General features: G+C 63.5%; 31 protein-coding genes. 23 read left to right on the top strand and 8 right to left on the bottom strand.

Annotated features, from left to right (window positions below; translation table 11 throughout):
• Together DYL61_RS31350 and DYL61_RS23920 are read left to right on the top strand one after the other, a co-directional pair.
• Positions 1-578 (top strand): hypothetical protein (locus tag DYL61_RS31350; protein WP_202978043.1); only part of this gene is annotated, 578 nt, incomplete at its 5' end.
• Positions 579-878: 300 nt separating this feature from the next.
• Entirely contained in the window at positions 879-1,076 is a 198-nt protein-coding gene (locus DYL61_RS23920; RefSeq protein WP_135310379.1) for a DUF4926 domain-containing protein, read from the top strand.
• 237 nt (positions 1,077-1,313) lie between these two features.
• Here the strand turns inward: DYL61_RS23920 and DYL61_RS23910 are convergent, their stop codons facing one another.
• Positions 1,314-1,922: a prepilin-type N-terminal cleavage/methylation domain-containing protein gene (locus tag DYL61_RS23910; RefSeq protein ID WP_135310377.1), complete on the bottom strand. Its 609-nt coding sequence runs from the start codon at positions 1,920-1,922 to the stop codon at positions 1,314-1,316.
• A gap of 155 nt (positions 1,923-2,077) precedes the next feature.
• Positions 2,078-2,530, bottom strand: coding sequence for a type II secretion system minor pseudopilin GspH (gene gspH, locus DYL61_RS23905; RefSeq protein WP_135310376.1), 453 nt, complete (start codon positions 2,528-2,530; stop codon positions 2,078-2,080).
• A 93-nt stretch (positions 2,531-2,623) separates the two neighbouring features.
• Here gspH and DYL61_RS23900 point away from each other — a divergent pair, with 93 nt between their 5' ends.
• On the top strand, positions 2,624-3,055 hold the full coding sequence (locus DYL61_RS23900) for a type II secretion system protein N (RefSeq protein ID WP_135310375.1): 432 nt from the start codon (positions 2,624-2,626) through the stop codon (positions 3,053-3,055).
• Here DYL61_RS23900 and gspI read toward each other — a convergent pair.
• Positions 3,042-3,407 (bottom strand): type II secretion system minor pseudopilin GspI, encoded by a 366-nt coding sequence (gene gspI / locus DYL61_RS23895; protein ID WP_135310374.1) that lies wholly within the window; start codon positions 3,405-3,407, stop codon positions 3,042-3,044. The genes DYL61_RS23900 and gspI overlap by 14 nt on opposite strands.
• Before the next feature lie 148 nt (positions 3,408-3,555).
• Here gspI and gspG point away from each other — a divergent pair, with 148 nt between their 5' ends.
• The 9 genes from gspG (at position 3,556) to DYL61_RS23835 (ending at position 27,143) form a co-directional block, all read left to right on the top strand.
• Entirely contained in the window at positions 3,556-4,005 is a 450-nt protein-coding gene (gene gspG / locus DYL61_RS23890; RefSeq protein WP_135310373.1) for a type II secretion system major pseudopilin GspG, read from the top strand.
• Between the two features lie 8 nt (positions 4,006-4,013).
• Positions 4,014-4,883: a type II secretion system minor pseudopilin GspK gene (gene gspK / locus DYL61_RS23885; protein ID WP_167497993.1), complete on the top strand. Its 870-nt coding sequence runs from the start codon at positions 4,014-4,016 to the stop codon at positions 4,881-4,883.
• Complete coding sequence (gspL, locus tag DYL61_RS23880) at positions 4,880-5,914, top strand: type II secretion system protein GspL (RefSeq protein ID WP_135310372.1); 1,035 nt, start codon at positions 4,880-4,882, stop codon at positions 5,912-5,914. Before gspK ends, gspL begins: the two co-directional genes overlap by 4 nt.
• Positions 5,907-6,419, top strand: coding sequence for a type II secretion system protein GspM (gene gspM, locus DYL61_RS23875; RefSeq protein WP_135310371.1), 513 nt, complete (start codon positions 5,907-5,909; stop codon positions 6,417-6,419). The genes gspL and gspM overlap by 8 nt, the downstream gene beginning before the upstream one ends.
• A complete protein-coding gene (gene gspD, locus DYL61_RS23870; protein WP_135310370.1) occupies positions 6,416-8,698 on the top strand; it encodes a type II secretion system secretin GspD in 2,283 nt (760 codons plus the stop codon). The genes gspM and gspD overlap by 4 nt, the downstream gene beginning before the upstream one ends.
• 1,421 nt (positions 8,699-10,119) lie before the next feature.
• Positions 10,120-11,538 carry a type II secretion system ATPase GspE gene (gene gspE, locus DYL61_RS23850; protein WP_135310369.1) on the top strand — a complete coding sequence of 473 codons (1,419 nt, stop codon included), beginning with the start codon at positions 10,120-10,122 and terminating at the stop codon, positions 11,536-11,538.
• Positions 11,538-12,749, top strand: a complete 1,212-nt coding sequence (gene gspF / locus DYL61_RS23845) for a type II secretion system inner membrane protein GspF (RefSeq protein ID WP_135310368.1) — start codon at positions 11,538-11,540, stop codon at positions 12,747-12,749. Before gspE ends, gspF begins: the two co-directional genes overlap by 1 nt.
• 451 nt (positions 12,750-13,200) lie before the next feature.
• The gene (locus DYL61_RS23840) at positions 13,201-14,394 is read left to right on the top strand and encodes a substrate-binding domain-containing protein (protein ID WP_135310367.1); all 1,194 of its coding nucleotides are present in this window, start codon (positions 13,201-13,203) and stop codon (positions 14,392-14,394) included.
• Between the two features lie 185 nt (positions 14,395-14,579).
• Positions 14,580-27,143, top strand: coding sequence for a filamentous hemagglutinin family protein (locus tag DYL61_RS23835; protein WP_135310366.1), 12,564 nt, complete (start codon positions 14,580-14,582; stop codon positions 27,141-27,143).
• 266 nt (positions 27,144-27,409) lie between these two features.
• Here the strand turns inward: DYL61_RS23835 and DYL61_RS23830 are convergent, their stop codons facing one another.
• The 3 genes from DYL61_RS23830 to DYL61_RS23820 all read right to left on the bottom strand — a co-directional run bounded on the left by DYL61_RS23830 (position 27,410) and on the right by DYL61_RS23820 (position 32,570).
• On the bottom strand, positions 27,410-28,981 hold the full coding sequence (locus DYL61_RS23830; protein ID WP_135310365.1) for a hypothetical protein: 1,572 nt from the start codon (positions 28,979-28,981) through the stop codon (positions 27,410-27,412).
• A gap of 65 nt (positions 28,982-29,046) precedes the next feature.
• Positions 29,047-30,780 (bottom strand): hypothetical protein, encoded by a 1,734-nt coding sequence (locus DYL61_RS23825; protein ID WP_135310364.1) that lies wholly within the window; start codon positions 30,778-30,780, stop codon positions 29,047-29,049.
• Positions 30,777-32,570 carry a tyrosinase family protein gene (locus tag DYL61_RS23820; RefSeq protein WP_135310363.1) on the bottom strand — a complete coding sequence of 598 codons (1,794 nt, stop codon included), beginning with the start codon at positions 32,568-32,570 and terminating at the stop codon, positions 30,777-30,779. The genes DYL61_RS23825 and DYL61_RS23820 overlap by 4 nt, the downstream gene beginning before the upstream one ends.
• A gap of 156 nt (positions 32,571-32,726) precedes the next feature.
• Between DYL61_RS23820 and DYL61_RS23815 the strand changes: the two genes are divergently transcribed.
• Positions 32,727-33,188, top strand: coding sequence for an Lrp/AsnC family transcriptional regulator (locus tag DYL61_RS23815; protein WP_135310362.1), 462 nt, complete (start codon positions 32,727-32,729; stop codon positions 33,186-33,188).
• Positions 33,189-33,427: 239 nt separating this feature from the next.
• Here the strand turns inward: DYL61_RS23815 and DYL61_RS23810 are convergent, their stop codons facing one another.
• Positions 33,428-34,615: an acyl-CoA dehydrogenase family protein gene (locus tag DYL61_RS23810; RefSeq protein ID WP_135310361.1), complete on the bottom strand. Its 1,188-nt coding sequence runs from the start codon at positions 34,613-34,615 to the stop codon at positions 33,428-33,430.
• Positions 34,612-35,784 (bottom strand): acyl-CoA dehydrogenase family protein, encoded by a 1,173-nt coding sequence (locus DYL61_RS23805; protein WP_135310360.1) that lies wholly within the window; start codon positions 35,782-35,784, stop codon positions 34,612-34,614. Before DYL61_RS23805 ends, DYL61_RS23810 begins: the two co-directional genes overlap by 4 nt.
• Before the next feature lie 181 nt (positions 35,785-35,965).
• On the opposite strand from DYL61_RS23805, the gene DYL61_RS23800 reads away from it, so the two are divergent.
• Genes DYL61_RS23800 through DYL61_RS23755 form a run of 10 tightly spaced genes read left to right on the top strand, consistent with a single transcriptional unit; the run spans position 35,966 to position 45,624 of the window.
• Positions 35,966-36,856: a VOC family protein gene (locus DYL61_RS23800; protein ID WP_135310359.1), complete on the top strand. Its 891-nt coding sequence runs from the start codon at positions 35,966-35,968 to the stop codon at positions 36,854-36,856.
• A 12-nt stretch (positions 36,857-36,868) separates the two neighbouring features.
• Entirely contained in the window at positions 36,869-37,744 is an 876-nt protein-coding gene (locus DYL61_RS23795) for a CoA transferase subunit A (protein ID WP_135310358.1), read from the top strand.
• 12 nt (positions 37,745-37,756) lie between these two features.
• Entirely contained in the window at positions 37,757-38,584 is an 828-nt protein-coding gene (locus tag DYL61_RS23790; RefSeq protein ID WP_135310357.1) for a CoA-transferase subunit beta, read from the top strand.
• Positions 38,571-39,479, top strand: coding sequence for an enoyl-CoA hydratase (locus DYL61_RS23785; RefSeq protein ID WP_135310356.1), 909 nt, complete (start codon positions 38,571-38,573; stop codon positions 39,477-39,479). The genes DYL61_RS23790 and DYL61_RS23785 overlap by 14 nt, the downstream gene beginning before the upstream one ends.
• Positions 39,476-40,588 (top strand): NAD(P)H-dependent flavin oxidoreductase, encoded by a 1,113-nt coding sequence (locus tag DYL61_RS23780; RefSeq protein WP_135310355.1) that lies wholly within the window; start codon positions 39,476-39,478, stop codon positions 40,586-40,588. The genes DYL61_RS23785 and DYL61_RS23780 overlap by 4 nt, the downstream gene beginning before the upstream one ends.
• Positions 40,585-41,337 carry an enoyl-CoA hydratase family protein gene (locus DYL61_RS23775; RefSeq protein WP_135310354.1) on the top strand — a complete coding sequence of 251 codons (753 nt, stop codon included), beginning with the start codon at positions 40,585-40,587 and terminating at the stop codon, positions 41,335-41,337. Before DYL61_RS23780 ends, DYL61_RS23775 begins: the two co-directional genes overlap by 4 nt.
• Positions 41,338-41,346: 9 nt before the next feature.
• Positions 41,347-42,492, top strand: a complete 1,146-nt coding sequence (locus DYL61_RS23770) for an acyl-CoA dehydrogenase family protein (protein ID WP_135310353.1) — start codon at positions 41,347-41,349, stop codon at positions 42,490-42,492.
• 9 nt (positions 42,493-42,501) lie between these two features.
• A complete protein-coding gene (locus tag DYL61_RS23765; RefSeq protein ID WP_135310352.1) occupies positions 42,502-43,560 on the top strand; it encodes an acyl-CoA dehydrogenase family protein in 1,059 nt (352 codons plus the stop codon).
• A 3-nt stretch (positions 43,561-43,563) separates the two neighbouring features.
• Positions 43,564-44,715: an acetyl-CoA C-acetyltransferase gene (locus DYL61_RS23760; RefSeq protein WP_135310351.1), complete on the top strand. Its 1,152-nt coding sequence runs from the start codon at positions 43,564-43,566 to the stop codon at positions 44,713-44,715.
• A gap of 27 nt (positions 44,716-44,742) precedes the next feature.
• On the top strand, positions 44,743-45,624 hold the full coding sequence (locus tag DYL61_RS23755) for an SDR family oxidoreductase (protein WP_135310350.1): 882 nt from the start codon (positions 44,743-44,745) through the stop codon (positions 45,622-45,624).
• Positions 45,625-46,146 lie beyond the last annotated feature (522 nt).

The following is a 46,146-nucleotide window of genomic DNA, read 5'->3' as shown; positions in this document are numbered from 1 at the left end:
AACGCACCACCGTGGAAATGGGCAACGCCGCGCTCGACAAGTACGAAAGCAGCGGTGGACTGAGTTGGGAAGAACGGCTGATTGTTCGAGGGTTCCTGGATAGCAATCAGGACGACACGCGTTTGGCGGTGCAGAAGACGGTGCAGGGGAACCATGCCGAGATGTTGAGCGTGCTGCCGGGGGTGGGGTTGGTTGGGGGGAAGGGAGGGGGTGGTAGCCCGTTCGGTGCAAAAGGTCGTGCGTTCGCTGGGAAAAACATTGATGATTTGTCGAATGCAGGAAAACTGCTTGATCCGGCTGATAAATCAGGACAACTTTCATTAGCGGGTCGAGCACTCCAAAAACACGGTAGTCGTGAAGGCAGTGCGTTTCCTAGCGTTAAAGGAAGCCCTTCTGAAATCAACGCTCAAGCTCAAAAAATAGCTGATGAAATCTTGAATAATCCGGCAGCCACAGCAACCTACAAAGACACCGGTAGATTTGGGAAGGTCATGGATGTGATTGCCCCCGACGGCCGTGGACTTCGCTACGATTCAAAAGGGAAATTTATTGGTTTGTTGGAGCCCCCGAAGCCATGAATCGTTTATCTACTGTAATAACAAGCCCCCCAGATCGAGAGAATTGTGTATTCGAGATTTGGGGGGGGGCGAGTCAGTTGGCTGAGGTATCACATGAGCCAGGAAGACCAATTGAAATAGAAATTTATCCCCCCGTTGAAGGAGGTAAATGGAATTTCAATCTTGAGGACCTTATGACTGCTTTGCATCAGGCGACTAAGACATTAGCTTCTCACGAATAAGTTGGGGCACAAGCCGCAGAAGCGGCCTTGAAAGTGCCAGGTAGAGTGACGACTCTTTATGTCAAGTAAGGAATGCCAGATGACTTACTCGCTTTTTGATGTTGTCGTATTGACTGAAGACATCCCGGCAGAAGGGCTGCGAGCTGGTGTGCCGGGTGCGATCATTGAAGTTTATAGTCTGCCAGTGGAAGGCTATGAGGTAGAGTTTTGTGATGCTGAGGGGTGTGCTGTTGCTCAACTGGCATTATCTCCCGATCAATTTCAGCTCAAGAAATAACAAATAGATCTGACAGATTTGTTTTTTCCTCCCAACACCGGCCTCATGCCGGTGTTGTTTTTTCGTAACCGTCCGCCCAGCACCCTCTCCTTAAACGTCTGCCGAAGTCACCTTGCATGACTCAGGCAGATACCCACTGATGCGGCAGCAGTTGGTCAATCTCACTTGCCCGCTGTGTCGGCAGGGGTGCAACGCGGATTGTTGTAGTGGTTGCGCCTGAACGGCGTGGGACCAGCGCTATTTCAACGGCCCCACCACCTGCCGATACCGCTCCACCCCCTGGGGCGTCTGCCGCACCCAACTCATCTCCAACCCCAGCGGATCCTCCCGCCGGTTGCCGCTCAACTGCCGCCAGCCCTTATCCAGCTCCCACACCCGCACCTGCACGTCGCTCACGCCGGTCAACACCACCACTCCATCCTTCGCGGCTGGCAATGGAAAGCGGTCGCGCGCCGGCGCCACCGCGCGGTACAGCGAATCCCCCTTGAGCCACCAGCGCACCCGTTGCAGGCCGTCGCCCGCGACCGGTGCGCTGCGGATGATGTCCAGGCGAAAGCCCTGGGTATCGGAGCTGCGCACGGTCACCGCTGCCAGCCCTTCGACTTCCGGTTCGCCGGGTGTTACCAATTCCACGTTGGCGCGCAGGCTGATGTCCCGTTGCAGTTGGTTCAGCGCCCGCAGCAACACTTCGGTTTGCTCGGTGCTGGCCTGTAGATGGTGATCCGCACGGGTCACGCTATCGAGGCCGCGCCAGGCGATGACGCTGACCAGGGCCATCAACATGATCGCCACCATCACTTCGATTAGCGTGAAGCCTGATTGCGAGTGGGGTTTGTGTTTATGCATGTTCAATTTCTCCTGATGGAGATTATGTGGTGAGCGGGCTTGTTCCGCGCTGGGTGGCGAAGCCGCCCTAAACCCGGTTACCGCAGTGTTTCAGTTGGACCGGGGTGTATGGGTTTGGGGCGGCTGCGCCACCCAGCGCGGGGCGAGCCCGCTCACTACAGGGGGGCCACTACACGCAGCAGGCCGGCGGCGTCGCGTTGCAGGCTGAGGCGGTGTTGCCCATCGGACAGCACCACGCGCAGCGGTGGGTTGATCCATTCGGCGTTGAGTACCAGGGTTTGTCGGGGTTCGATGTTGATTTGCATCGGGGTGCTTTCCCATAGGCGCGGGCGCAGTTGGTCGTCGTTCTGGAAGGCTTCCACGCCGGTTCCATCTTCGCTGCGGCGGTTGAAGCGAAAGCCCTTGGCATCTGCCCGCCAGGTGATGGGCCGACCATCCGCGTGGGCCTCGGCCTGGGCGATTTGCAGCAGTTGGCTGAGGCGTTCGGCGTCTTTGCGCAGCAGGTGCAACGGGTCGGGTTTGATGGTGAGGCTGATGGCGGCGCTGGCGATGCCGATGATCACCAGCACCACCATCAACTCGATCAGGGTGAAGCCTTGCTGTTTCATCGGTCGGCTCCGTGGGAACTGGTGAGCTTGTGAAATAAAAACGTGCGAATTGGCCTGTAGGCTGGTGCCACGGGCATACAGGAGGTCGACCCCATGGCATTCACTTTTCGCTTTACCCCGGCTCATGGCGTGCAAGCACTGGGGCTGGCGGCGGCGCTGGCCGGCGCGGTGGTGTGGACGCCGTTGTTGCTGTCATCGGCTGAGTCCAACACGCCCCAAGCCACGGCCCAGGCGTTGGCGGCGCGCAGTGAGAATCCAGCGTTGCAGTGGTTTTCCAACGTGGCGACGGCACCCCAGATCAAGGTCACCGGCGTGCTGACGGGGGCGCGGGGTGCGGTGGCGATCCTCAGTCTCAACGATGGGCCGCCGCAGAGTTTTCGGGTGGGTGAGCGCGTCAGCCCGGGTGTGCATTTGACGGCCATTGACGGCGACAGCGTAGAGATCGAGCGCGCAGGCGAGAAGCTGCGCGTCAACCTCGACAAGCTGCCGGACGGCCCGGCGTTGCCCCTGCTCACTCGGCCATGACCTGAGTGTCGAGGCGCGCCAGGGGCGGCGCCTCGCGGCTGGCGTCCAGCACCAACAGTGTCACCTGGAACAAGCGGCCGTCGACGTTGAGGGTCTGCTCGCAACGCAGTTTCAGGCGGCCCTGGTCGCAGTCGAAGGTCTTCTTGCCGCTGCGCAGGTGTCCTTCCAGACGCAGTTCCGCCAGGCGGCTTTGTGCCGCCAGCATCGCGATGGACTTGTCCCGCAGCAGGCCATTGCTCTGGGTCATCAGCCCGGCCACGCGCACGGCGGCGGCCATGGCCACGGCGATGATCGCCAGCGCCACCAGCACCTCGATCAGGGTAAAGCCTTGCTCCTTGCGACGGCCGTACATGGCGCTCTCAAAGCCCGGAAACAGGCCCGCAGACTAGCGCCGGGAGTTGACCGATTGGCGACCGAAGCTCCCGAGGATTTTCAATATGACTGACATGTGTTCTTGCAACACTGCGCCACGAATTGCACCCAACCCAAGGAATGTCGAGATGGATATCGCGCCCCTGAAGTCCCCATTGCCAGGCCCTCGCCGCCAGCGTGGCTTCACCTTGATCGAGATCATGGTGGTGGTGGTCATCCTCGGGATCCTGGCCGCCATGGTGGTGCCCAAAGTCCTCGACCGCCCCGACCAGGCGCGGGCCACGGCGGCCAGGCAGGACATCGGCGGGTTGATGCAGGCGTTGAAGCTCTATCGCCTCGACCACGGCACTTATCCGAGCATGAACCAGGGCTTGAAAGTGCTGGTGGAACGCCCGGCAGACGCGAAGAACAGCAACTGGCGCGCCTACCTCGAGCGCTTGCCCAATGACCCTTGGGGCAACCCGTATCACTACCTCAATCCGGGCGCCAATGGTGAGGTGGATGTGTTCTCTCTGGGCGCCGACGGCCAACCGGATGGCGATGGCGTCAATGCCGATATCGGCTCCTGGCAGTTGTAAGGCCCGCCATGAAACGGCATTCGCCCGCAGCGGCGAAGCAACGCGGCATGGCGATTATCAGTGCCTTGCTGATCGCGGCGGTGGTGGCGGTGTTGGCCGGCAGCATGCTCACGCGCCAGACCGTGTTTACCCGCAGCCTGGAAGCCGAGCAACTGCGCGTTCAAGGGCAATGGTTGTTGCAAGGCAGCCTTGAGCGCAGTCGACAGCTGCTGTGGGACGCTCGCCAGAAAGACGTACTGACCCGGCTCGATCAACCGTGGGCCCGTGGCCAAGGCGGGGGCTTCGAGGGGCGCGTCGAGGACGAGCAGGGCAAGTTCAACCTGCGCAACCTGGTGAATCGCGGGCAGCCGGACGCCGAACAGTTGCAGAGCTTTGAACGGCTGTGCCGCACGATTGGCGTGGATCCGGCCGTGAGTCAGCGCATCAGCCGCCGGGTGATTGCCTCTTATGTGGCGCCTGTGCAATACCCGATGCTGCGCAGCCTGGACGACCTCAGTGGGATTGAAGGTGTGGGCCCGGTGTTGTTGCGGCGCATGCAGGCGTTTATCAGCGTGTTGCCCGTCAATACCTGGGTCAACGGCAACACGGCCAGCGCCGAATTGCTGAGTGCGGTGGTGCCCCAGCTCAGCCTGTCCCAGGCCCATGGGCTGGTGAGCGAGCGTGACAGTGGGCAGTGGTTTATCAACCGTGGGGACTTCGTCAACCGCTTGCACATGCCACACGTGGCAGTCGACTCGGTGCAAGTGGGCATCACCAGCGAGTGGTTCCGCGTACTGGGCCAGGTACGGCGCGATCAGCGCCGGGTGACACTGGAGGCATTGCTGCACCGCCCCGAAGATCGCCAGCCACACGTGATCTGGTCGCGGGTGGGCGTATGAAACGCTTGCGGATCGGCTTGCCACCGTTGGACCAGTTGAGCGCCGAGAGGCGAGTGAGCTTCGCCTGGGTTGACCGGGGTGTCGTGGTGGAAGAGGGCACCGAGAGCCTGGCACAGTTGTGTAAGGCACGGGTGGCGGTCGAGTGTTTTCTGCACCCGCGTGACAGCCTGCTCACCAGCCTGGAACTGCCACCGCTACCCGCCGCGAAAACTGCCGCCGCCGTGGCCTGCGCTGCCCAGGCGTTGATCCTCGGGCCGGTGGAGCAGATGCACGTGGCCCACGGCCCCCGTGAGCGTGATGGCCGCGTGCAGGTCGCGTGGGTGTCCAGGGCGGGTCTGGAGCGCCTGGCCCGGTTGCCCCTCAAGCTGCGCGGCCTGTACCCGGCGCCGTATGCGTTGCCGGTGGGCGCGGCGACGCTGGACGAAGGCTATCTGTTGACCCGCGACAGCCTGCAACAGGGCACCGTGCATCCGTTGGGGCAACCGGCGCTGGACATGCCGCGGGTGGATGCAGCGCAGCGTTGGAGTGGCCCGGCACCTGCCTGGAGCTTGCATGGCCGCGTCAGCCAAGCCGCCAGCGGTGGATGGGGCCGGGCGCTGGCCTGTGTCGCGTTGGCTACCGCTGTCTGGACCCTCGGCCTCAACCTGTACGCCGCGCGCCAGGCAGACGAAGGCCAGCGGCTCAAGGCGTTATTGAATCAGCAAGTCCGCCACGCGTTCCCCGAACTGCCGGTGGTGCTCAACCCCTTGCAACAAGCCCGTCAGCAACTGGCGGCGCGCCAGAACGGTACGGGGCAGGGGTTCAGCAGCCTGTTGCAAAGCGCGGGCAGCCATTTGCCGTTTATGGTCGCCAGCGTCGAAAGCCTGACGTTCGAACAAGGCCAACTGCACCTTGAATTACTCGCCGACAGCCGCCACCCGAGCGCCGAGGGCGATTGGCAAGCCGCGTTGACCCAGGCCGGTTTGACCGCATTCCGCGACGATCACGGCTGGCGCATCGGTCCGCTACAGCCGGGAGCCAGCGATGAATAAAGTGCAGCAGTTGCGCCGCCAATCCCAGCTGTTCTGGGGTGGCCTGGCCTTACGTGAAAAACGCATGCTGATCGGCACCGGCCTTATCCTCGCCTGCCTGCTGACCTGGCTGATCCTGGTCCAGCCGGCGTTGAAAAAGATCGACTACTGGCAGGCCGAAACGCCGAAGCTGCGCACCCAGGGCGAGACCTTGCAGGTGCTGTTGCAAGGTGTCGTAGCGCCCAGGCCCGCCGATGAATCCGCACTGCGCCAAGCCCTGGACCGCGCCGGCCTGCAAGGCCATTACCACTTGCAGGCACAGCCTCCCGGCGGCTGGCGCCTGACCTTCGACAACGCCCCGGCCGACATCGTGGTGGACTGGTTGCTGGGCAATCCCCGTTCGTTTTCCCTGGAGGTGTCCGAGGCGCGTTTGCAGCGCGTGCCGGACGCCGTCGACAACTCGGCCGGCACTGTGTCCGGGACCGTTCGCATGGATCAGGCGCTTGGCGCTAAGGAAGCTTCATGAAGTGGTCAGTCCCGCCTTTTCGTTTGGCCGCGCCCTTGCTGGTGCTGGCCCTGAGTGCGTGCAGCAATAACCCGCCCAGCCAACCGCTGCTGGTGGACAGCGAACTCGGCCAGCCGCTGGCCGAAACCCGGCGTAGCGATACGCCGCTGGACCGTCAGCGCGAACCCGCGCCCCAGCCACCGGTACAGCACCGCGTCACCCACAGCGCCCGTGGCCACGCCCCGGCTGTTTTAAAGGCCCGTAACCCGCTGGGTGACCAGCCGGTGCAGCTCAACTTTGTCGATGCGGATATCCAGGCGGTGGTGCGCGCACTGTCCCGCGCCACCGGCCAGCAGTTTTTGGTCGACCCACGGGTGAAAGGCAACCTGACCCTGGTCAGTGAAGGCCAGGTTCCGGCTCATCAGGCCTACGACATGCTGCTGGCGGCGCTGCGCATGCAGGGTTTCAGCGTGGTGGATGTGGGCGGCGTGGCCCAGGTGGTGCCGGAAGCGGACGCCAAGCTGCTCGGTGGGCCGATCTACAGCGCCGGCAGTAGCGGCATGCAGACGCGCACCTTTCGCCTGCAATACGAGAACGCGGTGAACCTGATCCCGGTGCTGCGCCCCATCGTCTCGCCGAACAACCCGATCAACGCCTACCCCGGCAACAACAGCATCGTCATCACCGACTATGCGGAAAACCTCACGCGAGTGGCGCAGATCATCAACGACATCGACACCCCCAGCGCCATCGACACCGACGTGGTGAAGGTGCAGAACGGCATCGCCGTGGACATCGCCGCCATGGTCGCCGAACTGCTGGAAACCCAGGGCGCCGACCAGACCCAGAAGATCAACGTGGTCGGCGACCCGCGTTCCAATTCGATCATCATCCGTTCCGGCAGCCCTGAGCGCACGGAGCTGGCGCGCAACCTGATCTACAAGCTCGACAACGCCCAGAGCAACCCCAGCAATATGCACGTGGTGTACCTGCGCAACGCTCAGGCCGGCAAGCTGGCGCAGTCGTTGCGCGGGTTGCTCACCGGCGAGAGCGATTCGGGCACCAGCGATGAGGCGCGGGGCAAGCTCAGTGCCATGGGCGGCACCGGCCAAGGCACGCAAACCGGCAACACGCAAAACAGCAGCGGCACGCCCACTGGCAGCGGCGTGCAATCGAGCTACGGCCAGGACAAGCCCTCGACGGGCAGCCCGTCCAACGATCAAGACACCGCCTTCAGCGCCGGTGGCGTGACTATCCAGGCCGACGCCACCACCAACACTTTGCTGATCTCCGCGCCGGACCCGCTGTACCGCAACCTGCGGGAAGTGATCGACATGCTCGACCAGCGTCGCGCCCAAGTGGTGATCGAGAGCTTGATCGTCGAAGTCAACGAGGACGATGCCACCGAGTTCGGCGTGCAGTGGCAGGCCGGCAACCTGGGGGGCAAGGGGGGATTCGGCGGGGTTAATCTGGGGGGCAGTGGGGTCAACAGTGCGCCCACCAGCAAGACCAGTATTGATGTGCTGCCCAAGGGCCTGAATATCGGGCTGGTCAACGGCACCGTGGATATTCCGGGGATTGGCAAGGTGCTTGACCTCAAGGTGCTGGCCCGTGCCTTGAAGAGCAAGGGCGGCACCAACGTGCTGTCGACGCCGAACCTGCTGACCCTGGATAACGAAGCGGCGAGCATTTTTGTGGGGCAGACCATTCCGTTTGTCACCGGCAGTTATGTCACCGGCGGCGGGGGCACCAGCAACAACCCGTTCCAGACCGTGCAGCGCGAAGAGGTGGGGCTCAAGCTCAACGTACGCCCGCAGATTTCCGAGGGCGGCACGGTGAAGCTGGATATCTACCAGGAAGTCAGCAGCGTGGATGCGCGGGCGTCGGTGGAGGCGGGCACGGTGACCAACAAGCGTGCGATCGATACCAGTATTTTGCTGGATGACGGGCAGATCATGGTGCTGGGCGGTTTGCTGCAAGACGGCTATAGCCAGAGCAATGATGCGGTGCCGTGGTTGTCGGATATTCCGGGTTTGGGGGCGTTGTTTCGCAATGAAAAGCGCAGTGTGAACAAGACCAACCTGATGGTGTTTTTGCGGCCTTACATTATTCGTGACAGTGGGGCGGGGCGCAGTATTACGTTGAATCGCTATGAGTTTATGCGCCGGGCGCAGGGTGGGTTGCAGCCGGAGCATAGTTGGGCGATGCCGGATGTGCAGGCGCCGCAGTTGCCTTCGGTGGAGAAGGCGATACCGGGGCAGTTGGGGCCTCGGGCGGTGATCAGGGCGGTGCCTCAGTGACCGAGTACATATCGACTTACAGAGGTTCAAATGTGGGAGGGGGCTTGCCCCCGATGGCGGTGTGTCAGTTAAAAAATGGTCAGCTGACACTCCCTCATCGGGAGCAAGTCGAATCGTCGCACCGCCCCTCCCACATTTTGATCGAGTACATATCCGTTGCTGCGGTAACGGCCGCTTATGGTTCCGCTCTTACAGCGGCTCACTTTTGGAAGGACCCAAAAGTAAGCAAAAGGTCCTCGCCCCACCACTCGGCACCTCGCCTAGGCTCGGTGTGCCCTCACTCCGGCTTGAATCCGTGGGCCGCCGTCATGGGCCATCCTTGGCCCAGGACGGCTAACCCGGCGTCCTGCCGGGTTGCCCACGGATTCAAGCCTGCGTTCGGCCAGCGTGGTTTAACGGGGCGACCCAGATCAAGAGCAGATCAAAAGCCGTGTGATATTCGCCTGATTCACAGAGGTTTAAATGTGGGAGCGGGCTTGCTCGCGAAGAGCTTGAGGGCGCCGCGTTGAATCAGGTCTCCCGCGTTATCGTTAACCACCATCGCGGGCAAGCCCGGCTCCCACAGGGAAATGCGTTCGCCCCAGAGACCCGGTCGGCTACCAGGCCGCCGCGCTTTGCTTTTGATTTTGATCTTAGGCGCCCCGTTAAACACGCTGGCCGGAATTCGGCATGGATTTGGGGGGTAAACCGGCAGGGATGCCGGTTTAGCCGCCCCGCGCCATGGATGGCGCGTGGCGGCGGCCCCCCAAATCCATGTCGAATTACGGGCATACCGAGCCTAGGCGAGGTACCGAGTGTTGGGGCAAGAGCCCTTTGGTTACTTTGGGGCTTTTCCAAAGTGACTCGCCGTAAGGGCGAAACCATAAGCGGCCGTTACCCAAATAATGGATATGCACACATACAAATAGGGCCAACATCATGAGCCTGCTGCCCTACGCCTGGGCCAAATCCCGGCGCATTGTGATCGAGTACATATCCGTTGCTGCGGTAACGACCACCTATGGTTCCGCTCTTACAGCGGCTCACTTTTGGAAGGACCCAAAAGTAAGCAAAAGGTCCTCGCCCCACCACTCGGCACCTCGCTTTGGCTCGGTGTGCCCTCACTCCGGCTTGAATCCGTGGGCCGCCGTCATGGGCCATCCTTGGCCCAGGACGGCTAACCCGGCGTCCTGCCGGGTTGCCCACGGATTCAAGCCTGCGTTCGGCCAGCGTGGTTTAACGGGGCGACTAAAATCAAAAGCAGATCAAAAGCCGTGTGATATTCGCCTGATTCACAGAGGTTTAAATGTGGGAGGGGCGGTGCGACGATTCGACTTGCCCCCGATGGCGGTGGGTCAGATACAGATTTATTGGCTGACCCACCCCCATCGGGGGCAAGCCCCCTCCCACATTTGTCCTGCATTCTGCCAGGAGGGCGGTGTATGAGTTTGCTGCCCTACGCCTGGGCCAAGTCCCAGCGCATCCTGCTGCGCCCCGGCACCGATGGCCTGCTGCTCACCGTTTGCCCTTCAACTCCCGGTTGGTCTATCAGTGAGGTCCAGCGCCAGTTTGGCCAGTCCCCCATCGAGCAAGTTCGCGACGACGAACTCGACGGCCTGCTCACCGCTGCTTACGCCGACACCGGCAGCGCCGCCGCCGTAGTCGGCGCCGCGGAAAACGAGGTCGACCTCGACCGGCTGATGCAAGACATGCCCGAAGTCACCGACCTGCTGGACACCCAGGACGGCGCGCCGGTGATCCGTATGATCAACGCCTTGCTCACCCAGGCGGCTCGCGACGAGGCCAGTGACATCCACATCGAGCCCTACGAAACCCACTCCGTGGTGCGCTACCGCGTCGACGGCACCCTGCGCGATGTGGTGTCGCCCCGCAAGGCGTTGCACGGCGCGTTGGTGTCGCGGATCAAGATCATGGCCCAGCTCGACATCGCTGAAAAACGCTTGCCCCAGGACGGTCGCATTGCCCTGCGGGTGGCCGGGCGGCCGATTGATATCCGGGTGTCGACGGTGCCCACCGGGCATGGCGAGCGCGTGGTGATGCGGCTGTTGGACAAACAAGCGGGGCGCCTGCAACTGGAAACCCTGGGCATGGAGCCCCAGTTGCTGGCGCGCCTCGACACGTTGATCCGCCAGCCCCACGGCATCGTGCTGGTCACCGGGCCCACCGGCAGTGGCAAGACCACCAGCCTCTACGCCGCCCTGGCGCGCCTGGACGCGAGCACCAGCAATATCCTCACCGTGGAAGACCCGGTGGAATACGACTTGCCGGGCATCAGCCAGATCCAGGTCAACGCCAAGATCGACATGACCTTCGGCCTGGCACTAAGGGCCATCCTGCGCCAAGACCCGGACATCATCATGATCGGTGAAATCCGCGACCTGGAAACCGCACAAATCGCCGTGCAGGCTTCACTCACCGGTCACCTGGTGTTGGCGACTTTGCACACCAACGATGCGGTGTCGGCGGTTAACCGGCTGATCGATATGGGGGTCGAACCGTTTTTGTTGGCATCGTCACTGCTTGGGGTTTTGGCGCAGCGCCTGGTGCGCCGCCTGTGTCCCCATTGCAAGCAGGAAGACCCGGCCGCCCCCGGCACTTGGCGGCCGGTGGGCTGCGCGCAGTGCAACCAGGTCGGCTACAGCGGGCGTACCGGTATCCATGAGTTGTTCTGTGTCGATGACGATGTGCGCAGCCTGATCCACCAGGGCGCCAATGAGCAGGACCTGCGCCTGGCCGCCCGTCGCGCCGGGATGTTGAGCATGCGTGAAGACGGCGAGCGCTGGGTGCGCAGTGGCGCTACCGCCCCCGAAGAAATCCTGCGTGTGACACGGGACGCCTGATGAATCGTTATCGCTATGAAGCCGCCGATGCCAGCGGCAAGGTCGAGGCCGGGCATGTGGAGGCTGACAGTCAAAGCGCGGCGTTTGCCTCGTTGCGCAGCCGGGGCTTGACCGCGTTGCTGGTGCAACTTGAAGGCAATCAGCACACCGCCAGCGGCAGTAGCCTGTTCAGCGCCAAGCTGTCGGACAACGACCTGGCCTGGGCCACACGCCAGTTGGCAAGCCTGCTGGGGGCGAGCCTGCCATTGGAGGCCGCGCTGAGTGCCACGGTGGAGCAGGCCGAGAAAAAACACATCGCCCAGACCTTGAGCGCGGTGCGCGCCGATGTGCGTGGCGGCATGCGCCTGGCGGATGCGTTGGCCGCACGGCCTCGGGATTTTCCGTCGATCTACCGCGCATTGATCGCGGCGGGGGAGGAGTCCGGCGACCTGGCCCAGGTAATGGAGCGCCTCGCCGATTACATCGAGGAACGCAACAACCTGCGCGGCAAGATCCTCACGGCGTTTATCTACCCCGGCGTAGTGGGGCTGGTGTCCATCGGCATTGTGATTTTCTTGCTCAGTTACGTAGTGCCCCAAGTGGTCAGCGCGTTTTCCCAGGCGCGCCAGGATTTGCCGGGGCTGACCCTGGCGATGCTCAATGCCAGCGACTTTATTCGCGCTTGGGGCTGGTTGTGTTTTGCCGGGATCGTCGGTGGTTTCTGGAGCTGGCGGTTGTATTTGCGCAATCCCGTGGCCCGCCTGAATTGGCATAGCCGGGTGTTGCGCCTGCCGCTGATTGGGCGCTTTGTGCTGGGCCTGAACACGGCGCGGTTTGCCTCGACATTGGCAATTCTCGGCGGTGCGGGTGTGCCGCTGCTGCGTGCCCTGGAAGCGGCGCGGCAAACCCTGTCTAACGACCGCCTCGATCAGTGCGTCAGCGACGCCACGGCCAAAGTGCGTGAAGGCGTCAACCTGGCGCCGGCGCTGGCGGTGGAGAAAGTGTTCCCACCGGTGTTGATCCACCTGATCGCCAGCGGCGAAAAGACCGGCTCGCTGCCGCCGATGCTCGAGCGGGCAGCGCAGACGCTGTCCCGTGATATCGAGCGGCGGGCCATGGGCATGACGGCGTTGCTGGAGCCGCTGATGATTGTGGTGATGGGCGCGGTGGTATTGGTGATTGTCATGGCGGTGTTGTTGCCGATCATTGAGATCAATCAGCTCGTTACCTGAGCCTATCTGCGGTCAAATTGTGGGAGGGGGCTTGCTCCCGATAGCGGTGGGTCAGTCACAGATGTTTTGACTGACACACTGTCATCGGGGGCAAGCCCCCTCCCACATTGGACTTACATTTTCCAGTGATATCCCTGTGCTCCCGGCCATCCTCGGGTTCCTCATTTCGTCATATTTGATCCCCTGCGTGGCCTCCAGCCACGTCCGTTGAAACCTCGCTGTCACCTGCGCCGAAACCGCTCAAAACCGTGACCAAAACACCCGAGAATCTTTTTAAAAATCAAGCGTTTCCTCCCGAGGTTTTTTCCTACAACCGTCATCGGAAGCTGCGAATTTCTCTCCATGGTTTTCACCCCTGGCCACCCCCGCATCAGGGCTTGGGACCGAAGCCATGGCGTCATGCAAGAGCCATCTACCCCAAACGTACAAACACGACGAAAGGAGATTCTTCATGTTTAAGCGCAACGTTCTCGCGGTATCCATGACCCTCGCTGCACTGTGCTCGGCACAGGCTGCATTCGCAGACGTAAACGGCGGCGGCGCAACTCTGCCACAACCGCTGTACCAGACCGCTGGCGTACTCACTGCCGGCTTCGCCCCCTACATCGGCGTCGGCAGCGGTAACGGCAAGGCTGCGTTCCTGAACAACGACTACACCAAGTTCGTGGCTGGCGTGACCAACAAGAACGTGCACTGGGCCGGCAGCGACTCCAAGCTGACTCAAGCCGAACTGGACGCGTACGCGGCGAATAAACAAGCCGGTTGGGGCAAGTTGATCCAGGTGCCTTCGGTGGCTACCTCTGTTGCCATTCCGTTCAACAAGGCTGGCGCCAACGCAGTTGACCTGAGCGTTAATCAACTGTGCGGTGTGTTCTCTGGCCGCTTGACTGACTGGAGCGAAATCACCGGTTCCGGCCGCACCGGCACAATCACTGTGGTTTACCGTGACGAGTCCAGCGGCACCACCGAGTTGTTTACCCGTTTCCTGAACGCCAAGTGCACTGAAGCCAAGAAGTTCGCAGTGACCACCACCTTCAAGGACAGCTACGGTTTCGTGCAAGGCGTCAGCGCCGGCACCCTGCCGGTGGGCGCTGTACCTGCTGTTACCAGCCAAGGCGTGATGACCGCGTTGAACGCTGCCGAAGGCCGTGTGACCTACATGAGCCCGGACTACGCGGCAACCACGTTGGCTGGTCTGGATGACGCCACCAAAGTTGCCAAAGTCGCGGGTGTCTCTCCGGCGCCGGCCAACGTTTCGGTGGCCATCGCCGCTGTACAGGTGCCCTCGGCTCTCAACGTCACCAACCAGAACGCCTGGGTACCAACGTTCGCCGCGACGGCCAGCGACACCGACCCAAGCGTTGTGGCTTACCCAACCAGCGGCTACCCGATCCTGGGCTTCACCAACCTGATCTTCAGCCAGTGCTACGCCAACGCTGACCAGACCGCTCAAGTGCGTACGTTCTTCACCCGTCACTACAACCTCAGCGCCTTCAGCAGCAACGACACCGCTATCCGTAACAACCGTTTCGTGACCCTGCCTAACACCTGGAAAACCGCGATCAACGATAACTTCCTGACCGCCTCCAGCCCGTTGAGCATCGGTAACCCAGACGTCTGCAACACCATCGGTCGTCCGCTGTAACCCACGCTTCAACGACCCGCAACACCGATCAGCAACGGCCTGTGCCGTTGCTGATTTTTTTGCATTACCAGCGGTATGTGAACTTTGCATGACAAAAGTTCAGTCGTCCCCCTCGCCAACGGCCTAACCCTCATACGTGAGCGTGTCTTGCCCTCCTGCGCAATAACAAAGAAGGAAGCTTCCAGATGGTCCGCTGCAAACCCACGGTTAACCGCAAAGCCCAGACAGTGTTGCGCCTCAAGCCCCTGGCCCACGCCATTGCCTTGTTGATGGTGGCGGGCAATGCCCAGGCCGCGACGGCGTTCAGTGCCGGCTGGTTTGCCGATAAGGGCGCATCCCAGGCCGCGACGGCGGCACGGGTGAATGCGGGGCAGGTGCCGGGGATCCCTTCGTTGAACCAGCAGGCCCAGGTCAAGCAGCAACTGGCGCGCTCCATCAGCACCTTGAACACCACCGTGGCAGCGATTGCTGCCCAGCAGGCAGCGCAGGCAGCCGGTCGGCAAACCGCGTTCGGCCAGGTGTCGACGATTCCCGACGGGCTCGGCAAGGGCGGCTTGCAGGTCGACAACAGCCTGACCCAGGGCTGGACCAACGCCAAGAACCCCACCCAGACCCAGTCCGGCGGAAAGACCACGGTGACCATCGAGCAGACCGCCGACAAGGCGATCCTCAACTGGGAGACCTTCAACGTCGGGCGCAACACCACCGTGGATTTCCAGCAGCAATCCAACTGGGCCGTGCTCAACCGCGTCAACGACCCGAATGCGCGCCCCAGCGAGATCCAGGGTCAGATCAACGGCGCCGGCACGGTGATGATCATGAACCGCAACGGCGTGGTGTTCAGCGGCTCCAGCCAGGTCAACGTGCGCAACCTGGTGGCCGCAGCAGCGACCATTACCGATGACCAGTTCACCCAGCGCGGCCTTTACGTGGACACCAACGGCGCCCAGCCGACTTTCACCGACGCGGCCGGCAAGGTCGAGGTGCAGCGCGGCGCGGTAATCCAGACCCATGCTCCGGCCACCTCCACCGACTCGGGCGGCTATGCCTTGTTGCTCGGTTCCGAAGTGGAAAACGCCGGCACCATCATGACCGCCAAAGGCCAGACCACCCTGGCGGCGGGCGATAGCTTTTACATCCGCAAAGGCGTCGGCACCGCCGGTAATGAACGTTCCACCACCCGTGGCAACGAGGTCGCCACCAGCCTCAAGGCCGGCAGCACGGCGGGCAAAGTCACCAACAGCGGCCTGATCATGGCCTCGACCGGCGACATCACCCTGACCGGTCACCAGGTGCAGCAAAACGGCGTGGCCCTGGCCAGCACGTCGGTCGATACTCGCGGCACTATTCATTTGCTCAACGCCGCCAGTGACAGCACCGGCAGTGTGACCCTGGGCGAGGGCAGCACCACCGCAATCCTGCTCGACGCCAGCGGCAGCACCGCCCTCGACAGCCAACAAGGCGCCGGCCTGACCAAGTTCGACGGCCTGGCCGCCAACCTGATCACCGGCCAGTTCAACAACCTCAGCGCCGTGGCCGACCGTACCGACCAATCACGCATCGAGATCGTCAGCGGCGGCACCGTGGACTTCCAGAAGGGCTCGATCACCCTGGCCACCGGCGGCCAAGTGGCGGTCAGTGCTGGCCAGCGCAGTCTGGTGCGGGATGGGGCGATGATCGATGTGTCGGGCGCGGTCGGCGTCAAGGTGGCGATGGAAGCCAACAACATCAAGATCAACGTGCAGGGTAACGAGCAGCGCGATGCGCCGGTCAACCGTGACGGTGGGCAACTGATCAACAACGACGTGTGGGTGGATTTGCGCGAACTGGTGTTTGTGCCGGCGGGCACCAATGGCTATGCCACCGACCGCTGGTACACCGCAGGCGGCCTGCTGGAAGTGGGCGGTTACCTCGGCACCCAGGGGCATTCGGTGGGCGAGTGGATGGCCCAGGGCGGCACCGTGACCTTTACCGGCAAGGATGTGGTGACCCAGCAGGGCGCCCAGATCAACCTGTCCGGCGGCACCGTGGATGTGCAGGCCGGTTACATCCAGCAGACCTGGCTCAAGGGCGCGGATGGGCGCTTGTATGAGCTGTCCAAGGCGCCGGGCGACATTCTGTATTCCGGCTTTTACAAAGGCTTTGAAGACAACAGTGCCCGCTGGGGCCAGACCGAGTACTACTACAACCCACTGATCGCCCCGCAACGTCGCTACGAGGCCGGCTACACCGTGGGTCGCGACGCAGGCAAGCTGGTGGTCAGCACCTCCAGCGCCGTACTCGAAGGCCAGGTGATCAGCGATGTGTTCCAGGGGGAGCGCCAGACCCAGGCACCGAATATCAACCTCGACGGTTACCAGCAATCGCAAAAAGCCAAGGCCCAGCGCGCGCAGTTGATCATTGGCCAGTACATTCCGATCTACAACAAAACCACCGGCACCTTGCGTTACGCGCTGGGGGCAAGCACTGACCAGGTGCTGATCGACGCCAATACACAGAAGATCGCCGAGGGCCTGGACCTCACCACGGCGTTGCCGGCGGATCGCCAAGGCAACGTGGTGCTCGACAGTGAACAGCTCAACGGCTTTGAGTTGGGTGCGATCAAGGTTGGCGCCAAGCAGCAGATCACCGTCAACGGTGCGTTGCAGGTTGCCGACGGCGGCGATATCACGCTGTTTGGGCCTCAGGTCAGCGTCAATGCCAACCTGACTGCCCATGGCGGCAGCCTCAATGCGGGCAACATCCTCAAGCAAGTTAACCTCAACTCAAACAATGTCGTGGGGGATGTGATCCTGGCCGGTAGCGGGCGGGTCGATGTGGCGGCGGGGGTGAAGCTGGACACGACGGGCCGTTGGAACAACCTGGCATTGAACCCCGCCGGCGGCGATGGCGTGGCGTATGTGAATGGCGGTACGGTTTCCCTGCGCAGCACCGGCACCGTGCAGTTGGCAGCGGGCAGTGTGGTGGATGCGTCTTCCGGCGCCACATTGGGCGTGGATGGCAAACTCAGCGGTGGCAAGGGCGGCAGCGTGACCTTGGGTGCCCTGGGCGCGCTGGGGCTAGACGGTGAAATTCGTGGCTACGGCGTGAGCGGCGGCGGCACGTTGGCGTTGCAGGCGCATCGGGTGCAGATCGGCGACAGCGCCGATGTGCCGGCCGCCGACACCTTGAAGCTGGCGGGTGATTTCTTCAACAAGGGCTTTTCGGCCTATGACATCACCGGTAATGAAGGCCTGCTTGTCACCGACGGCACGCAGGTTGACGTCACGGTGCCGGGCTACCGCCTGAGCGATCAGGCATTGACCCTGCCCACCGGCAGCGATCCTGCCACGGCACTGGAGCGCTGGGATACGCCGCTGTATCTGGAAGACTTCGCGAAGGGTGTCGTGACCCAGCGCCGGGGTGCAAGCCTGAGCCTGACGGCCGGCACTGTGGAAAGCACGGCTGCGCAGTTGGCGACCACTGCGTTGACCGTGGGCCAGGGCGCGGTGATCAACGTCGACCCAGGCCAGGGCATCAACCTGCGTAGCGTTGGCCAGTTGACCCTGGACGGCACATTGAACGCCTGGGGCGGCAATGTCAGCCTGAGTGGCTTGACCGTGGCCGCGTCCGAGCCGGTGAACGCCATCGGGCATGGCCGCTCGATCTGGCTCGGCGAGCACGCGGTGATCGATGTTGCAGCGCGGGCCGCCACGGCGGTGGACAGCCGTGGTCGCAGCTTCGGCACGGTGCGCAACGGTGGCAGCATCAACATCGGCGGCACCTTCGACCTGAACACTGGCATCGCCAAGGCCAGTGACCTGTTTGTGGTGGTGCGTGAGGGCGCGCGCCTGGACGCCTCCGGCACCCAGGCCTTGCTGAACATACCGGGCCAAGGCGCGGTGCAGGTCGCGAGCAATGGCGGCAGTATCACCCTGGCGTCCAACAATGGCCTGTACCTGGACGGCAGCTTTGTGGCCAAGGCGGGTGGTGCCGGTGCGGCGGGCGGCAGTCTCAATGTGGCGTTGGAAAGCCCGTACTACCAGAAAACCGGCGTGACCGATCGTGTACTCAAACTGCGTGAGCTGATGTTGGGCCAAGTGCATCAGGCCACGGCGCTGCCCGACAACGCCACAGACGCCGCCGGCGGCCTGGAATACGGGCATGGCCGGTTGGGTGTGGATCAGGTGAGTGCGGGCGGTTTCGATAACCTGGCGCTGTTGAGCAATGGCCTGTTGAGCTTTGACGGCGACGTGAATGTGAACATGGGCCAGAGCCTGCGCCTGTACAGTCGCGGCTACGGCTTGAGCGAAAACGCCGCGTCCAACTCCCGGATCAACCTTCGGGCGCCTCATCTGCTGCTGGCGGGCATTCTGGCCCCCGAAGAGACCGGCAAAGACCTTTATGTACGGCCAGTGCCGGTGGTGCCGGCGCCATCGCAGCGGGCCACCGAGGCGCAGTTCAACGCCGAGGGCAACCTGGTGGAGGTGCGCGGCAATGTGATATTCGGCAACCGCAGCCGCCTGCGCCAGGCCAACGACAGCCTGACGGACCTGGAGCGCCGAGGGTTTGACCAGGTCAACCTGACCAGCCAGGGCGACTTGCGTTTTCTCGCCGGCACAAGCGAAAACGACATCATGAGCGGCGTCAGCACCCAGTTACTGACCCAAGGCGATATGACCTTGCGGGCGGCGCAGTTGTACCCGGCCACTGAAGTCAGTGCCCGGGTCATCGCCGGCTACTTGGGCGAAGACCCCGCCATCTCCCTTGGCCTGCTGTTTGATCCTGCGCGCAGCTTGACCATTGGGCGTGTCGGCACCGCCAATGCAGCGCTGCCCTATTCGGTGTTCGGGCGCCTGCAACTGGGGGCCGCGAACGTGATCCAGGGCGGCGTAGTGCGTGCGCCGCTTGGGCTGATCGATATCGGCAGCATGGGCAGCGAGCGTGTGCAACTGATGCCGGGCAGCGTGACCTCGGTGAGCGGCAACGGCCTGGTGCTGCCGTACGGCGGCACGGTGGATGGCCAGGTCTACAAGTACAACGGCAAGCAAGTGGTGTTCATTGGGCAAGGCGGGTTGGATGCTAATGGCAGCGAACTCGCGGTTGGGGTGATCTTGGGCGGCAAGTCAGTCGCTGTGCTGCCGGACGCCACGCTGGATCTTTCCGGCGGCGGTGAGCTGCTGGGGGCTGGCTTTGTGTCGGGGCGCGGGGGTTCGACGGACGCACGCTTGAACCCGCTGGTGCAATTTGGCGCCAACGGCGGGTTTGTATTGCCGGGCCTGTCCACCAACCCGGTCTACGCGATCGTACCGGGGGTGCAGCCCGTCGCCGCGCCTGCGGGCGGTGAGGGCGGTGCGGTTGCGCCGTTGATTGGCCAGCAAATCACCATCGGCGCTGGCGTACCGGGGTTGCCGGCAGGCACCTATACGCTGATGCCGTCGACCTATGCGTTGCTGCCGGGCGCTTTCCGCGTCGAGATCAATGGTCTGGCCGGCGTCGGCAGTGGGGCCACGCAATTGATGCGCAATGGCTCGTGGTCCAGTGCCGGGTATCTGTCGATTGCCAATACCGGTATCCGCGACAGCGTGGCCAGCCAGTTGATCCTGACCTCGGCAGACACCTTGCGTCGGTATTCCCAATACAACGAAACCAGCTACGCGCAATTTGCCCGGGCGGATGCGGCGAAACTCGGGGTGCCGCGCGCGATGCTTGAGCTGGATGCCAAGACGTTGAAATTGGCCATGCGTTCGGGTGGCGGGGCAGATGCGTTCACCTTTGAGGGCATAGGGCGTTTCAATGCGGCGCCGGGTGGTTACGGCGGCACCGTCGCTGTGCTCGACATGGGCAGGGGCGGTATTGAGGTGGTCGCGGCCGATCGAGCGGCAACCCAGGGTTTTGGCGGGATCACCCTCAAGGCCGACAGCCTCAATGCGCTGGGCGCATCGCGCCTGATGGTGGGTGGGATGACGGCGGTAACGTATGGCCAGTCCGGCAACTACATTACGTTGGCGACCGGCCTGAACCAGGCCAGAAGCACGGTGATCCTGCGTGAAGGCGCATCCCTGGCGGCGCCGGAAGTGTTCCTGGTCAGCACCACCGGCGAGATCGTCGTAGAGCAAGGGGCGTCCATCAACACCATCGGCCATGGCAACGCCAGCTACGATGCGCGTGACGGCTTTATCTACAAGGTCTCGAACATGCTGGCAGTGTCCAATGGCCTGCTCAATGTGATCGCGGCGCCGAGCATCGGTGGCGAGACCAGTAAGGGCATCAGCATCGGTACCTGCAACGTTGCGCCCTGCAGCGGGCAAACCAACCTCTACTCCGAAGGCAGCATCGTGGCGATGACCGATGCGAGTTTCTCGCTGGGCGAGCAGACGCGCTACGGCACACGTCACCTCAACCTGGGGGTGAGTGCGATCAACCTGGGCAGCGCCGACGCGTTGGCTGCTGCGGCAGCGGCAAACCAGGTGCCGGCCGGCCTGACCCTGACCCAGGCACTGCTCGACCGCCTGCTGCGCGGCGATACCGAATTCGGCGCACCGGCCCTGGAAACCCTGCAACTGTCCGCCCGCGATAGCTTCAACTTCTATGGCAGCACTTCGCTGGACACCTATGACCCACTGACGGGTAAATCGCTGCTGAGCAACCTGATGATCTCTACCCCGGCCATCTACGGAGCCGGGGGCGCGGGCGATGTGGCCAGCATTCACACCGCCAATCTGATCTGGCAAGGCGCGACCAACCCGGCAGGCGCTGTGGTGAATGGCGGCGCCGGCACCGGCAGCGGGCGGCTGGACATCAACGCCGAGCGCATCGAGTTTGGCTATGGTGCGTTTGCCCAGCCCAGCGCCACTCAATCGTTCGATCGCCTGGCGTTGGGCTTTGCCAACGTCAATCTGAATGCCAGCGAGCGCATCACCGCCAATCACAAGGGCAGCCTGTCGGTCTATCAACAGCAGGGCGCCTACGACCCGGTCAAGGGCTTCGCGTACAGTGGCGGCAACCTGAATATCCTCACGCCGTTGATGACCGGTGAAGCCGGTTCCGTCAACCGCATCACCGCCGGCGGCGCCATTGATGTGGTGGCGTCCGCCGGGCCAAGGGGCACCGCAGATGGCCAGGGCGCCGAGCTGTCGTTGCAAGGGGACAGCATTCGCCTGGCCAGCGCGGTGGTGCTGCCCAGCGGCAAGGTCAGCCTGAGTGCCCGCGGTGATGTGCTGTTGACCGACACGGCGTTGATCGATGTCGCCGGGCGTGCAATCACCTTCAACGACGTGACGAAATACGGCTGGGGCGGCGATGTGTTGCTCGATAGCCGTAACGGCAATATCCACCAGGCGGCAGGCTCGACCATCGACCTGTCCGCCCGCTACAACCAGGCCGGCAAACTGCGCGCAGTGGCGGTGGACGCGGCCGGTGGGATTGTCGATCTGCAAGGCAAGATCCTCGCCAGTAGCAGTGGTTATTACGACGCGGGCGGCACGTCGATGCCGTACGAGGCCGGTGGCGTGGAAATCCAGGCCCAGTACCTTGGCGGCAGCGGCTCCCTGGACCAGCAATTCGCCGACCTCAACCAACGCCTCAATGAGGGCCAGGTTTTCGGCTCGCGCAGCTTCCAGCTCAAGCAGGGCGACCTGACCATCGGCAACGGCCTCAAGGCCGGCACGATTAGCGTGTCGGTGGACAATGGCAGCCTGCGCGTCACCGGCCTGGTGGACGCCAGCGGCGAGCGCGTCGGCAGTATCACCCTGGCTGGCAAGCATGGCCTGACCCTGGACGGCAGCGCGGTACTGGATGCCCACGGCAGCAAACTGCGGGTGGACAGCTACGGCAAGATCATCGACTCGCCGAACCGCGCCATGGTGGTGCTCGGCTCCGGTGAGGGTCGCTTGACCCTCGCCGACGGCGCGCGCATCGACCTGCGTCACGGCACCGACGGTTCAGCCAGCCTTGACGGGCGCAATCGCGGCACCCTGGAGTTGAATGCGCCTCGGCTGGTCAACGCCGATGGCAGCAGCAACGACATCGATATCGACGCCCGTGGCCGCCTGGCCATCGACGGTGCGCGCTCGATTACCCTCAACGGCATGGTCACCTATGACGACGCCCCGGTGGTCACCGACCCGACCGCCAGTGGGCGGCCGTACCAGCAAATCGACCAGGCCTACCTGGATGGCAAACACGCGTTGAGCACTGCATTTATCAACGGCGCCTTGCTCAATGCAGACCTGTTGAACAACAAACTCGCCGGGCTTAACAACAGCACCTATGCGGATGCGTTCCACCTGCGTCCGGGTGTGGAAATCGTCAGTAACACAGCGGACGGCGACCTCGTGGTGCAGGGCGATCTCGACCTGTCCGGCTACCGCTATGCCAGCCTCAACCCCCACAGCCAGAAAACCTCGGTGTACGGTTCCGGCGAGTCCGGCAGCCTGACCCTGCGCGCCGGCGGCGACCTGAGCATTTACGGCAGCATCAACGATGGTTTCTCGCCGCCGCCGCAAACCGTGGATGACAAGGGCTGGGTCTTGTTGCCCGGTAAAGATTTCAGCGGCGGCGATATCGTGGTGCCGGGTAACGGCGTGACCCTCGCGGACGGCACGGCCTTCCCGGCGGGCAGCACGTTGAACTACGACCTGCCGATCAAGGGCCTGACGGTGGCGGCGGGTACACGACTGCCGGTGACCGCCGTGTTGGACCAGGTGTTGACGCTGCCTGCCGGTACGGTATTGGCGGCAGCGGTGCGCGATGCGGCGGGCAATGTGCTCTATGCCGCCGGCACCTTGCTTGGCCAAGCCACTACCCTGCAAGCCGGCACCCAGCTGGAGGCCGGCACCCTGCTGACCCAGGGCACGACACTGCGCAGCATGCTCTGGCCCAAAGGCGTACCGCTGCCCAATGTCCATCAAGGGACGTTGATGACCAGCGTGGTGTTGCTCGACGGCAGCCGCGCCTTGCCACGGGGCGCGTTAATTCCTGCCGGGACCAACGTCAAGTTGCCCGACGGGGTTGATTCCATTGCGCTACGCCCGGAAGTGGCGGGGCGCCAGGGCAAGTTGTGGGCTATCGCGCCGATGCTGGCCGAGGGTTCGCAGTCCTGGTCGTTGCGCCTGGTGGCGGGCGCCGATACCGAGGCGGCGGACAGCCGTATCCTGCAAGCCCATCCGCGCAGTGGCGACCTGCGCCTGGCGGACAGTCACTACGGCATGTTCACCAAGGACGTCCCGCTCAAAGGCGCCCAGACCTGGACGGCGTACGCCGTGGAAGATTTGGCGCTCAATGGCATCACCGTGGTCGAGGGTGATCCGATTGACCAGGCCATCGTCGATATGGTCGGCATGGATACCATTGAGAATTTCTGCAGCGCCTACGGTGCGTATTGTGTGGTCAAGGTCAACCAGCTATGGACCGAGTCCGCTGCCCAGGAACTGTCGGAGTTGGGCTTCCCGGTTGCCAAGGGCGATGTGATCCAGCAAAGCCTGCTGGACCAGCTGGGCGTCGGGAGCATTGCAGATTTCTGCGCCAATTCGCCGACCTATTGCTACGTGCCCAGCAGCAAGCAAGCCGCGCCGTCCAGCACCCGCTTAAGTGTGATACGCACCGGCACCGGCGACCTGGAACTCTTGAGTGCTGGCAACCTGAGCATGGACTCGCTGTATGGGGTCTACACCGCAGGCACGTCCTCCGTGACGACCCAAGCGGGCGACCCTTATAACCAGCCGCGAACCCTGGGCAGTACCAAAACCGTACTGGCCGACCCGGCCAGTGAATTCGAGAAGTTCGTCAACGGTTCTGCTGACAGCCTGTACCGTGCCTGGTATCCGGACGCGGGGGGTAACCTCACGTTGAACGTCGGCGGCAATTTGACGGGCAATATTATCGGTATCGCCACGGGCATCGCCGGGCGGCCTGATCCCAAGAACCTGGGTTACGACTCCGCCAAGGTTGGCAATTGGCTGTGGCGCCAAGGCAGCGCGGATGTGGCCACCGGCGGGCAGGCCCAACCCACGGCCTGGTGGATCAACTTCGGAACTTACGTCAGCACCACGTCGGTTGATCAGATGCTCGGCTTCACCGGCTTCGGCACCCTCGGCGGCGGTGATCTGGATGTCAGCGTGCGCGGCAACGCCGGGCTGCTGGACAGCCGGACCAACAGCGCGCTCGATTCCGCGTTGAACCCGCGTACCCAGGGTCTGGTATTGGCGGTTGGGAGCACCGGCCGGGTGGCCAACGACGGCAGCCTGGTGCTGACCGGCGGGGGGGACCTGCGGTTGCGCGTCGGTGGCGCGCTCAATCCGGTTGGCGTACAGGCGTTGGATTTGCGCAATGGGGTACTGGTCAACCTGCGCGGCAATGCGCAAGTGCAAGGTGGCGCGGTGGGGGCTATCAATCTGACTTACGGCAGCATCGCCCCAGAGCACAGCCCTGGCGAGACCCGCGCATTCGATCCGTTGCAGGCCACCCGTGGCTTGCCGTTTGGCGGGATTACCCTGGCGCCGGGTGACGCCACGTTCAGCCTGGGGGCAGCAGGGGATCTGGTGGTGCAGGATGTGCTCGACCCGGGCCGAGTCGCTGTGGCGAACACGTCCGCATTTTCACGCGGGGCCGAGCAGGGTGTTGGGGAGAGTTGGTTTACGTTGTGGACCGACCACACTGCAATCGACCTGTTTTCGGCGGGTGGCAATCTGACCCCGAACGTTAGCGGCAAAGCATCGGACCTGGCGATTGTCTACCCCTCGATCCTTCGCGCGACCGCGGCGGGGGGTAATTTCTACTATGGCAAGGCGGCATCGGCATCCCAGATCGATGGTGCCTACTCGGGGACGCTGTTGCTCGCTCCGGGTGCCAACGGCGAATTGCAATTCCTGGCCCACGACTCGATTTACGCAGGCGGTATGTTTGTCACGCCTTCTGCGGCCGATCCCGGGATCATGGCGACGCCTTGGCGGCCGGCTTTCGTCGGTCTGATTGCCAATCAGCTAGTCGCCGGAGGCAATAACCTGTCCGCGAGCAGCGGCCTGGTGACGGGAGGAGTAGGCGTCCTTACCGACCCACGTTCCTTGTTCACCTTTGGTACCCCTACGGCTTCGGCAGCGGCGTATACCCCTCATTCACCGGCACGCTTCTATGCGTTGGACGGCGACCTGGTGGGTGTCAGCAGCGGCCGCGTCATCACCTTCGACACGGGACAGTTCGCTCGCAACGCGGGGCAGGTGTGGTACGAGGGCAACGGCGCGGTGTGGATGATGGCCGGGCGTGACATTGTCAGCAGCGGCAGCGTGTTCAACACCACTAAAGGGACGGCGTCGGAGTCACAGACCGGCAACCTGTTCATTCACAACAACCCCAACGACATCTCCATCGTCTCGGCCGGACGCGACATCCTCTACAGCAACTTCCAGGTCGCAGGCCCAGGCTTGCTGGAGGTAACGGCGGGTCGCAATATCCTGATGTCCGGGCGGCCGGTCATCAACGGTGGCGAGGTGAGTGTCACCAGCCTCGGTGCGGTCGTGGCAGGCGACAACCGTCCAGGCGCGAGCATCGTCATGCAAGCCGGTGTTGGTCCCAACGGTCCGGATTACCTGCGCTTCGTCGAGGCTTACTTGAACCCCGCGAACCTGGCGCAACCCGGTGAGTCGATCCAAGGCACCAAAGTCGCCAAGACCTATGAAAACGAGTTGGTCACCTGGCTCGCCGAGCGCTTCGGTTTCGTTGGCGACAGCGAGCAGGCACTGACCTACTACAAGGCCTTGCCCGCCGAGCAACAACGGGTGTTTGCCCGCGACGTGTACTTCGCCGAACTCAAGGCCGCCGGCCGCGAGTACAACACCGACGGCAGTGTGCGCCAGGGCAGTTACCTGCGTGGGCGCGCCGCGATTGCGGCACTGTTCCCGGACAAGGACGTGGCCGGCAACCCGATCACCTACCAGGGCGATATCACACTGTTCGGCAGTTCGGGCGTGCACACCAACTTCGGTGGCGCGATCCAGATGCTCACGCCGGGCGGCAGCCAGACCTTCGGCATCGAAGGCGCGGCGCCACCGTCCACGGCGGGGGTGATCACCCAGGGTGCCGGTGATATCCAGCTGTATTCCATGGGCAGCATCCTGCTGGGTCAAAGCCGCATCATGACCACCTTCGGTGGCTCGATCATGGGCTGGACTGCCGAGGGTGACATCAACGCCGGGCGTGGTTCCAAGACCACCGTGGTGTACACGCCGCCCAAGCGCGTCTATGACAACTGGGGCAACGTCAGCCTGTCGCCGTCGGTGCCGAGTACCGGCGCGGGGATCGCCACGCTCAATCCGATCCCGGAAGTGCCGGCGGGGGATATCGACCTGATCGCGCCGTTGGGCACCATCGATGCGGGCGAGGCGGGGATCCGGGTGTCGGGCAACGTCAACATCGCGGCGCTGCGGGTGGTGAACGCGGCGAATATCCAGACCCAGGGCAAGTCGTCCGGGGTGCCGGTGACGGCGACGGTCAATACCGGTGCGATGAGTTCGGCCAGTGCCGCAGGGGCGGCGGCGTCCCAGGCGGCGGAGGACGCGGCGCGCAACCAGCAGGCGGCGGCCAGGCAGGGTCGGCCGTCGATTGTCACGGTGGAGGTGTTGAGTTTTGGCACCGAGCCGGTGCCGCGTGAGTCCGAGCAGAAGAGTTCCAGCTATAACCCCGACAGCCCGGTGCAAGTGCTGGGCGCGGGGCCGTTGAGCGAACAGGCGCGGGCGCGGTTGACGGATGAGGAGCGTAAGCAAATCAGTCTGTAGGGTTTTTGATGGACCTCTCGATGTAACCTTTGGGGGCGATCAGTGATCGCCCTGTTTTTTTGTGGGAGGGTGTGTATATCCGTTATTTGGGTAACGGCGGGTCACTTTTGGAGAGGCGAGGCCACGGTTTATCTGAAAAATGAAGATCAAAATGTGGGAGGGGGCTTGCCCCCGATAGCGGTGTGTCAGCCTCTGATAAATTGGCTGATCCACCCCCATCGGGGGCAAGCCCCCTCCCACATTTTGATCTCCTCCACACAGTTGGCCTAGTGATTATCCTTAAGGGTCTTGAAGCCTTCGATACGCTTGATCAAGCGAGTGTTCTTCGCCGAGTCGGCGTTGCCGAACAGGAACGAAAAATCCGAGGCCAGGTTGGATTTTCCGGCAATCGCCGCGTACTGATGGCAGTCGTTGCAGTTGTCGGTTTGCACGTAGGTTTCCAGGGTGGTGTTGGCCACGGGTACGCTTTGGTCGCTGACGTACGGCCCGTAGGACAACGGCGTCTTCACGTTGGGCCCCGGCCCCGGTTCGTTGGGGGCGTTGGGGGTCTTGGACCACAGCACGTTCACCAGTTTGTAGTACTGGAACACCGACTGGCCTTGGGTTTGCTGGGCGAAGGTCTGCTGTACCGCCGTGTTCAATGCCTGCATATCCTGCGGCAACGCATTGACCCGCGTGGCCTGCACTGGCTGGTCCAGTGGCGTGCAGTTGGGCGGTGTGTGGGTGGCGTCGCATTGCACCCGCGCCACGTTGGGGGTGCAGGCGTTGCCCGTGCAGGTGGGGTTGTTGAAGGTGTAGCCCTGGGGCGGCGGGGTGTCGCCGGCGTCGGGCACGTTGTCGACTTGCTCGAAGGTGGTCCAGATAAAGTTTGGTTGGGTCTGGGTCTTGTTGATGATGTGCAGGCCCACCAGGCCCACCACTTCCTGGGTGCACTTGAGGGTGTCGGGGCGTTGCAGCCAGGCCACGGTGGTCAGGTAGCGTCCGTACAACTGCGGTTGATGGGTCAGCACACGCCACGCGGCCTTGAGTTCCAGGGCGCCGAGGTCTTCCTGGGGCAGGGCGTTGGTCGGCAGTTCACGCATCAGCTTGCCGGCCGGTAACGACAGGCCCGCCGGGTGTCGGTTGTCGCTGTTCTGCGCGACGATCAGTTGGTTGGCGGCATCGTACAGGCCGTTGTCGACGATGTAGTCGAACTCTGCCTTGCCCACCTTGCGTTCGAAAAACACCAGGTTGCCCGACTGATCCGTCAGCCAGCCTCCGGAGGCTTCCATGATCGAATCGGGCAGGGTGACTTGCGTACCGCTGGACAGGTGAAAACGATGGGCACGGTTGATCGCGCTTTCCGAGGTGGCGGTGATGAACTTGCGCGCCCCGGCCGAAAACGCCTTGAGGTTGTTGCTGGCGGTGCAATTGGACGGCACCAGGGTTTGCACGCCCCAGCCGGAAGGCTTCGGCGCGCCGGGCAGGAAGATATCGCTGGCGTCCTTGTAGCTGGCCCAGACCGGTGCGTTGCTCATCGGCTGGCCGGGCGTCGGTGGCACGCCGAATTGGGCGGCGGTGCTGTGCGGGTCCGGCTCACCCGCCAGGGCCGGGTTGGCGGGCCAGCCTGGGTTGACCGGCCAGTTCATGGCAATGAACAGCTGCCAACCAAAACAGTTGAGAAACGCTTGCTCGGTCCCGAAGTTGTTGACCGGCAGGAACCCACCGCTGGCAGGGTTGAACACCAATTGCTGGACGCACGATTGTGCATCCGTTGCATGGGCCGGTTGCGGCGCCATCAGGGGCAACAGCGCGCACGCCAGCCACCCCAACACACTCAAGCGTAGCCATCCGTACATGATTGCATTCCTTGCGTAAGGCTCAGGGAAGGCCGCCCTTGCCAGGCAGGGGCGGCCAGTCACACTCAGGCGCCGGGCACCAGCGCCAGGCCGCTTTCCCACGGGTGTTCGGCAGCGCTCGGATTGGCGGCCTCACTCGGGTTGAGGGCGCGCACGCTAATCAGTCCCGGCGTGGCGTTGCTGCTCACGGTGACGGTCATGATGTAGCCCTGGGTGCCGCCGCCATCGGTCTGCCCCGGAATCGCCGAGGCATCCGGCAAGAACTGCGTGACCTGGGCGGTCACGCCAGGGTTGGAGAACTGCACCCGTGCGCTCGCCGCCGTGGTCTTGAGGTCTGCGCCCTGGACCACCAGCACGAACTGGCCGGACGAACCCGGTGCCAGCGACGCCGGCAAATCGCTGGGTGACTGGCCGTAGAACAGGTCCAGCGGCAGCAACTGCACCGGCCAGGGTTGCGCATCGGTGGTATTGGCCGCCACACAGTCGCATTCCCCAGGAGGCGCGGTGAGCGGTGCCGGCGTCACGCTGAGGGCCACGTCGAGCTGCTCGGCGATCACCCACACGTAGTCGATCGGCGTGCCATTGATAGTGATGTCGTTGATCGAAAACCCCGCGCTTACCGGCACTTCGAACACCGCCTGCAATATCTGGTCGGACCCATTTGGTCCGGTGCCGGCCGTACCGCGCGTCACGCGCCAATAGCTGCTCACATCTTGGCCTTGCGGGCCTTTCCAGGTGCTGAAGGACTGGGGTTGTTGCAGGTACAGGCCGATGGGGTTGGTCAACGAGATCAGGTTATTGACCGCTGCCTGGTTGGCGGAAAAGCCGATATGCGGGTCCGAGTTGCGGTAGTTCTGCCCGTACTGCGCGCAGCAGATCAGGCTCTGCTGGTTACGGCTGCTGGTGAGCGGACGCAGGATGGTCGCCGCTGCCGCCAGGTAAATCTCGGCACTCAGGGTATTGGGGCCGGACGTCAAATGCATCGCGCCGCCCGACACGCCTGGCAGGCGCACGGTGCCCGAGTTCCACTTGTTCACGGTGTCATAGGCCGGGCGGCCGGTGGTTTCATCGATCACCGGGTCGCCAGCCTTGCCGGTGGGGCCGTCGGCGGTGTAGCGCAGGTACAGGTCTTCGAGTTTTACCTGCGGGTCGACGTACGCCTGGTACAGCCCCAGCACGGCGTTCGGGTCGATGTTCCACATGGTCAGGTAATACGCCGGGTTCTCGCTGGTGAACTGGATGCTGCGCATCGTGCCGTCGGGGTCGCGGGTGATCGACCACTCGCAATATTCATCCAGCCAACCCCGTGGGCCAGACGGCGAGAAGTCGGCGTAAGGGCCGTTCCAGTTGATGGACTTGCACAGCACACTGGGGATTTGCAGCTGAGTGGCGGCCGGGTCCGGGTACAGCGAGTAGAGCGTGCCGTTGAGGGTAATCTGGCCGTGGTCGGTCAACTCCATCACCTGGTCGAGGGTCATGGCCTGGCCGTTCAACTGCGGCACCACGGCGGCGCCGTTGTTGTAGAAGAACGTCCACAGTCGGTTGGGGAACGGTTGCCAGGTGATCGTCACCGGGGTTTGCGTGCCGTAGCCACTTTGCAGCGGGTTGTAGTAACCCGAGCGCGGTGCATCGTTGAGGTTTGACCAGGGGTTACCGATCACCGACATCTCGGTCCAACCGGTGACGTTGTTGTTCCAGTCCGTTTCAAACTGCGGCAATTGGTTTTCCAGGCCCAGCCGGTTGTAGTCCTTGGGGGCTTGTTCGGCGGGCGAGGTGAATTGCTTGAACGGCGTGCTCATGTCGACTCTCCTTGGTTGACGGGTGTGGCAGTGGCGCAGCAACCGGCACCCGGTGCGGGGCCGGCAGACGTGTGGCGTGGGTCGTCCCACACCAGTTGGGGGATAAAACCAGGCAATAGCGCGTAGGCATCGGGGCTCAATACCTGGCTCGTTTCAACGTGGGTGACCCGCAGCGATAACTGCGCGGCGTCACTCGGCCCCAGGTTCAGCGCCTTGACGTTGCGCGCCGCATTCAGCGCACGGGAAACGCCTTGGGTAATGCAACGGCCCTTGTCGTCCACCAGGCCCATGCCGATGCGGCTGAAACGCCCGACGTAGTGGGGGTTGTCGGCGTTGACCTGCTGTGCGCTGGCATCCGGTTGGTTGAGAAAGACGTCGATCAGAAAGGTGTCGTGGGTGCAGCGCACATGGTCGAACACCACCCACGGGCCCGTGTGTGACGCTTGCGCCTGGCAGCACGCAGCAGGCTTGGCTGCACCGAACTGCGGCGCCACCGGCGTACCGTAGTCGTAGCCGATATGGCGGCTGTCCTGGGCCATGTCGCCCAACGTGGTGTAGCGCCAGGCCTCGGCACTGGTGAAGGTCACCTCATCCGCCCCATGCCCGGCGAACGGCTGCAACAGGCACTGGGTGGTGTACTGCGCCGCCGGGTGGGCGCGTATCCACACCTCCAGCATGCGGTCGATATTGGCGTGGTAGGAACAGAACACCGGGTCGAAGGCGGTGTAGGCGTTGTCGGCCATGTCGCAGCCGATCCAGCCGTGGTAATTGTCGTGGGGTTGCTCATAGAGCCCGTCGAAATTCAGCGCGCGGTTGGGGTACAGGTTGTCCGGTTGCGGCGGGTCGAAGGTGGTGATGTTGGCCCACGGATAGCCCGGCACCCCTTGAGGCTGGCTGAACGTGGTGAAGGCGAGGGCGTCGACTACCTGCTGCTGGAAGATCCGGCTCATGCCGTACAACTGGGTGCGCTCGGCGCGAAACACTTCGCCCTGGGTGTAGAACAACGGGTTGCGCTGCACGTACAGGCAATCCACACCGTCGACGTTGCCGCTGGCGCAGACTTTCGAACGGCCATCCTTGGCCGCCGCATAACGCAGCGGGTTGCGCCGCACCTCGCCGGTGTGCGGGTGCACGTAGGTTTCATCAAGGAACGCCTGGGGCAACCCGGCTTCGGGGCTGCCGTCGACACTGGCGTGTTCGGCCATCCAGTCCCAATACGGGATGGGGTAGTCGATCAGCGCTTCCAGGTACAGCAGGTAGGCGCGATGCCACAGCGCGAAGGCTTCCTGGTAATGCAGGCACCAGTTGGTGTGGATGTAGGCGTAGCGCTGCCAGGGCGCGCCACTGTCCGGGTTGCCGATGTGCATCACATCATCGAGCCTGGCGCGGTACAGGTTCAGTTGTTCAGGGCTGAGGGCGCGGATGTCCTGGCGCACGCGCTTGACCGGGTGCGGCAGCGCCGGTGGCGGGATGCGTTCGGCCAGGTCAAACGGCGAAATACTGTCCCGGCGCCAACCCTGATTGACCCACAGGCGAAAGGTTTCCAGGGCGTCGATGGGCCAGAACTGCTGCGCGTCGTCGGTCAGCGGCATATTGCGCGAGGCGAGGTGCTGGTAAATGGTCACCGACCAGGTCTTGACTGAGTCCGGGTCTTCCAGGAACACATCGTAGGCATTCATGCAGCCCACCCACGTTGCGGCGACGGCGGCACGTTCGGCGGCGGGTATCCAGTACGGCTCGCTGAAAAGTCCTTGGATATCAGCGGTCCATGTCGGTTTCGCGACTATCATAAGATCCCTCTCATGCCGCCAGGGCCAGGTATTGGCCGGGCTGCTAAGCTGAATCGATGTTAAGGAGCCACTGCGCAGGATTTGTGCAAATTGGCCCGTCTTCGCGACGGATTCATTGCAATTTTCAAGGACGATTTTCCACCGATGACAGACGCCATGGATTTGAAGATTCTGGGCCGGCTGCAAAAGGATTGCGACCAGAGCCTGGACCTGTTGAGCGACAGCGTAGGGCTGTCATCCACCAGTTGTTACCGGCGCATTCGCCGTATGGAAAGCGTGGGGATTATCAAGGCCAGGGTGGCGGTACTGGATGAGCGCAAATTGGGTATCCAGGTGACCGCGTTCTTCTTGATCAAACTGGACAAGGACAGCCACGATATCGACCGCAAGATGCAGCACATCCTGATCCATCACCCGGAGATCCAGGATTGCTACCTGATGACCGGTGAGTTCGATTTTGTGATGGTGGCCAAGTTCAGGGATGCCACCGAGTACACCGATTACATCTACCGGTTCCTGGAGATTTATCGGGATATTCCGATTCGTACCTACTCGTCGACGTTGGTGGTGAGGACGGTGAAGAAGTCTTATGAGTTGCCGTTGTTTGGGGGGTGTTGACGGAAATCAGGTAACGGCTGATAGGGTGGCGGCTCTTACTGTGGGCCACCTTTAGAAAGAGCGGGATGTCATGCCGGGCGGAGTTCAAATGTGGGAGGGGGCTTGCCCCCGATGGCGGTGTGTCAGTCACTGCATGTGTAGCTGACCCACCGCCATCGGGGGCAAGTCGAATCGTCGCACCGCCCCTCCCACAGTGGATCTCCGTTTGTTGAAAGATCTCGGTTTGTTCTGGCACCCCCTCAAACCCGCGCTTCCCGAGGCATCCCCAGCGCCCGCTCCGCAATCACATTGCGCTGAATCTCATTGCTCCCCCCATACACCGTGTCCGCCCGGCTAAACAGGAACAACGCCTGCAACCGGCTCAGCTCGTAGGGCTCGCCCTCAAGCACCTCTCCAGCATCCCCCAGCACATCCATCGCCAACTTGCCCAGATCACGGTGCCAGGTGGACCACGCCAACTTGTAAATCATCGCCTCGCGACTTAGGCTGCCATCTTGCGCCCCACACAGCATGCGCAACGAGTTGTAGCGCAACACCTTGAGCCCGGCCCACGCCTGGGCAATGCGCTGGCGCAGCAATGGGTCACGCGCGGCGCCATTGGCCTGGGCGATGCGGATCACTTCATCCAGCTCATTGTGAAACTGCATCTGTTGCCCAAGTGTGGACACGCCACGCTCAAACCCCAATAGCGCCATGGCGATCTTCCAGCCATCGCCGGGCTGGCCGACCAGGTTGTCGGCCGAGGTGACGGCCTGCTCAAAGAACACCTCGTTGAATTCGCTGGTGCCGGTCAGTTGCTGGATCGGCTGCACGCGAACCCCCGGCTGGACCATCGGCACCAGCAGGAACGACAACCCGTGATGCCCCTGGCTGCCCGGCTCGGTGCGCGCCAGCACGAAGCACCAGTCGGCTTCATGGGCCAACGAGGTCCAGACCTTTTGCCCGCTGATCAACCAATGTTCGCCGGAGGCATCGAGGCGGGCGCGGGTCTGCACGTTGGCCAGGTCCGAGCCGGCCCCCGGTTCCGAGTAGCCCTGGCACCAGAACGTGCTGCCATCGAGGATGCCGGGCAACAGGCGTTGCTGCTGGGCCGGTGTGCCAAAGGCGGCGAGGGTAGGGCCCACCAGGCCTTCGCCGATGTGCCCCATGCGACCAGGGCCGCCGGCACGTGCGTACTCTTCGTGGAAAATCACCTGCTGGCTGATGGGCAGGCCGCGCCCGCCGTGTTCCTTGGCCCAACCGACGCCAATCCACGCGCCCGCCGCCAGTTCACGCTCCCAGGCTTTGCGTTGTGCGGGAAAGCTGTGCTCGTCCCCCGGCCCGCCGCGAAAGCGCAGCGCGGCAAATTCGCCACTCAGGTGCTGGGCCATCCACTGCGCAACCTCTTCGCGGAAGGCTTCGTCGGCACGGCTGAAACCGATTTTCATGCGGGATCTCCCAATAGATAGGTGGCCAGGCGCTCGCGGTGCCAGGCCGGGCTGCCGAATAGCGGCTCGCCGGCGCGAGCGCGCTTGAAGTACAGGTGCGGGTCGTATTCCCAGGTGAAACCGACGCCGCCATGCAGTTGGATCGATTCGGCCGCGCAGTGGAAAAACGCCTCGCTGGCGTGGATTTTCGCGGTGGCGGCCGCAGCGGCGAGTTCTTCGGCCACTGCCGTGTCACCGTTCGGGTCCAGGCGCTCCTGCACCACGCAGGCGGCGTAGTAGGCCGCCGAGCGGGCACACTCGACCTGCAGCATCATGTCGGCGCAGCGGTGCTTGATCGCCTGGAAACTGGCAATCGGGCGGTTGAACTGGCGACGTTCACCGATATACGCCAGGGTCAGGTCGAGCACTTGTTGCGCACCGCCGACCTGCTCGGCCGCCAGGCCCGCTGCGGCCACCCGAAATGTGTCGCGAAGCACGCCCCAGCCTTGCTCGGGGTCGCACAAGCGTTGCGCTTTGCTGACATCGACATGGCGCAATTCGATCTGCGCCAGTCGTCGCGTCTGATCCAGGGTGGCCAGCGGGCGGCGGATCACGCCGGGGGCATCTCCCGGCAAGGCGTACAGGCTGATGCCGTGCTCACCTTGAGTACCCGGTGTGCGCACGGCGACGATCAACAGGTCGGCCGAAGCGCCATCGATCACCTGAGCGTATTGCCCGTGCAGGGTCCAGCCGCCTGGGCGCGGTTCTGCTACGGCGCGCACGCTGCCCGCGTGCAGGCCCGGCGTGTCGGCAAAGGCCAATGTAGCCCGAGTGGCACCGCCGGCAATCGCCTGGAGCCAATACGCCTGCAACGCCTCGTTGTGTCCCAGCAACAAGGCCGGAGTGGCCAAGCACGTGGTGGCGAACAGCGGTGAGCCCAACAAGAAACGCCCGCACTGCTCCAGCAGGATCGCCAATTCGACAAACCCCAGGCCCATGCCGCCAAACGCCTCGGGCACCATCAGCGCCGGCCAGTACAGCTCCTGGCCGATCTGCTGCCACACCTGCGGGTCGTAGGCATGGGGCGTCGCCATGGCGGTCCGCACGGCGTGGGAGTCACTGGCCTGGGCGAGAAATCGCTCGGCGCTGTCGCGGATCATCTGGTGTTCTTCGGTCAACGCGAACTCCATGGGAAGGCATCTCGTAAAGCCAAGGGATACGCCAGTCTGCGGCGCCTGGAGCGGCGTTCGAATCACTAAAACGGACTAGGGCGCCTGCGCACCGTGTTTAGTCTCAACGGACGATGAAGCGCTTGGCGCGGCTTTGCACAATGGTCCCCGGCAACCCCTTTCCGTCAACGAGGACCACGGCATGATCGACATTCGCGGCTTGAGCTATTTCGTCTCGCAGATCGAAAACCTCAGCCATTGGCAGCGGTACGCCGAAGACGTGCTGGGCATGTCGGTCACTACGGCGCCGGGCAACGGCCTGTACGTGAAGATGGACGAGCGTCCGTTCCGCATGCTGATTGTTGAGGGCACTGAAGCGCGTTACCTGGCCTCCGGCTGGGAACTGGCCAACGCTCCGGCCTTCGAGGCGGCACTGGCGCACCTGACGGCGACGGGTGTGGAGTGGCAGGCGGGCACCCCGGCGGAAATCGAACAGCGCGGCGTGCAGGCACTGGTCAAGCTCACCGACCCCTCCGGCAACTGCCATGAACTGAGCTGGGGCCATCGTTCCGATTGCCTGCCGTTTGTGTCGCCCCAAGGCGTGCCGCGCTTTATCACCGGCGATATGGGCCTGGGCCACACCGTGCTGCCGGCGCCGAATTTCGACGCCACCCTGGCATTTGCCAAGGACGTGTTGGGCTTTGAACTCTCGGATATTTTCAACTTCCGTCCCGACCCGTCGGCGCCGCCGATCCGCATTCACTTCCTGCATTGCCGCAATGCCCGCCACCACAGCCTGGCACTGGCGGAATACCCGGTGCCGTCGGGCTGTGTGCACGTGATGGTCGAGGTCGATTCGATGACCGAAGTCGGCCGCGCCCACGACCGCCTGCAGGCTCATCAAGTGAGCCTGTCGGCCACCCTCGGCCAGCATTTGAACGACCGCATGACCAGTTTCTACATGAAGACGCCGTCGGGTTTCGACCTGGAGTACGGCTTCGGCGGCTTGCAAGTCGATTGGGCCGAACACTCGGCCTTCGAGTTCACCCGCGTGAGCATTTGGGGGCACGACTTTTCGGTCGGCCAACAGTAAGGAATAGACCTGATGAACAAACAACTGACAGCGGCCGATGCGGTCGCTCAACTGCGCGATGGCATGACCCTCGGTTTTGGTGGCTGGGGCCCACGGCGCAAGCCGATGGCCATTGTGCGCGAGATCCTGCGTTCGCCGGTCAAGGACCTGACCGTGGTGGCCTACGGCGGCCCGGAAGTGGGCATGTTGTGCGCGGCGGGCAAGGTCAAGAAGCTGGTGTTCGGCTTTGCCACCCTGGATGCGATCCCGTTGGAGCCGTACTACCGCAAGGCCCGCGAGGCCGGTGAACTGGAATTGCTGGAACTGGACGAAGGCATGTTCCAGTGGGGCCTGCGCGCCGCCGGCATGCGCTTGCCGTTCCTGCCCACTCGCTGCGGCCTGGGCACCGATGTGACGCGCCTCAACCCGGAACTCAAGATGGTCAGCTCGCCGTATGCCGATGGTGAGGTGCTGCTGGCGATGCCCGCGCTCAACCTGGATGTGGCCTTCCTGCATGTCAACGTCGCCGACCGCCTGGGCAACTGCCTGGTGACCGGCCCGGACCCGTATTTCGATCACCTGTTCGCCCGCGCTGCGCAGCAGTGCTTTGTCTCCTGCGAGCGTCTGGAAGAACGCCTGGCGCTGAGTGCCGAGCAAGCCCGGTTCAACACCTTCGAACGCTACCTGGTCAGCGGCGTGGTGCATGCGCCGCTGGGGGCGCACCCCACCGCCTGCGCGCCGGACTACGGCTGGGATTTGCCGCACCTCAAGGGCTATGTCGCCAGCAGCCAGGCGCCGAATGGTTGGCAGGACTATGTGCAGGCCTATATCGCCGGTGGCGAACAGGCCTACCAGGCACAGAACGGCGGTGCCGATTCCATGGGCGCCTTGCCCCTTCCCGTGTTCTGAGGACTCGCGACTATGTCTGCAACCTGTGATTTCACCCTTGCCGAACTGATGATCGTCGCTGCCAGCGAAGCCTGGCGTGGCGACGGCGAAGTGATTGCCTCGGGCCTGGGCGTGATCCCACGCCTGGGTGCTGGCCTGGCCAAGCTGACCCATAGCCCGGAACTGCTGATGACCGACAGCGAGGCGTTCCTGGTGGAAGAGCCGATCCCGCTGGGCCCGCGTGGCGACTATGTGCCGCGCTACTCGGGCTATCTGTCGTTCGAACGGGTTTTTGAGTGCGTATGGGGCGGGCGTCGCCACGCGATGATCGGGCCGACCCAGATCGACCGCTGGGGCCAGACCAACCTGTCCTGCGTGGGCGACTACCAAAAGCCCAGGACCGCGATCCTCGGTGTGCGCGGCTTGCCCGGCAACAGCATCAACCACCTCAATTCGTTTTTCGTGCCCAGCCACAACACGCGGGTGTTCGTCAGTGGCGAGGTGGACATGGTCTCCGGTGTCGGCTTCAAGGCCGAACGCTGGCCCGAGGGTGTGCGCCGCGACCTGATGGACATCCGTTGGGTGATCACTGACCTCTGCGTGCTGGATTTCGATGGGCCGCAGCGTGCGGTGCAGGTGCGTTCGTTGCACCCCGGCGTGAGCTTCGAACAGGTCCAGGCCAATACCGGTTTTCCGCTGCTGCTGTCGGCACAAGTGCACGAGACGGTGCACCCCACGCCCGAGCAACTGGCGCTGATCCGGCGCCTCGACCCCCACGACTACCGCGCAAGCGTGATCAAGGGCAACCCGCCCGGCATCCGCGTGGCCGCGCTCAAGGACGGCGAGCATGCACACTCCTGACCCTGAATTTGTCGTGCGCGAGGACCATGCCGTCTACGAGACGCAGGAGCCGGTGCTGTACCGCGTGGCCGAGGGCATCGCGACCCTGACGCTCAATCGCCCGAGCTTCAACAACGCGCAGAACTCGCAAATGACTTATGCGCTGGACGCGGCGTTGCGTCAGGCGGTGGACGACGACAGCGTCAAGGTCATCGTCCTGCGCGGCAACGGCAAGCACTTCTCGGCGGGGCATGACATTGGCACGCCTGGGCGCGACATCAACAAGCCGTTCGAGCGCGCGCACCTATGGTGGGACCACACCAACAAACCCGGCGGCGAGCAGTTGTACGCCCGTGAGCAGGAGGTGTACCTGGGCATGTGCCGACGTTGGCGCGAGTTGCCCAAGCCGACCATCGCCATGGTGCACGGCGCGTGCGTCGCGGGCGGGCTGATGCTGGCGTGGGTGTGCGACTTGATCGTCGCCAGCGACGACGCATTCTTCCAGGACCCGGTGGTGCGCATGGGTATTCCGGGGGTGGAGTATTTTGCCCATCCCTACGAAATGAACCCGCGCATCGCCAAGGAGTTTCTGTTCACCGGCGACCGCATGAGCGCCACCCGTGCCTGGCAAGTGGGCATGGTCAACCGCCTGGTGCCGCGCGATGAACTGGAGCAAGCCACCTATGCCCTGGCCGCCGGCATCGCGCGTCAGCCGCGCATGGGCCTGGCCCTGACCAAGCAGGCGATCAACCATGTCGAAGACCTGCAAGGCAAACGCACGGCGATGGATGCGGTGTTCGCCTGGCACCACTTTGCCCATGCCCATAACGAGTTGCTGTCCGGCGACAAGCTAGGTGGTTTTGACGCCAAGGGCATGGCCCGGGCCAACAAGCAGGCCGAGGACAACAGCCAATGAATCGCTGGCTCGACACCGCGCTGACCGAGGCCCTCGGTTGCCGTTACCCGATCGTGCAAACCGCCATGGGCTGGGTCGCCGATGCCAATCTGGTGATCGCCACCACCCAGGCGGGAGGTTTCGGGTTTCTGGCCGGAGCGACCCTGGCGGCGGATGCCCTGGAAGGTGAAATCCGCAAGGTCATCGAGGCTACCGGTGGCAGCCGGTTTGGCCTGAATTTCCATATGTTCCAGGACAACGCCGCGCAGTGCGTCGACCTGGCGATCAAGTACCGCCTGCGTGCCGTCAGCTACGGGCGTGGTCCGGACAAACAGACCATCGCGCGCTTCAAGGCTGCCAATGTGCTGTGCATGCCCACGGTGGGTGCGCTCAAGCACGCGCTCAAAGCGGTGGAACTGGGCGCCGATTTGATCACAGTGCAAGGCGGCGAGGGCGGTGGGCATACCGGTGGCGTGCCCAGTTCAATCCTGTTGCCCCAGGTGCTGGCGGCGGTCCAGGTGCCGGTGATTGCCGCCGGCGGCTATGCCACGGGGCGTGGCCTGGCTTCGGTGCTGGCGGCCGGTGGTGCCGGGATCGCCATGGGCACGCGGTTCCTGATGACCCGCGAATCGCCGACCCCAGTTGCGACCCTGCAACGCTACTTGAACGTCAACGACCCGCAACAGGTACGGGTGACCACGGCGGTGGACGGCATGCGCCATCGCATGATCGAAAACCGCTTTATCAACCACCTTGAACAGGCCGGCCCGTTCGGTCGCCTGCGCATCGCCCTGGGCAGCGCCTGGCAGTGGAAGCAACAGACCGGCATGAGCCTGGGGCACATGGCCGGGGTGTTTGTGCGGGCGTTGCGTGAAGACCCGTCGGCGCTGTCCCAAGTGGTGATGGCCGCCAACCAGCCGGTGCTGTTGCAACGCTCGATGGTCGAGGGCCGCCCCGACGAAGGCATCTTGCCCAGTGGCCAGGTCGCGGCCGCCATCGACGCGCTGCTCAGTTGCCAGGACGTCATCGAAGGCATCGCCCTTGAGGCGCAGCAATGCCTGGACGCGCTGTTATCGCGCAGCCAGGCCGACCCCATCACCCGCACCGCCAGCATTGGAGAACCCCTGTGAACCAGGCATTTACCACCCAACTCAACCAGGGAATCGCTGAGCTGGTGATCGCCAAGCCGCCGGTCAACGCCCTCGACAGCCAGGAGTGGCATGCATTGGCACGCCAACTCGACGCACTGGGGGCCAACCCCGAGGTGCGGGTGATCGTGATTCGCGCTGAAGGCCGGGGCTTTTGCGCCGGTGTGGATATCAAGGAACTGGACCGGTTTCCCGAGCGCATCGTCGAGGTCAACGCCGGCAACTACGCCACCTTCAAGGCCGTGCACCGCAACCCGGTGCCGGTGATCGTCGCGGTGCATGGCTTTGTGCTGGGCGGTGGCATTGGCATTACAGGGGCGGCAGACATTGTGGTCGCGTCCGACTGCGCCACCTTTGCCTTGCCGGAAGTCGACCGGGGCGCCATGGGCGGCGGCGCGCATTTGCAGCGTCTGTTCCCGGTGCAAAAGGTGCGCTACCTGTTCTTCACCGGCGAGCCCATCGGTGCCGTCGAAGCCCAGACGTACGGCTTTATCGAGCGGGTCGTCAGCAAAGACGCCTTGCGCGACACCGCCATGGGCATTGCCGCCAGGATCGCGGCCAAGAGCCCCGGCATGATCCGCATCGCCAAGGAGGCGTTGAACGGCATCGAAGACGGCAACCTGGAGGACAAATACCGCTGGGAGCAGGGCTTCACGCTGCAGGCCTACAACAGCCCCGATTCGGCGGAAACCCGCCGGGCCTTCGTCGAAAAACGTGACGCCAAGTTCTGAGGGAACGCCATGGACCTGACTTATACCCCCCAGCAAAACGCCTTTCGCACCGAAGTGCGCGAATGGCTCGCGGCCAACGTGCCACGCGAACCCCTGGCCAGCTACGACACCCGCGAAGGCTTTGAACAACACCGCGCCTGGGAAGCGACCTTGTTCGAGAGCCGCTGGTCGATGGTGATGTGGCCTGCCGAACTGGGCGGGCGCGGCTGCGACTTGATCGAGTGGCTGATTTTCGAAGAGGAATACTACGGTGCCGGCGCGCCGATGCGCGTCAATCAGAACGGCCAATTGTTGCTCGGGCCGACGCTGATGGAGTTCGGCACGCCGCAGCAGAAACAGCGCTTCCTGCCACGCATGGCTGCCAGCCTGGACATGTGGGCGCAAGGCTGGTCGGAGCCGAATGCCGGCTCGGACATGGCGGCGATCACCAGCAAGGCGCTGCTCGACGGCGACCACTATGTGATCAACGGGCAGAAAACCTGGTCGACCCGGGCGATCTACGCCGACTGGTTGTTTGGCCTGTTCCGCAGCGAGCCGGGCTCGACCCGTCACCACGGCCTGTCGTTCATCATGGTGCCGTTGGATGCGCCGGGGGTGAGCATCCGCCCAATCAAGGCGCTCAATGGCAAAGAGGCGTTTGCCGAAGTGTTCTTCGACGACGTGCGGGTGCCGGTGGCCAACCGCATCGGTGCCGACGGGCAGGGCTGGCATGTGGCAATGGCCACCGCCGGTTTTGAGCGCGGCCTGTTGCTGCGCTCGCCGGCGCGCTTCCAGGCGACGGCGCGCAAGTTGGTCGAGCTGTACAAGACGCACCGCGCCGAGGCTGATCGCGACCCCAGCCTGCGCGACGCGGTGCTGGACACCTGGATGGGCGCCGAGGCCTACGCGCTGTCGGCCTACTACACCGTAGGGCGCTTGAGCCGGGGTGAACAGATTGGCGCCGAGTCGAGCATCAACAAGATCATCTGGTCGGAACTGGATTTGAAGATGCACGAAACGGCGATGCGCATTCTCGGCGTGCAGGGCGAGTGGGTGGGTGACACGTCGGGCTGGCTGGAGGGCTTCCTGTTCGCCCAGTCCGGGCCGATCTACGCCGGGACCAACGAGATCCAGCGCAACATCATCGCCGAGCGCATGCTCGGTTTGCCGAAATAAGGAACCGCCATGGACTTCACTTTCAACGATGACCAATTGGCGTTCCGCGAGGCCATCAGCCGTTTCCTGATGACCGAAGCCGCGCCGGAAATGCTGCGGGAAATCTGGGAAACCGACCCCGGGCGCTCCCGCGACCTGCGCAACGCCATCGCCGCCCAGGGCCTTACCGCCTTATCGGTGCCCGAGGCCGAAGGTGGCCTGGGGATGGACGATGTGACCTGGGCGTTGATGACCCAGGAACTGGGTTACTACGCGATTCCCGACTCTTTGGCTGACACCGCGTACGTCGCCTGTGGCGTGCTGTCTGGATTGCCGGTAACGCATCCGGTACGCGCCGAGCTGTTGCCGCGTATCGCCGATGGCAGCTTGCGCCTGGCGATTGGGCATCCGGTCAACCGGTTGGTCAGCGATGCGGCGTTGGCCGAAGTGCTGATCCTGACCAACGCTGATGAGATTCACGTGGTGCCGCGTGCCCAGGTCGACGTGCAGGCGCAGTCGAGTATCGATGCGTCGCGACGGTTGGGCCGGGTCAGTTGGGCGCCGTCGTCGGCCACCTGCGTTGCCCAGGGCGAGCAGGGCCGTACGTTGCAAGCGCGGATGCTCGACCGTGGCGCGCTGTCGGTGGCCGGGCAATTGCTGGGGTTGGCGCAGCGCATGTTGGACCTGTCGGTGGACTACGCCGCCCAGCGCAAACAGTTCGGCAAACCCATCGGCAGTTTCCAGGCGGTCAAGCATCACCTGGCGGATGTCGCCCGTGCCATCGAACAGGCCAAGCCGGTGCTGTACCGCGCCGCGCATGCGGTGGCCCGTGGCGATGCCAACGCGGGCGTGTGGGTCTCGCAAGCGCGCCTGGCGGCCAACGAAGCCAGTTGGCTCGCGGCGCGCAAGGGCATCCAGGTGCACGGTGCGATGGGGTACACCTGGGAGGTGGATTTGCAGATGTTCATGAAGCGCGCCTGGGCGCTCGATGCGTCGTGGGGGGATCGCGGCTTTCACAAAAACCGCGTCAGCGACTACCTGTTTGCCGACGCCACCGGCCTGGGGCCGGGGCGCACTTTCGAGGAATAAGCCATGGCACAAGCCTATCTGGTCGATGCACTGCGCAGCCCCACGGGCAAGCGCAAAGGTGCACTCAGTGAGATCCATGCGATAGACCTGGGCGCCCATGTGCTCAAGGCGCTGGTGGAGCGCAATGTGATCCCCGCCGAGGACTATGACGATGTGATGTTCGGCTGCGTCGATACCATTGGGTCCCAAGCGGGTGACATCGCCCGCACCAGTTGGCTGGCCGCCGGCCTGCCGCTGACGGTGCCCGGCACCACGGTGGATCGCCAGTGCGGTTCGTCCCAGCAGGCGTTGCACTTTGCCGCGCAAGCGGTGATGAGCGGCACCCAGGACGTGGTCGCGGTAGGCGGGGTGCAGACCATGACCCAGATTCCGATTGGCTCGGCGATGCTGGCTGGGCAGCCATTGGGCTTTGCCGATCCGTTCTCGGGCAGTGCCGGTTGGCGTGCGCGGTTTGGCGCGCAGCCGGTGAACCAGTTCTACGCCGCCCAGCGCATTGCCGACCATTGGCAGATCAGCCGCGAGCAGATGGAACGCTTTGCGCTGGACAGCCATGAGCGCGCCCTGGCCGCTGTCGCCAGCGGGCGGTTTGCCCGTGAAATCGTCGCGTGCCACGGCCTGGCCGTGGATGAAACCCCGCGCCAGAGCAGCCTGGCGAAAATGGCCGAACTGCAACCGGTGGACCCGCAATACCCGTCGATTACCGCCGCCGTTTCCAGCCAGACCTGTGACGCGGCGGCCGCGCTGCTGGTGGTGTCCGAAGCGGCGCTCAAGCGCTACGACCTGACACCCCGTGCGCGGATTCATCACCTGACAGTGCTGGGCGACGACCCGATCTGGCACCTCACCGCACCGATTGCCGCTACACGGCGAGCCTTGGCCAAAAGCGGCCTGAGCATGGCCGATATCGACCGGGTGGAGATCAACGAAGCTTTTGCTTCGGTGGTCATGGCCTGGGCCAAGGAGCTGGATTACGACCCGGCGCGCACCAACGTCAACGGCGGCGCGATTGCCTTGGGCCACCCATTGGGGGCCACCGGTGCACGCTTGATGACCACGTTGCTCAACGAACTGGAGTGCAGCGGTGGCCGTTATGGCTTGCAGACCATGTGCGAAGGCGGTGGCCAGGCCAACGTGACGATCATCGAGCGTTTGTAGTTCTTTTCACTCTTCAAGGAGCAAGACATGTCTATGTGTTCAGGCCGCACCGTGATCATCACCGGCAGCGGCGGTGGGCTCGGTCGCGCCTATGCCCTGGCGTTTGCCGAGCAGGGTGCCAACGTGGTGGTCAATGACATTCGCGCCGAGGCGGCGCAGGCGGTGGTGGATGAGATCCAGGCCAGCGGCGGGCAGGCGATTGCCAACAGCGACGACATCACCACCCTGGCCACGGCGCAGCGGATTGTCGACGCAGCGCTGGCGGCGTTTGGCGAAGTGCATGTGCTGGTCAACAACGCCGGGGTGCTGCGTGATCGCATGTTCATCGGCCTCAGTGAAGATGACTGGGACACGGTGATGCGGGTGCACCTCAAGGGGCATTATTGCCTGGCCAATATCCTCGGGCGCCGCTGGCGCGACCTGGCCAAGGCGGGGATGCCGGTGTCGGCGCGCATCATCAACACCAGCTCCGGCGCGGGGTTGCAGGGGTCGGTGGGGCAGTCCAATTATTCGGCGGCCAAGGGCGGAATTGCTGCGTTGACCCTGGTACAAGCAGCGGAACTGGCGCGTTACGGCGTGACCGCGAATGCACTGGCGCCTGCGGCCCGTACGGCGATGACCGAGAGTGCGATGCCCGATGTGGTGAAAAAACCGGAGGACGGCAGTTTTGATGCCTGGGCGGCGGAGAACGTGGCGCCGTTGGTGGTGTGGTTGGGCAGTGAGGCGTCGGCGCATGTGAGTGGGCAGGTGTTCGAGAGCCAGGGGGGAAGGATTTCGTTGGGGGATGGCTGGCGAACCGGCGCGACCCGCGACAAAGGGGCGTTGTGGCGGGTGGAGGAGGTGGGGGCTGCGGTGGATGGGATTTTGGCGGAGGCGCCTAGGGCGCAGGGGGTTTGGGGCACAGCGTGATGGGCCAGCGTGTTTGACGGGGCGATTGCAGATAAAAGCAAGAGCGCGGCGGCCTTAGAGCCGACCGGTCAGGTGGGCCGTTCACAGTTCAAATGTGGGAGGGGGCTTGCCCCCGATGGCGGAGTGTCAGTCACTGATGAGCTGGCTGATGTACCGCTATCGGGGGCAAGCCCCCTCCCACATTTTGATCTCCACAATTCTGAAGATATTGATCGGCTCTGGCTCTGGCTTTTGATTTTGATCTTAGTCGCCCCGTTAAACCATGCGGGTCGAACGCAGGCTTGAATCCGTGGGTAAACCGGCATCCATGCCGGTTTACCCCCCCAAATCCATGCCGAATTCCGGCCAGCGTGTTTGACGGGGCGATTTCAGATCAAAAGCAAGAGCGCGGCGGCCTTAGAGCCGACCGGTATTTCATGCCGTTCACAGTTCTAATGTGGGAGGGGGCTTGCCCCCGATGGCAGTGTGTCAGTCACTGCATTTGTAGCTGACCCACCGCTATCGGGGGCAAGCCCCCCCCCC

Origin of the sequence: Pseudomonas nabeulensis, assembly GCF_004682045.1 — a bacterium.
In the GTDB taxonomy this organism is placed as follows: Bacteria; Pseudomonadota; Gammaproteobacteria; order Pseudomonadales; family Pseudomonadaceae; genus Aquipseudomonas; species Aquipseudomonas nabeulensis.
The sequence above is the reverse complement of the archived record's forward strand: the minus strand, read 5'-3'. Positions and strand labels throughout refer to the sequence as shown.

Excerpts from the sequence above, each read along its gene's own strand:
- gspF (WP_135310368.1), top strand. The coding sequence starts at position 11,538 with ATGAATCGTTATCGCTATGAAGCCGCCGATGCCAGCGGCAAGGTCGAG.
- DYL61_RS23785 (WP_135310356.1), top strand. The coding sequence starts at position 38,571 with ATGCACACTCCTGACCCTGAATTTGTCGTGCGCGAGGACCATGCCGTC.
- gspH (WP_135310376.1), bottom strand. The coding sequence starts at position 2,530 with ATGAAACAGCAAGGCTTCACCCTGATCGAGTTGATGGTGGTGCTGGTG.
- DYL61_RS23910 (WP_135310377.1), bottom strand. The coding sequence starts at position 1,922 with ATGCATAAACACAAACCCCACTCGCAATCAGGCTTCACGCTAATCGAA.
- DYL61_RS23820 (WP_135310363.1), bottom strand. The coding sequence starts at position 32,570 with ATGATAGTCGCGAAACCGACATGGACCGCTGATATCCAAGGACTTTTC.
- DYL61_RS23805 (WP_135310360.1), bottom strand. The coding sequence starts at position 35,784 with ATGGAGTTCGCGTTGACCGAAGAACACCAGATGATCCGCGACAGCGCC.
- gspL (WP_135310372.1), top strand. The coding sequence starts at position 4,880 with ATGAAACGCTTGCGGATCGGCTTGCCACCGTTGGACCAGTTGAGCGCC.
- gspD (WP_135310370.1), top strand. The coding sequence starts at position 6,416 with ATGAAGTGGTCAGTCCCGCCTTTTCGTTTGGCCGCGCCCTTGCTGGTG.
- gspE (WP_135310369.1), top strand. The coding sequence starts at position 10,120 with ATGAGTTTGCTGCCCTACGCCTGGGCCAAGTCCCAGCGCATCCTGCTG.
- gspI (WP_135310374.1), bottom strand. The coding sequence starts at position 3,407 with ATGTACGGCCGTCGCAAGGAGCAAGGCTTTACCCTGATCGAGGTGCTG.
- DYL61_RS23770 (WP_135310353.1), top strand. The coding sequence starts at position 41,347 with ATGGACCTGACTTATACCCCCCAGCAAAACGCCTTTCGCACCGAAGTG.
- DYL61_RS23760 (WP_135310351.1), top strand. The coding sequence starts at position 43,564 with ATGGCACAAGCCTATCTGGTCGATGCACTGCGCAGCCCCACGGGCAAG.
- DYL61_RS23825 (WP_135310364.1), bottom strand. The coding sequence starts at position 30,780 with ATGAGCACGCCGTTCAAGCAATTCACCTCGCCCGCCGAACAAGCCCCC.
- DYL61_RS23795 (WP_135310358.1), top strand. The coding sequence starts at position 36,869 with ATGAACAAACAACTGACAGCGGCCGATGCGGTCGCTCAACTGCGCGAT.
- gspK (WP_167497993.1), top strand. The coding sequence starts at position 4,014 with ATGAAACGGCATTCGCCCGCAGCGGCGAAGCAACGCGGCATGGCGATT.
- DYL61_RS23830 (WP_135310365.1), bottom strand. The coding sequence starts at position 28,981 with ATGTACGGATGGCTACGCTTGAGTGTGTTGGGGTGGCTGGCGTGCGCG.
- DYL61_RS23765 (WP_135310352.1), top strand. The coding sequence starts at position 42,502 with ATGGACTTCACTTTCAACGATGACCAATTGGCGTTCCGCGAGGCCATC.
- DYL61_RS23755 (WP_135310350.1), top strand. The coding sequence starts at position 44,743 with ATGTCTATGTGTTCAGGCCGCACCGTGATCATCACCGGCAGCGGCGGT.
- DYL61_RS23800 (WP_135310359.1), top strand. The coding sequence starts at position 35,966 with ATGATCGACATTCGCGGCTTGAGCTATTTCGTCTCGCAGATCGAAAAC.
- DYL61_RS23840 (WP_135310367.1), top strand. The coding sequence starts at position 13,201 with ATGTTTAAGCGCAACGTTCTCGCGGTATCCATGACCCTCGCTGCACTG.
- DYL61_RS23780 (WP_135310355.1), top strand. The coding sequence starts at position 39,476 with ATGAATCGCTGGCTCGACACCGCGCTGACCGAGGCCCTCGGTTGCCGT.
- DYL61_RS23920 (WP_135310379.1), top strand. The coding sequence starts at position 879 with ATGACTTACTCGCTTTTTGATGTTGTCGTATTGACTGAAGACATCCCG.
- DYL61_RS23790 (WP_135310357.1), top strand. The coding sequence starts at position 37,757 with ATGTCTGCAACCTGTGATTTCACCCTTGCCGAACTGATGATCGTCGCT.
- DYL61_RS23810 (WP_135310361.1), bottom strand. The coding sequence starts at position 34,615 with ATGAAAATCGGTTTCAGCCGTGCCGACGAAGCCTTCCGCGAAGAGGTT.
- gspG (WP_135310373.1), top strand. The coding sequence starts at position 3,556 with ATGGATATCGCGCCCCTGAAGTCCCCATTGCCAGGCCCTCGCCGCCAG.
- DYL61_RS23835 (WP_135310366.1), top strand. The coding sequence starts at position 14,580 with ATGGTCCGCTGCAAACCCACGGTTAACCGCAAAGCCCAGACAGTGTTG.
- DYL61_RS23815 (WP_135310362.1), top strand. The coding sequence starts at position 32,727 with ATGGATTTGAAGATTCTGGGCCGGCTGCAAAAGGATTGCGACCAGAGC.
- gspM (WP_135310371.1), top strand. The coding sequence starts at position 5,907 with ATGAATAAAGTGCAGCAGTTGCGCCGCCAATCCCAGCTGTTCTGGGGT.
- DYL61_RS23900 (WP_135310375.1), top strand. The coding sequence starts at position 2,624 with ATGGCATTCACTTTTCGCTTTACCCCGGCTCATGGCGTGCAAGCACTG.